We start from the raw sequence: 57,671 nt of genomic DNA on the forward strand, positions 1-57,671 counted from the left end.
AAGACGGTCTGTTTGCGGCCGGGTCTCGGCTCAAGGTCCGCTTGCAGATGCATGTCCCTGGCTTCTGGCCGCTGCCGTACGTAATCGTGCGCGAGCGGCTGGTCCGCTTGAGCGGCTCGGATCTCCAGGAGTACGAGCTGTCCTTCGTGCCCGACTACAAGCGGCGCGGCCAGGTCGAATACGAATCGGCGCCGCTCCGGCGCGGACGCTACAAGTTTTTGGAGACCAAATGCTCGACCCGGGATATTTTCGGGCTGTTCGAGCATCAAGGCGCATTCCGGGAGGAGCTGCAGATCAAGGTGCTCCCGCGAACGGTCGAGCTGCAGGAGTGGCGTCATCTGAGGAAGGCGCGCACCGGCCAGATCGAACAGCGCGCCAGCTCCCTCTGGGCGAGGGAGACGACGCAGATCGACGGCGTCAGAGACTACATCCACGGCGACCGGATGTCTCGCATCCACTGGAACGCTACCGCCCGCACGGGGCAGTGGAAGTCCAAGGAATACGAGCGCGAGGCGCTGCCCCGATTCGTCATCGTGCTGGACCGGCGGGCGGGCGCTTACCGCAGCGCCGAAGCGTTCGAGCTGGCCGTATCGACGGCGACCTCGCTGTTGAATCTCGCGCTGCGAAGGGGAATGCCGGTCGGCTTCGTGTCCGCAGGCAAGGACATCGCATGGTTCGGCGCCGGCAAGATGCCGGTGAACCGGGAGCTGCTGATGGAGCATCTCATCGACGTCGAGGCCGACGGAGAGGACGCGCTGGACCGCGTGCTCCGCAAGACGGCGGAGAAGTTCGAAGCAGGGGCAAGTTACGTGCTCGTCAGTCCGTCGATGGAGGACGAGACGCTGTTCGCGCTCGAGGGACTGTCGGCGAGACGTACCGGCCCTAGCCATATCCATATCGCGGAGCGGACGCCGCAGGCCGAGCCGCCCGAACGTCTGCAGCAGTGGGCGCGAACTTTCCGCGGCAGGCAATGGGAGCTCTGCTCGATTACGCGCCTGGAGGATCTTCCGAAGGCATTGGAGGCGGGCACCGCTTGAATACGATGATCGCAAGCGTAGGACGGCGGGCGGAGAGCGGCTACTTCCGGCGGCTTGTGCTGGAGCGGCTCCACCGGCTTTTCGTAATCGTGATCGTGCTTCAGCTGATTCAAGTTTTTAAAAATTACTGGTGGCCGGAAACGTACGCGGTCGTCTACGCTTCCGTAGCGGCGGCGGCGGCGATCGAACTTCTGGTCAGCCGCGCGTTTGCGCTCAGGATCATATTGCAGTTAGCCGCGGTTTTGGCGGCTGTCGTGCTTTTTACGCCGTACGCTTGGTCGGGCTGGCCGGACGGGTTGAAAGGCTGGGAAGCGCTCCGCGAGTTCGCGATCGTGAACGGCAAGCCGCTTCACCCGTTTTTCGAGATCGCCGCCGGCGTCGTGCTGATCATTCATTATATGGCATATCTGGGCACGAACAAGATCAGGGCCATCGGCTTTATTTTGATGTCGATCGCCACGCTTGCCATCATCGATTCCTTTTTTCCGCTCGAGTTGTGGACGAATATCGCCTGGGCCGTGGTAGCCGGGCTCGGATGGCTCGTCGTCCTTCATCTCAGGCAGCTGAGAGAAAGGCACTTCGACAGCTGGAGCGCGCTCGCCGAGCGCCCGTTCGAGCTCGCCGTGCCTGCCATCATCGTCATCGGGCTGCTTATGCTCGCCGGCATCGCGGTGCCGCGCGCCCCCGTGCTGCTGGAGGATCCGTACACGCTGTGGCTCCAGGCGCAGAACAAGGAGGTGCCGGCCTTTTCCGGAGAGGGCGGCTATATCGGCGGCGGAGACAGCAGCGGGACGGGTTCCGGTCCTTCTTCCAAGTCGGGGTACGGACGAAGCGACGCCAAGATCGGCGGCGGCTTCGAATTCGACTACTCGCCCGTCATGACGGTGGATACGAGCCAAAAAGCTTACTGGCGCGGCGAAACGAAGGCCGTATACACCGGACAGGGATGGACCGACCGCAAGGGGATGGAAACGACGTCCGCGGCTCCAGGCGAAACCCGGTTGCCGGCGGACAAACCTACGCTCGAAGGCATCGAGACGAAGCAGGTCACGCAGACGTTCCACATTTTGCGCAAAGACCGGCTTCCCGTTCTGTTCGGCGCCGGCGCGATCGGCAGCCTGCCGGCGTGGCAGGGCGTGAACGGCAACGCCAGGCTGACCTGGAACAAGGAGGAGCAGGAGCTCAAGTTCCAGCGCTCCGCCACGGTGGAATCTTATACGGTCGTATCCGACATGATCGTCATCGACGAAGACAAGCTCCGGACGGCCCGGGCGAAGGAGGCCGAGGCGCCGTTCGATCTGGCTCCCTACGAGCAGCTGCCGGAGGTTCCGAGTCGGGTCTCGGACCTGGCCGCCTCGATTACGGCGGACGCAGCCAACGATTACGACGCAGCGAAGGCGCTAGAGAGCTATCTGAGAAATAATTATCCGTACACGAACACGCCGGACGTCAGCCTTCAGAAAAGCAAAGATATCGCGGACGCCTTCCTGTTCGAGATCAAGGAAGGGTACTGCGATTACTACTCCACCGCGTTCGTCGTGCTCGCTCGCTCCTTAGGCTTGCCGACGCGGTGGGTCAAGGGCTATGCCACGGGCTCCAACCAGCTGGACGAAGAAGGGTTCCGCAGCGGGCTCGGGTACGCCCCGGATCCCAATGGCGCCGGAACGTACACCGTCCGCAACGCGGACGCCCACTCCTGGGCCGAAGTGTACTTCGAAGGCGTAGGCTGGGTTCCGTTCGAGCCGACGTCGGGCTTTACCGTTCCGCAGCCGATTGCTCAACCCGCGCCTGTCGTTACGCCGGATCTGCCGGTCGACGACGACGGCTCGGCCGTCGAGGAGACGGAGACGGCGGCGCAAAGCGGCGGCTGGTCCGCCGCGGCATGGGCGATCTCGGGCGGCTCGCTGCTCATCGTCGGCGTCGGCGCGCTGCTCGTCCGGCGCCGCGACTGGACGGCGACGGTATGGCGGCGCGTCCGTTACCGCGGCGCGACGCCGAATCAGCGGATCGTGCGCGAGACGGAGCGCCTGATCGCGTTCCTCGGCAGGCGCGGGCTGAAGCGCAGCCAGCACGATACGCTGCGCGAGTCGTTTACCGCCTGGAGCGGACGCTTCTCCTCGCTGCGGCCCGAATTCGAAGGCGTGCTGCGCCAGTTCGAGTCCGCGCGCTACGGCGGCCAAGACGGCGGCGAAGGCGACGTGGAGCGATTCAACGCCATGGCCGACAAGATCCGCAAGTCGTTCTAACGCATCGGGGAGCGCCCATCGTGGCGCTCCTTCTTTTATTACCGCACAAATGCCGTTTGGAGCAGCGATAGGGCGGAAGATACGGCGCAAATGCGCTAATCAAATGCATGAGGGCGAGAGGTAGACGTATACTACGCGTTAGGCCGTTTATCATCGCCGCCATGGCATTCCCTTTTGCAAGGCCGGGGCGGGTGTGGTATATTTTGAACAATCCGATAAAGACTGGAGCACTGCTGCATGTTTGAACGATTGCTGCCCCATCAACTCGTGGGCACCGTCTTCGATATAGATTTGGCGTCGCTCTCGGACATGGGCGTACGCGGCATTATTACCGATCTGGACAACACGCTCGTCAGCGCGCGCACCCCGCTTGCGACGCCCGAGTTGATCGCTTGGCTGGACAAGGTCAAGTCGCTCGGATTCCAGGTCGTCATTTTATCGAACAACAACTTGATGCGCGTGGCGAAGTTCGCCGAACCGCTCGGCATCCCGTTCATCCCGGCGGCGCGCAAGCCGTTCAACAAGGCTTTCAAGCAAGCGCTGAACCTGCTGGACCTGAAGGCCGAGCAGGCCGTCGTCGTCGGCGACCAGATGATGACCGACGTGCTGGGCGGACGCCGGATGGGCCTGCATACGATTCTTGTGACGCCGATCGCGAGAGCCGAGGAAGGTTGGGGCACGAAGATGAACCGCCGCATCGAGCGGATCGCGCTGTCGAGGCTGACCAAGCAAGGCTTGTGGCCGGATAAGGGGGACAAGTAGCATTGCCGACACTTGAGGATAACTGGAGTACGAAAAAATGCGCGGGCTGCGGCGTGGCGCTGCAGGTTCAGGACGCGTCGAGACCGGGTTTCGTGCCCGAAGCCGCCCGCGAGCGCGAGCCGATCATTTGCCAACGCTGCTTCCGAATCAAACATTACAACGATGCCTCGTCGGTCGCCATCGATCAGGACGATTTTTTGCGTTTGCTCGGCGGCATCGGTTCTACGAAAAGTCTCGTCGTGCACATCGTCGACCTGTTCGACTTCGAAGGCTCGATGATCTCGGGCTTGCAGCGGTTCGTGGGCAATAATCCGGTGCTGCTCGTCGTGAACAAGATCGACCTGCTGCCCAAGGTGACCAACTGGAACCGTCTGCGCAATTGGGTGCAAAAGCAAGCCAAGGCCGGTGGCCTTCGCATCGTCGACGTCGTTCTTTGCAGCGCGCGGCGCAACATCGGCTTCGACCGGGTCGTCGAGTCGATCGGGCAGCTGCGGGGCGACCGCGACGTCTATGTCGTGGGCGCGACCAACGTCGGCAAGAGTACGCTCGTCAATCGGCTCATCGCCGATTACAGCGACCTGCGAAGGGAACTGACGGTATCGCGCTATCCGGGCACGACCCTGGACGCGATCAGCATTCCGCTGGACGACGGCCGCAGCATCATCGACATGCCGGGCATCGTGTACAAGTCGCGCCTGTCGGAGATCGTCCCTCGCGAGACGCTGCACGCGCTGCTGCCGGACAAGCCGCTGAAGCCCTTGACGTATCAATTTTACGAAAAGCAGACGCTGTTCTTCGGCGGACTGGCCCGCTTCGACTTCACGGCAGGCGAGCGTCAGTCGTTCACCGCGTACCTGTCGTCCGGCATTCCCGTTCACCGCACCAAGCAGGAGCGGGCGGAGGAGCTGTACGACAACCATCGCGGCGAGATGCTGTCTCCGCCTTCCCGCGAAGAACTCGCCGACATGCCGCCGCTCGTAAGGCACAATTTGCGCATTCCGCCGGGAGGGCCGAAGGATATATTCATTTCGGGGCTCGGCTGGATCAAGGCGAACGGTACGACCGGCGCCGTCGTGGACGTCTATGCGCCCAAGGGCGTCAAAGTATTGCTCAGGGATTGCATCTTGTGATTCGGGAGGAAGCCGCGGGCATGGACAGTCATACGATACTATACGGCGTGATCGGGGATCCGATCCGCCATTCCAGATCGCCCGTCATGCTTAGCAGGGCGTTTAAAGAGAGCGGCGTGAACGGCGCATACGGCGCCTTCCACGTGGCGCCCGAACGCTTGGGCGATGCGATCCGGGGCATTCGGGCGCTCGGCTTCCGCGGCCTGAACGTGACGATCCCGCATAAGATCGAAGTGATGGCCTACCTGGACGAGATCGACGAGAGCGCAAGAGCGATCGGCGCGGTCAACACGATCGTGAACGAAGGCGGCAGGCTCACCGGCTTCAACACGGATGGGATCGGCTACGTACGTTCGCTCAAGGAGGAAGCGGAGCCGGACCTGTCCGGCAAGCGGATCGTCGTGCTAGGCGCAGGCGGCGCGGCGCGAGGCATCGTCTGGGCGCTGCTGCGGGAATCGCCCGCGGAGGTGCTCATCGCGAACCGGACCGATGCGAGGGCAGACGAGCTTGCGGCGGCGTTCGAGTCCGGCGGCCGCCTGAAGTCCGTGCCGTGGCATCTGCTGGCGGAGGCGTGCGGCGCGGCGGATATCGTCATCAATACGACGTCCGTCGGGATGTCGCCCCAGACGGAAGCGGTTCCCGCCGATCCGTCCTGGCTCCGTCCCGGCGCGGTCTCGAGCGATCTCATTTACAATCCGCTGACGACGGCTTTTTTGCACGGCGCCGAGCGGCGAGGCTGCCGCATTCACGGCGGTCTCGGCATGTTCGTTTATCAAGGCGCCTATGCGTTCGAATATTGGACGGGGCGGCCGGCTCCCGCGGCGGCGATGCGCGAAGCGGTGCTGACTTCCTTTTCCGAAGCGGCGAAGGTTTGAACATTTATCTATCAGAGAGCAGGGAATACGCATGCTGACCGGCAAACAAAAACGATTTTTGCGTTCCGAAGCCCATCACCTCACCCCGATCTTCCAGGTCGGCAAGGGCGGCACGAACGACCATTTGATCCGCCATATCGAAGAAGCGCTCGAAGTGCGCGAGTTGATCAAGGTATCGATCCTTAACAACAACGACGACGATCGTTACGAAGTCGCCAAGGAGCTGTCCGAGCGCTCGGGCGCCGAGCTCGTGCAGGTCATCGGCAAAACGATCGTGCTGTACAAGGAATCCCGCGACAACAAGCAGATTCAGCTTCCTTAAGGAGGTACGCGCATGAGACGCATCGGGCTGATGGGCGGCACCTTCGACCCCGTGCATATCGGCCATCTGCTCGCGGCCGAAGCGGCGCGCGAGGCGGCGGACTTGTCCGAGGTGTGGTTCGTCCCGACCTCCGTGCCGGTTCATAAGCCGCAGCCCGGCGCTTCCGGCGCGCAGCGTCGTTCGCTCGTCGAGGCCGCCATCGCGGAGCATCCGTCGTTCCGGGTGGAAGCCGCCGAGCTCGACCGCCAAGGCGCTTCCTATACGATCGATACGGTGCTCGAGTTGCGGGAACGATATCCCGACGTTTCGTTCTACTGGATCGTCGGCTCGGATATGCGGGACGATCTGCCGCATTGGCGGCGCATCGAGGAGCTCGCGAGCCTCGTCGTTTTCATCGCGCTGGACCGTCCGGAATCGGGCGGCGATGCGGGCCATGCAAAGGCCGAGCCCGAGCTGCCCGCATACTTGCGGGACCGGATCGTACGCGGGGAGATGCCGGGCATCGGAATTTCGTCCACCGATATCCGCCGGCGGTGCGCCGAAGGCCGGACGATCCGGTACATGGTACCCGAGCGGGTAAGGACGGAGATCGAAAGGATGGGATTGTATGGATCGCGAACTGTTGATTGAAGCCGTCAGGCGCCAGATGCCCGAAAAGCGGTACCGGCACGTCGCCGGCGTCGTCGATACGGCGTTCGTGCTGGCGCAGCGGTTCGGCGGCGATCCTGACAAAGCCTGGCTCGCCGCGCTGCTCCACGATTACGCCAAGGCTTGGCCGACGGACCGCATGGAGCGGATCATCCGCGAGCAAGGCCTCCCGCCCGAGCTGCTGGCGTACGACAAAGAACTATGGCATGCGCATGTCGGCGCATGGGCGGTTCGCGAGGAACTGGGCATCGAGGATGAAGAAGTGCTGGATGCCGTACGCTATCATACGTCGGGCCGGGAAAACATGACGTTGCTTGACCGCATCGTCTGCCTCGCGGATTACATGGAGCCCAGCCGCGCGTTCCCCGGCGTGGAGCGAATTAGGGGGCTGGCGGAGACGAACTTGAACGAAGCGTTGGTAGCGGGTTTCGACTCGACGATCATTCATTTATTGGAAAAAGGCAAAACGATTTTCCCGCTGACGGTATTGGCGCGCAACGACCTGGTCGGAGAAATTCGCGCGGCGGGCATAACGATCGAATCTTAAGGGAGGCTGAACGATGGCAAAATCGGAACAGTTAATGAGGCAGGTCGTGGACGCGGCCGACGATAAAAAAGCGAACGACATCGTAGCGCTTAATTTGCAGCATATCTCGCTGGTAGCGGATTACTTCGTCATCTGCCACGGCAATTCGGATACGCAGGTCCAAGCGATCTCGACCGAGATCAAGAAGCGCGCGGAGGAAGCCGGCGCACGCGTGCGGATCGAAGGCATGGATACGGCGAGATGGGTGCTCATCGACATGGGCGACGTCGTCGCTCACGTATTCCACCGGGACGAGCGCGAATACTACTCGCTCGAGCGCTTGTGGTCGGACGCGAAGGCGGTTGAATTCGCATGACGTTGATCGCCGGCACGACGGCCAGTCTGTTGGTGCGGCGGGAGGTTCCGCCTTACGGCTGGTTTCTGGCCGAAGACGAGGCGGACGATACGCCCGAACTGCTGCTCCCTTACGGCGAAGCGGCGGGCAACCGGCCTTCGGTCGGCGATTCGGCGGACGTCTTCATTTTCCATGACGACAAAGGCCGACTGACGGCGACGACTCGACGGCCTTTGCTGCAGCTTGGGCAAATGGGACGGCTCGAGATGGCCGACTTCCATCCGCGGTTCGGTTGCTTCCTGGAGCTGGGCATCGGACGTCAACTTCTGCTGCCGATCAAGGAACTGCCGGACAACCGCGACCGCTGGCCGCAGCCGGGCGACGAGCTTCACGTGATCATGAAGCACGACAAGGAAGGCCGCATGCTGGCCCGGCTCGCCAAGATCGAGGATTACGAGCGCGTCGTGTTCCGCGCGCCGTCTTCCTGGCATCACGAGCAGCGGGAATGTTGGGTGACCGATATCTACAAGGACGGCGTGTTCATGCTGGCGCATGGCGGCGTGCTTGGTTACGGAGCGCTTGGCTACCTGCCGAACGCGTCCATGATCCATCCGCTTCGGCTCGGGGAGAAGACGACCGCACGCGTGACGCAGGTGAGGGACGACGGCAGAGTGACGTTGTCCATGCGGCCGGCCAAGGAAGTCGGACGCATGGAGGACTCGGACCGTATTCTGGCCTTTTTGCAGGCAAGGCCGGGCGGCGCGATGCCTTATTCCGATTCGACGCCCGCGGACGTTATCCAGAAGCGCTTCGGGCTCAGCAAGTCCGCCTTCAAGCGCGCGCTCGGCAAGCTGATGAAGGACAGGCTCGTCGTGCAGGACGGCAATTGGACCCGGCTTGCGGCTTCCGAGGGGGGCGCGCAGCCTGCGGGAGCTTCGTCCGACGCGGGTACCGAGACGGACGACGGAGCCGGCGGCAATTCGGCCGGTCGCGACTGACCATCCCTGCGGCGGCGCCGCTATGGCACCCGAGCAAATGAAAAAAGACCGGCCCCGGGGTCATGGTTGAACGGCAAGCGGGGCCGACGACGAGGAGACATCCATGCGCAGCTATCGTGAGTTCGCCTCGGTCTACGACCGGCTAATGGAGGATATGCCGTATCCGGAATGGCTGAGCTTTGCCAGAGGATGCTGGGAAAAGTACGGCATGCCCAAAACGGTCGTGGATTTGGGCTGCGGGACGGGCAATATCGCCATCCCGCTCGCCAAATCCGGCTTTCGCATATTCGGCATCGACCTGTCGGCGGACATGCTGTCCGTCGCCCGCGCCAAGTGGGAGTCGGTCCCTCAGCGCGGCATCGGTCGCGCCTCGGGCGGCGAGGAGGGCGGCATCCGGTGGCTGCAGCAGGATATGCGCGACTGGGAGATTCCCGAGCCCGTCGACTGCGTGCTGTCGTTTTGCGACAGCCTGAATTACTTGACGGAGCCCGAGGACGTCATCTCCTCGTTCAAGCATTCGTATGCCGGCCTCAGGCCCGGAGGATTATTCGTGTTCGACGTGCATGCGCCGTCGCAGCTCGCCCGTTATGGCGAAGAGCAGCCGTTCGTGTTGGACGACAAAGATATCGCCTATCTATGGACATGCGATTACGATCCCGACCGCAGGGAAGTGGAGCATGAGCTCACCTTCTTCGTACGCGAGGAGGGCGGCTCCGGCGCAGGCATGTACCGGCGGTTCGAAGAGGGACACGTGCAGCGCGCCTATGAGCCGGACTGGCTTGCTGGGCAGCTGGCGGAGGCAGGGTTCGAGCTGCTTCACCGCTGCGCCGATTTCTCCTGGAATGCGCCGACGGCGGCCAGCGAACGATTGTTTTTCGTGGCGCGGCGTCCGGCGTAGATGCGAAATTAAAATGGACCGCCAGGCAGCTGCCTGGCGGTTTTTGTCATTATGGCTGTGGGGACGGGTGCCATCGCCTGCCGTATAGAAGGCGATGCGCCGTTTGCGAGCGCATGGGCGCCATTGCCTGCTGGATAGAAGGCGATGCGCCTATTGATGGGCGCATGATCGCCATTGCCTGCTGGATAGAAGGCGATGCGCCTATTAACGGGCGCATGATCGTCATCGCCTGCTGTATTAAGGCGATGCGGCCACCCTACTGATATTCCACAAAAAGAGCGGTCCCCGGGCTCATCCGACCCCGGAGACCGCTCTTATCTTATCATTTTGCTTTAGCCGCCAGCTTCGCCTTCTCGGCCAGATGACCGCGTCCCGGCCAGAAGGACCGGTCGCCCAGCAGCGACGTGATGGCCGGCACCAGAAACGGCCTCACGAGGAACGTATCCAGCAGCACGCCGATCGCGGTGATGACGCCAAACTGTACGAGTACCTGGATCGGGAGCGTCGCGAGCACCGCAAACGTGCCGGCCAGGATGAGGCCCGCCGAGGCGATGACGCCGCCCGTTTCGCCGACGCCCTCGCGGATCGCGTCCCGCAGCGGCATTTGCTTGCGCTTGCGCCAGATGCTGGAGATCATGAAGATGTTGTAGTCCTCCCCGAGCGCCACGAGGAACACGAATGCATAAAGCGGGATCGATCCTTGGATCGCGTCGGCGCCGAGTACGTAGTGGATGACGAGCCAGCCTAGTCCGAGCGCGGAAAAATACGAGAGAATGACGGTGCCGACCAAATAGGCGGTCGCGACGACGGAGCGCAAATAAAGGAGCAGCAGCAGCGCGATCAGTCCGATGACGACCGGCAGGATCAGCCGCGTATCCCGCTCTCCGGTCTCTTTCGTGTCATACTGGTCGGCGGTTTGCCCCGAGATCCATACGTGGTCGGCGGCTTCCCCGTCGCCGGCCTGGGCGAGCGCCGCATTAGCGGTTTCGCGCAGATCGGGGATTTTGTCCAGCGCCTCCAGCGAATAAGGATTAAGGGCAAGCTCAACGTCGTAAGCGACAATTTGTTGATTTTGCTGTCCTTCCACGGGATCGGATACGCGGCTGACGTAAGGCAGGTTGGCCAGCTTTTCCGCTAATCCGGTCTCTTTGCCGCCCGTATCGACGATGACTTTGACGGGCGCGAGCTCGCCTTCGGAAAATTGCGAGCCGATCAGCGCGTAACCTTCTCTCGACTCCATCGTGGAGGGGAACGACGATAAGATGTCGTACGTGAATTTAATTTGGCTCGATACGCCGGCCAGCAAGGCGAGGCATACGACCGATACGAGAGCGATCAAGCCCGGACGCTTCACGACGAGCGTGCCCGTGCGGTTGCGGGGAGGCGCTTCGGGCGCAGGCTTTGATTTGCCGCGCTTCGCGGCGCGTTCCTCGCGCATTTGCTGCGTGCGCGGAACGAACGGCCAGAAGGAGGCGCGGCCGATGACGGCGAGCAGCGCGGGCACGAGCGTCAGGCTGGCGATGCTCATGATGAAAATCGCGATGCTGAACGGCGCGGCGAACCTGCGGAATGCGCCGTATTCGGCGAGCAATAGCGTGAGTAGGGCGATCACGACGGTGATGCCGCTCATCGCGACGGCGCCCGAAGCGTCCGTCAGCGCGGATCGAAGCGCCTTTCCTTTATCGGGCTCGTGCTTCAGCAGCTGGCGGAACCGCGAGATCAGGAATAAGCAGTAGTCGGTTCCGGCGCCGAAGAGGAGCACCGTCATGATCGATATGCCTTGCGAATCGACGACGATCCAGCCTTCGCGGGCCATCCAGCCGAGGAGCGGACTGATGACGCCGTAGGCAAAGCCGACGCCGATGAGCGGGATGAACGCGAGAATGGGCGACCGGTATATAAGCAGCAGCAAAACGAGTACGAGCAAAACGGTGCCCATAAGCAGCGCGAAGTCGGCGTTCTCGAAAAGACCCGTGGCATCGATCTGGATGCCGACCGGGCCGGTGACGCGGGCGCTAAGCGCGCCTGTTTGGTCCGGATCCGCTTCGAAGGGATTGCCTCCGGTCAAGGCCGCGGCTTGCTCCTTCAGCTCCGCCACGCCTTCTTTCAACTGATCGGTATCCGCGTTTTTGTCGAAAAACACAGGGGTTACTAGCGTGCTGCCATCGTCGGACAGCTCTGCTTTGAGCGCCTCCGCGGGCATTTGGTGCAGCGGGGGAACCGACGTCTGATAGGGGACCGGCGCGCTGGTCCATTGTCCCGCCAGCTTGCGGACGATGTCCAAATCGCCGTCTTCCAGTCCGCCTTCCCTGTGCCAAACGATTAGCGCCGGCACGTCCGCGCCGCTGGCGAACTCCCGCTCCGCGACGGCCGCAGCCTGCACGGACGGCTTGCCGTCGGACAGATTCGGCGCATTGTTCGTCTCGTGCTTGCCGACCTGCGGCAGCAATACGCTTAACAGGGCGGCCGCGACGATCCATACCGCGAGCGTCACCCACCGGCCGACAGGTCCGGTTATCCCTTTGCCATGAACGCGAACTTCCTTCACGTGTGCTCCCCCTCGAGATTCGATTGCGATATAATGAGTAATAAGGTTACCGTCAATAATTATATATACCGGAAGGTTAATTTTGCAACACGTTCGAGGGGAAGGCGCAACAAGTGAAGCAAAAACAAACGGGAAGGGCCCCGGGGCGGCCCAAAGGGAATACGGACAGCCGGGCCGTGCTGCTCGGCGCGGCATCCGCATTATTTATGGAGTACGGCTACGAGCCGGTGTCCTTGAATCAGATCGCCGAGCGCGCCGGCGTCACCAAGGCTTCGATTTATTATTATTTCAGCGGCAAATCGGAGCTGTTCGCCGCGTCCGTGACCGAGATGATGGGACGCATCTGCATATTCACGCGTCGTATTCTCGAGCAAGAGGGGACGCTTAGAGAGCGATTGGTTAAAGTGGCGACCGCGAAGATGGCGGACACGCACGTCGAGTTCGAATCGATGATGCGCGAAGCGATCGCATCGCTCAGCGAAGAGCAGCGTCGCGAGATTCGCGAAGCGGAGCACCGCATACACGAAGTGCTGGCAGAATGCTTCGCCGACGCGGCCGCACGCGGGGAGATGCGGGGCGGAGAGGATCCGCTGCTGCTCGCGCACGCCTTTTCGTCTCTGCTCATGGTCGGCGGCCGCGACACCGGCGGCGACCGCCGCGACGACCTGCCCGAACGGATCGTCGATCTCTTCTGGCAAGGGGCGGGACCGCGCGCTTGACATCGATCGACGGCAACCGCTATAATCGAGGCAATAACGGCTATGAAGAGGAAAAGTAATCGCGCAGCGTCACCCAGAGAACCGGCGGAAGGTGCGAGCCGGCTGACGTCAGCGACGAACTCGCCTTGGAGCTCCGCGCACAATCCATGCCAGGCCCCGTGCCTCGGCGGGCAAGCGCGGCGAGTCCCTCCGCGTTAAGGAGGAAGAGTGGACGGCATGCCCAAGCAGGGCTGGCGTCAACTAGGGTGGTACCGCGAGTTTAACCTCTCGTCCCTAGCGTGATTTCGCTGGGGCGGGAGGTTTTTTGATTTTTTAAACGAGCAGTCAGACGGAAGGGGCAGCATCGACGATGGTACAGGACAACAATCAACCCGGCTATAAGCCGCAGACTTTGGAGCCTAAGTGGCAGCGCTACTGGGACGAAAATAAGACGTTCCGCACGACGGAGGATCCGGGCAAGGAGAAGTTTTACGCGCTAGACATGTTCCCTTACCCTTCGGGTGCCGGCTTGCACGTCGGACATCCCGAAGGCTATACGGCGACCGATATCGTCAGCCGCTACAAGCGCATGCGCGGGTACAACGTGCTCCATCCGATGGGCTGGGACGCATTCGGCTTGCCTGCGGAGCAGTACGCGCTCCAGACGGGGCGCCATCCGCGCGAGATCACGGTGGAGAATATCGATAACTTCCGCCGTCAGATCAAGTCGCTCGGCTTTTCCTACGATTGGGATCGCGAGTTCAGCACGACCGATCCGGACTATTACAAGTGGACGCAGTGGATCTTTATCCAGCTGTATAAAAAGGGACTCGCTTACGTCGCCGAGGTGCCGGTCAACTGGTGTCCGGCGCTCGGTACGGTGCTCGCGAACGAAGAAGTCATCAACGGGCTGAGCGAACGCGGCAATCACCCGGTCATCCGCAAGCCGATGCGCCAGTGGATGCTGAAGATTACCGAATACGCCGAGCGGCTGCTCGAAGATCTCGAAGAGCTCGACTGGTCGGAGAGCATCAAGGACATGCAGCGCAACTGGATCGGCAAGTCGACGGGCGCCGAGGTGACCTTTGCCATCGACGGCCATGCAGGCGCTTCCCTCACGGTATTCACGACGCGTCCGGACACGCTGTTCGGCGCGACGTATTGCGTGCTGGCGCCCGAGCACGAGCTCGTGTCCGCGATCGCTTCCGCCGAGCAGAAGGCGGATGTCGAAGCATACGTAGATCAGGCTGCGCGCAAGAGCGATCTCGAGCGGACCGATCTTGCCAAGGACAAGACGGGCGTTTTCACCGGCGCGTATGCGGTAAATCCGGTAAACGGCGAGCTCGTGCCGATCTGGATCGCCGATTACGTGCTCGGCGGCTACGGTACGGGCGCCATCATGGCCGTGCCGGGCCATGACGAGCGGGACTGGGCGTTCGCGAAAAAGTTCGGCCTGCCGATCGTCGAAGTCGTCAGCGGCGGCAATGTCGAAGAAGCGGCGCATACTGGAGAAGGGGAGCACGTCAATTCGGGCTTCCTGAACGGACTGTCCACGCCGGACGCGATCGCGAAGAGCATCGCCTGGCTGGAAGAGCAGGGCAAAGGCCGCGGCAAGGTCACCTACCGGCTGCGCGATTGGCTGTTCAGCCGCCAGCGCTATTGGGGCGAGCCGATCCCGGTCCTGCACTTCGAGGACGGCAGCATGGAGACGGTGCCTGAGGACGAACTTCCGCTGCTGCTGCCGGAGGTCGACGCGATCACCCCTTCGGGCACCGGCGAATCGCCGCTCGCTACCGTCGAGGAATGGGTGAACGTGACGCTGCCGGACGGCCGCAAGGCGCGCCGGGAGACGAATACGATGCCGCAATGGGCGGGCAGCTGCTGGTACTACTTGCGGTTTATCGATCCGAAAAACGCGGACGCGATCTGCGATCCTGCGAAGCAGCAGGAGTGGCTGCCGGTCGATCTTTACATCGGCGGCGCCGAGCACGCCGTGCTTCACTTGCTCTATGCGCGTTTCTGGCACAAGGTGCTATACGATCTGGGCGTCGTGGCGACCAAGGAGCCGTTCCACAAGCTCGTCAATCAAGGCATGATCCTCGGCACGAACAATGAAAAGATGTCCAAGTCGCGCGGCAACGTCATCAATCCCGACGACATCGTCGGCGAGTTCGGGGCGGACACGCTGCGCGTGTACGAAATGTTCATGGGGCCGCTCGAAGCGACGAAGCCGTGGAACACGAACGGGGTCGAAGGCATGTACCGCTTCCTCGGCCGCGTATGGCGCCTGTTCGTCGGCGAGAACGGCGAGCTGAGCGACAAGATCAAGGATACGGCAGGCGAAGAAGCGTTCCGCAGAACCTGGCATCGCTCGGTCAAGAAAATTACCGAGGACTACGAGGGACTGCGCTTTAACACGGCGATCAGCCAACTGATGATTTTCGTCAACGAGGCATACAAGGTCGAGGAGCTGCCGAAGCAGGCGATGGAGCACTTCGTGCAGATGCTGTCGCCGATCGCGCCGCATATCGCCGAGGAACTCTGGGAGAAGCTCGGTCATGCGGAGAGCGTGACCTATGCGGCTTGGCCGTCTTACGACGCCGCGCTGACGGTCGATGCCGAAGTCGAGATCGCCGTGCAGGTCAACGGCAAGATCGTGGACCGCGTTTTCGTCGCGGCCGATCTCGATGGAGAGGCGCTGCAGGAAGCCGCGCTCGCGCTGGAAAAGGTCAAAGCCGTCACGGAAGGCAAGACGGTGCGCAAGATTATCGCGGTCAAGGGCAAGCTCGTCAACATCGTAGCGAACTGACACGTCAAGGGCGGCCCGTCTGAATCACCGGGCCGCCCTTTGCGTTGTCTTGCAGTCGTTGCTCGTTTCGTACCGGCTTCGCGCCGGTTCGGATCGGCAGTCTAATCGGACCAAAAAGACTGCTCCGAGAGGGAAGCTTCGACCTTGATCAGGTCCTCTGCGAACTTTTCGTGCGTTTTCCGCATCACCTTGCGGAAAGCATCTTGGGTCGACAGACGCAGTTCCTCCATCGCTACCGCCGTGATGCCGCCGGGCACGCAGACGCGCTCCTGCAACTCCTGCGTCGTGCAGCCTTGCTCCAGCAGCCGCGCCGTGCCGAGCAGCATCTCGGCGCCGACTCTGGCAGCCACCTCGGGCGCGAGCCCTGCGAATTCGACCGTCGCCTCCACGAATTGCTCCAACAGATACGCCATGAAGGCGGGGCCGCAGCTGGACAGGTCCGAAGCCGCGCGGACGCTTTCCTCGGGAACTTCGATGGGTTCGCTGATGCGCGCGAACATGGAGATCAGCAGCTTTTTGTCGGCGGGCTCGAGCCGCGTGCCGTACATGAACAGCGAAGCGCCGCTTGCTGCACCGTTGACGATGCTGGGAATGATCTTCGCCGTCTTGCAGGGCGTAAGACGCTCGAGCTGCTCCAGCGTGACAGGGCTGGTGATCGATACGAGCAGCTGCTCCGAACGCAGCGAATCTCGAATCTCGCCGAGCACCGCCCGGTAGTCGAGCGGCTTCACGCAGAGAAAGACGATATCCGCGTCCCGGACGGCTGCCGCGTTCGTCGGCCCGATCCGAAGGCCCGGGAACTGATGCGCCAGACGTTCCGCTTTGGAGGAGGTGCGGGTCGCGATCGTCACTTCCGACGGCTCAAAAGCCCGGGCGCGCAGCAAGGCTCCCGCTAGCAGGCCGCCCATGCTTCCGGCGCCGATGAAGCCGACCTTCATCTGAGGTCCTCCTCCCGCTATTGGCATTATGCATGGCTTCTTTCCATTGTATGCCAGCAGGTTTGGCCGACATGACTCGATTTTTTATGCGTTTTGAAAAGAGATGAATGCCAGTCGTATCTGGCGACGATCATGGAGGAGAGGCATATGGAAATGAACACTGCGGGAAGCGTCCGGCTGCGAAGCCGGGCAGCGCTGCTGGCGGGTGCGGCGGCGGCCGCCCTGCTGGCGTGGGGATGGCTTGCGCCGGCGGACGGGAGCGTGCCCGGCTGGGAGCCGGTGAACGCGCAAGTCGCCGCCGCGGTCGCCGATGCGGAGAGGGGCGACCGGAAGGCGGAAGCGACCCACGAGGCGACAAGCTCCGCGCAAGCGGAAGCTTCGGCGGCGAGCGTCCAGCCCGTCAAGTCTACGGGTCCTGCCGAACCGGCAGCCGGAAGATCGAAAACGATCGAAGCCCAGGCATCGGGCGCTTCGGAAATAAAGGATGTTGACACAGCCGAGGCATCCGACGCTGCGGCGAAGGACGGGAAGCTCGACATCAATGCGGCAAGCGCCGCAGAATTGGATGGGCTGCCCGGCATCGGACCCTCCAAAGCCGAGGCCATCGTACAATATCGGGACGCGCACGGACGATTCGAATCGCCCGAAGCGCTGACGGACGTTAAGGGGATCGGAGACAAGCTGCTCGCGAAGCTGCTGCCGCTCGTCAAGGCAGGCTAAGCAGAGCGGGGATCCGTAGATTTTCGACAGGAGGCGAAGCCAGATGGCGCTTGCGGTTCGCAAGGATTGGGATACTTACTTTATGGACATCGCCTTCATGGCATCGACGAGGTCGCGTTGTCCGAGACGGCACGTGGGCGCCGTGCTCGTACAGGGCAAGAAGCTGCTGGGCACGGCCTACAACGGCGCGCCGATGGGCGTCCCGGACTGCTCGGAAGCCGGCTGCATGATCGTAGAAGAATTCGCCCCGGCACCGTCGGGCGATTCGGCGATCATGGTCAAAAAGGAACGCTGCATCCGCACGATTCACGCGGAGCAAAACCTGCTGCTTTTCACGGACCGCATCGATCGGGAGGGATCGACCGTCTACGTGACCGATCAACCGTGTTGGACATGCGCGAACATGCTCGCCAACAGCGGCATCGTCGAGATCGTTTTCCACCGCGGTTATCCGAAGGATCATGACAAAGTATCCGCGTTGATGGCCGAGCGCCGGATCGTATTCAGGACGATACCGGATTACGCGCCGCCGCAGGATACGGAAGTGAAGGATGCCGATTAGAAGGTCGCGAAGCCGCATACGAAGAAGGCCATGGGGAAGAACCCTGCTTAACGCGCAGGGTTCTTCTTTTTATTTTCAAGTAAGGAGCGTGAATCGATGGATCGCAGACCGCTGGTATGCGTAGCGGGATTCTGGGTCGCGGGCAGCGGCATCTGGTCGGTCCGGCAGGGCATGCCGGCGCTTCTCGTCTATAGCGGTATCGCCGTCGCGCTTGCTGCGCTTGTCTTCGCGGGGCGGATTCGGCCGCGCACGGGCGCGCTATGCTTGCTGGCCCTGCTGCTGTCGGCAGGTCTGCGGGTATGGAGCGAGGCGGGGCATGGATCCGACCTGACGGCGGCCTGGACGGAGCCGGAGGGACGATCCGTGATCGCGACGGGCCGACTGCTGGAGCCTGCGGCCATCGACGGCGATACGGTGACGTTTCCGATCCGCGCGAGCGTCGTCCGATCGGAGGATGGGTCAGGGCTGCGCGTCGACGAGAAGCTGCTGGTCCGCGTTCGGCTATCCGCCGAAGAAGAACTGGCGTCCGCGGCATCCTGGAAGCGCGGGATATCCGTCGAGGTCGCCGGCGAGCTCAAGCTCCCCGCCGACGCGGGCAATTTCGGCGGCTTCGACTACAGGCGTTATTTGAACCGGCAGGACATTTATTGGACGGTATCCGTCAAAGGCGCGGACGCCGTGAAGCGAACGGAGGGCCGCGTACCGGTCACGGACCGGGCGCTTCGCTGGTTCGACGAATCCCGGGAGGCGATCGGGAGGTTGACGGATCGGCTGTACGGCGACCCGGACGCCGGATATATGAAAGGCCTGGTAGCGGGCATCGCGGACGACATCGACCCGGATCAGTACGATGACTTTTCACGGCTCGGGCTTACGCACGTGCTCGCGATTTCCGGCCTTCACGTCGCCGTCGTGGTTTACATTTTGCTGATGCTGGGCAAGCTCGCGCGCTGGACCCGGGAGCGTTCGCTTGCGTTCGCGGCATCGGCGATGCCCGTCTACATGCTGCTCACCGGCGCCTCCCCGTCGGCCGTCCGCGCCTGCCTCATGTCGATGATCGCCCTATGGCTAGCGCGGCAGGGCAAGCTGAAGGACGGACTGCACCTGCTTGCCGCGTCCGCGCTGCTCATGGTCGTCTGGCGACCGGCTGTCGTGGAAGACGTCAGCTTTCAGCTTTCCTTTATCGTGACCGCGGGCCTCTTGCTCTGCGTGCCGGTCATGACGGAGCTGCTCGCTCTCCGCATACGTTCGGCGTTCGTACGTTCATCGCTCGCCGTCGCCTTGACCGCCCAGCTCTTTTCTTTCCCGGTCACCGCTTTCTATTTTCATCAGCTGCATTTGCTGTCGCTGCTCGCGAACCTCGTATTGGTGCCGTTTATCAGCTTCGTCGTCATGCCGCTCGGGATGGCCGCGCTGGCGCTGGGCGCCGTTTGGCTGCCGATGGGCCTCGTCCCCGCGAAGCTCGCGGCGCTATGCAACCGCGCGACCTTCGCGGCGACCGAATGGCTGGGGTCGGTCAAGGCGCTATCGACGGTATGGCATCAACCCACCTTAATTTGGGTTATCGGCTTCTATGCGCTGCTGCTGGCGACGCTTGCCTTCGCGCGACGCTCGCTTCGCCACGGCGCAGAGCAAGCTGCGAAGGCTTCGGCCGTCGCGGAGCAGCTCGCGGCATCGGATCCGTTCGATCCCGAGGAGCGATCGAAGCGCATTGCAGCATACGCGGACGTCGCGCAGGACGGACGCGATTGGACGGAGCCGCTGCACGGGCGCCGAAGCGGAATGCCCTCCGCCGTCGATCCGGACTTCGCATCGACCGGTTGGCGCTCAGATCCGGTTTCGTCTCTCTCGGCGACTGCTGCAGGCCGGGCGAGACGGCGTATCTCGTTTCATTCCCGCCGATACCGACAGCTAGCGTACGCGCTTCTTGCGCTCGGCTGGCTAGGAATGCTGGCCTGGGAAGCTCCTCCCGTCAGGCTCGATCGGACGGCTGCCGTCTCCTTTCTCGACGTCGGCCAAGGCGACAGCATCCTGATCACGACCGGCAGCGGCCGCCATGTGCTCGTCGACGCGGGCGGCACGGTCGCGTTCGGCGCGCCGAAGGAAGCGTGGCGCCTCCGCAAGGACCCATATGAGGTCGGCCGAAAGACGCTGGTGCCGCTGCTTAAGCAACGAGGCATACGCCGCCTGGACGCGCTCGTGCTGACGCATCTGGACGCCGACCATATCGGGGGCGCCCATGCCATAATCCGGGAGCTCCAGGTCGGGCGCATATTGTTCAACGGAACGATTAAACCGGATGACGACGTTCTTCGTCTATTTCATGAGGCGGAAGACGCGGGCATTCCGATGTACGCGGTCAAGGCAGGCGACGTATGGAAGCCGGATGCGTCGGCGACGTTCGAAGCGCTTTATCCGCTGAGGACGAAGAGCGTCGACCGCATACCGGAGGTCGACGAGCAAAACGACAGGAGCGTCGTGCTCCGGCTCACGCTTTACGGCCGCGTCTTCGTGCTCCCCGGCGACTTGGAGGCGGCGGGCGAATCCGCGGCGCTCGCCGAGCTGAGGCGACAAGGCGAAGAAGCGCGCGCCGTCGACGTGCTGAAGGCGGGACATCACGGCAGCAAAACGTCCACGACCGCGCTTTGGTTGTCCTGGTGGATGCCGTCCGAGGTCGTCGTATCCGCCGGCAATAACAATCTATACGGGCACCCGCACGCCGAGGTCGTCGAACGGATCCTACGCTCCGGGGCCGTGCTCAAGCGGACGGACGTCCAGGGCGAGATCGCCTACCGCATCCGCCCGGACGGCCGGCTCGAACGGCGCGCGAAGCGGCCCTGACGACAAAAAGCGGCGCATATGATAGACTGGAACGGGACTTCTTTCACAACTTTTCGGCTCTTCGCCGAGTATATATGGAAATATCGATCATTTGGATATAAACGGTTCAGAAGGGCGTTTGCGCCTTTATTTTTTTGTTAGATTATACCTTGCGTTTTTTGCAACCTTTTGGCGCAGGCTTGCGTCAGAGGGGATGCGAGAGAAGGAGGATCTCCCGTGGTGGAGCCGGAATTGATCAAAGCTGCGCAGGCCGGCGATCGGGAAGCGCTCGTCGCGCTGCTTCGCGAGATCGAACACCAGGTTTACCGTACGGCCTATTATTTGCTTAACCACGAGCAGGATGCGATGGACGCCGCGCAGGAAGCGTTGATTCGGGTATACACGAAGATCAATTCCTACGAAGAAAAGGCGCAATTCCGCACGTGGGTTCAGCGCATCGTCACGAATATATGCATCGACAAGTTTCGTCGCAAACGTCCTTCCGTTTCGATCGACGAACATGAGATGGTATTTCAAGCGAACGAAGACGTCGAGGCCGAGGTGATGAGCGGCTATGCTTCCGAAGACATTCGCGAGGCGATCGGCAAGCTTCCGGAGCATCACCGCACCGTGGTCGTGCTTCGTTATCTGCAGGATTTCTCATATAACGAGATCGCCGATTCGCTTAATTTGCCGTTGAATACGGTCAAGTCTTACTTATTCCGCGCCCGGCAACAACTGCAGACATTGCTTCATGACTATCGGAAAGGGGGTGTCCGGGGATGAATCGCGAAGAGGGGATGGAGCTCGTGCAGCGTTCGATCGACGGCGATCTGAACGAGGAAGAGTCGTCGCGCTTGCAATTGTACCTGCAGAACTATCCGGAGTGCGCCGCGCTCCTCGAGCGGCTGACGCGGCTGTCCGAAGAGCTGACGCAGCTGCCGCATGTGACCCCCAAATACAGCCTGGTCGACGCGATCCTGCCCCAGCTGGAGCGGATCGTGCCGGAGCCCGCGCCGGCCGTCGGGCAAGCGCCGGCCGCCGAAGCTGCTTACGAGACGCGCACGCGGAGGACGGGCAGCCGCAAGTCCATGTACCGCGGCTTGGCCGCGGTCGTCGCGGCCGGCGTAGTCGCCGGCATATTGCTGATTGCCCAGCCGTTCTCGCTGCAATCGGATCAGCAGAAGGCTGCCTTGCAGCAGGAATCGGCAGCCGATTCCGCGCCGGGGGCCGCTTCGTCCGACATGCTGCGCAAGAGCGTGATGAGCGAAAAGACATTGCCCGGCGTCGACGAAAAGATCGCCGGCGCGAGCGCTTCGAGCCAACAGAGTCAAAGTTCGAACGCGTCCGAAAGCTCCGCGAACGGCGGGAGCGAGTCGGTCGACGGCACGAGCCTGAACGCAGCGGACGGCGGCGTATCCGGTTCCTCGGACGGGTCTGCCGGCGCGGTGCCGACCGCCAAGATCGAGACGCAGACGCCGACCGCGGATCAAAAAGTCGCGCCGTCCGTTCCGGACGGAGGCGAACGGCAAGGCTTCACGCCATCGGCTACCGCTTCCGCCGCCGCATCGGCAGGCGTAACGGACAAGTCGGACGAAGCCGCGCAAGACGCCGGAATCGCCGGTGCCGACGCTTCTGCCGCTTCGGAGCCGCCTTCGCTCGCCGGCGAGCCGAACGTGACGTTCTCGGCAGCGGAGCAGTACGTACCGATGCCGTCTTGGCAGTCGCCAGACGGCAAGCTGACGGCACTCGCGTATCATGGCGGCCTGCTGATCGTGAAGGCCGACGGTTCCGGGACGGTTTTCGAGAGCGACAAACGCGAAGGCACGGTGTCCGATGTCTCCTGGGGCCAGGCGGGACAGGATCTGTACTACACCTGGACGGACGCCTCCGGCAAAGCGACGGACCTGTGGTGGAACGCCAAAGAAAATCGCGAGCAGGCGCGCTGATCGGCCGTCACCAATCGAACGGCCGCCGCGTATATTGGGATTATGAAAGCCGCCGCGCCCCCTGGAGGCGCAGTCACGATCGTTCGCGCTAGGCACCATGGGCCTGCACGTCGAACGTTGACATAGATTCCAAGGGCAAAGAGATCGCGCCTGCCGTTAACGGGCGCGGTCTCTTTGCTGTATAATGGGTGCGAGGTGGTCGGATTGGAATCGAAACAGGTTTTTAAGGAAATACGGGACGGACAGATTCGTCCCATGTACATATGCTTCGGTACGGAGAGCTACCGCATGAACGAGTTCGCCGAGCGGCTCGTCGCCGCCGTGGCCGAGCCCGAGCATCGGGACATGGCGATCGTTCGTTTCGATACGGCGGAGCATTCGCTCGACGTTATTTTGGAAGAAGCGGAAACGATGCCGTTTCTCGTGCCGAGCAAGCTGGTGCTGGTCCGGGACAGCGTCGTCTTCGGCTCGGCCAAGGAATCGGCGAAGACAGAGCATCGGCCGGAGCGGCTGCTCGAATATATGCGCAGGCCGTTCGAGACGACCGTGCTCGTCTTCATGGTGCCGCACGACAAGCTCGACGAGCGCAAGAAGACGTCGAAGGCGGCCAAGCAGGACGGCATCGTCGTCAATTTTTCCCCGCTCGGGCCCGACGAGCTGCTCCAGTGGATCTCGGGCCGCGCGGCCAAGCAGGGCCGCACGCTGGACAGGCCGGCGGCGGAAGAATTGATCCGGCGCGCGGGCACGGAGATGGGCGCGCTGTCCGCGGAAACGGACAAGCTGTGCCTGCATGCGGGCGAGGGCGGCACGGTGACGGCCGCCGCCGTCGCGGAGCTCGTGCCGGCCGGCGTCGAGCAGAGCGTGTTCAAGCTGACGGAGGAGATCGCGTCGCTGCGGACGGACAAAGCGATCGCGCTTTACCACGATCTCCTCAGGCGTCGCGAGGAGCCGATCAAGCTGACGGCGCTGCTCGTGAGGCAGTTCCGAAGCATGCTGTACGTCAAGGAGCTGGGCAAGCAAGGCTACTCGCCTCAGCAAATGGCGGGGCAGCTCGGCATGCATCCTTACGGGGTCAAGGTGACCGCCGATCAAGCCAAGGCGTTCAGCATCGAACGGCTGACCGCGCTCCTCGGCGGCCTCGCCGAGCTCGATTACGAGATGAAAACCGGCCGCGTCGACAAGACGCTCGGGCTGGAGCTATGGCTGCTGCGGACCGGATCCGGCGCAGGGATGAAAGTATAGCGAACGCGAATCGCAACATAAGGAAAACGCCGCGCCGATGATTATGGGCGGCGTTTTCCTTTATTTGGCGAGCGCCTTGCGGAACGCCTGCGTCAGCAGCGGCACGACCTCGAACAAATCGCCGACGATGCCGTAGTCCGCGATCCCGAAGATCGGGGCTTCGGGGTCTTTGTTGATCGCGACGATGATCCGCGAGCCGCTCATGCCCGCAAGATGCTGGATCGCGCCGCTGATGCCGCATGCGATGTAGATCTCGGGCGTGACGACCTTGCCCGTCTGGCCGATCTGCAGGCCGTAGTCGCAGTAGCCGGCATCGCAGGCGCCGCGCGAAGCGCCGACGGCGCCGCCGAGCATTCCCGCCAGCTCCTCGAGCGGCTTGAAGCCCTCGGCGCTCTTCACGCCGCGCCCGCCCGCGACGACGATTTTAGCCTCCGTCAGATCGATCTTGCCCGCGGTTTTGCGGACGACCTCCCTGACGACGGTGCGCAGGTCCGCCTCAGGCGTCGCCGTCAACTTAACGATATCCGCGGTCCCGCCGTCCGCGCGCGGCTCGGCCGCAGGCAAATTATTGGGCCGTACCGTCACGACCTGCGGAAAAGCGGAAAACGTTCTGCGCTCGATCGCCTTGCCTGCGTATAGGGGACGAACGAAAACAGTGTCCCCGTCTTTTCGCTCGATCGCGGTCACGTCGGAGATTTGGCCCGCGGACAGTCTGGCCGCAAGCGCCGGGGCCAGATCGCGTCCGATCGCGGTATGCCCGAGGAACAGGCCGTCCGGCCGTAGCGATTCGAGCAGCGGTACCAGCGCACGAATATAGGCCTCCGGATTGTAGAACCGCAGCGCCTCGCCCTCGATCGCATGCACCTGCGCCAGCGGATAGGTCGCCAGCTCCGCGGCCAGGCCGTCCAAGCCCTCGCCCAGCAGCGCGGCGTGGATCTCCTCTCCCGCGTCCGCGCAGTCCGCGGCCGCCCGAAGCGCTTCCAGCGCCACGCGCCGAAGCTTGCCGTCCCGGTGCTCCGCCACGATCAAATACGTTTTGCTCATGAACGCATTCCTCCTTAATGGCATTGGCGCATCGGACGGCGTCAGATCGACTTGGACCCGGCGCGCAGCAAGCCGACGAGCGTTTCCGCCTGTTCTTGCAGATCCCCCTGCAGCAGCTGCCCGGCTTGCCGACCTTTCGGCAGCGACAGGGAGACGCGTGCGGTCCTCGCCGAGTTTCCGCCGTCAGCCAAGCCCAAATCTTCCGCCGCAAACGACTTGAAGGGCTTTTTCTTCGCTTTCATGATGCCGGGCAGCGAAGGGTAGCGCGGCTCGTTCAATCCTTGCTGCGCCGTGAACAGCGCGGGCAAGGTCACGTCGATGCGCTCGAGGTCGCCTTCGGCGTCGCGCTCGACGCTGGCCGTCCCGCCATCCACCGTTAGCTTCGTAATCGAGGTGACGTGAGGAAGGCCCAGCGCGGCCGCCACGCGTACCGCGACCTGGGCGCCGCCGGTGTCGACGGAAAAGCTGCCGCCGAGCACGAGGTCGCAGGGATGCTGCCGCAAGACGGCGGCGATGGCTTCGGCGGCCGCGAATTCGTCCTGCGGAATCCCGGCGTCGTCGATCCAGATCGCCTCGTCCGCGCCCATCGCGAGCGCGGTGCGAAGCGCTTCGGCAGCTCTGGCCGGACCGAGCGAGAGCGCCGTCACTTGCCCGCCGTGCGCCTCTTTGAGCCGGATCGCCTCCTCGATCGCATATTCGTCGTACGGATTGACGACGAATTTCACGCCTTCCTCGGCGACTTTACCGTCGCTCAAAACGATTCTTTCCTCCGTATCGAACGTTTGCTTCAACAGTACCGCGATATTCATCGGACATGCTCCTCCCGAATCATGATGAACGGATCATGCAAAAAAGGCCGCATCCCGCGGAATCGGTCAGGCCCTCAACGCGCGCAGAAAAAAATCGACCGTGCCTTCGACCTGCGCCGAGAGCGAGTATTTGCGATCCGAGAGCAGCCAGGACGACACCGCCTCGTCCATCGCCCCGAAGATCAGCTGGCGCGACAGCTTCACGTCGAGCTCCGGCCTGAACGCGCCGGACGCCATGCCTTCGAGGAGCACGCTTTCGATGAGGACAAGGTAAGGCTTCAACGTCTTGCCGATTTCTTTGCGCAGTTCAAGCGCGCTCTGCCGAAGCTCGATCTGCGTGACGTGGGCGAGCAGGGGATGGCGCTCCAGCTCGGCAAAGTGAAGCTCGCAGAGGATGCGCAGCGCCGCCTCGGCCGTCTCCGACGCGCGGACGGATGCCTCGAACTTGCCGATCAGCCCGCCGAGCCGCTCCCGGAACAACGAAACGAGGATATCCTCCTTATTTTTGAAATATAAATAGATCGTGCCGTCCGCGACGTCGGCTTCCTTCGCGATCCGCGATATTTGCGAGCCGTGGTACCCGTGCTCGGCGAACACCTTCACGGCCGCGGCCAGAATCCCTTCAAATTTATGCAGCCTGCCGACCGACATGCGACCGCCTCCCGACGGGATACCTGGTACCGAGTACCTTCAAAATGAAATGAATACTCATTCATTTCTAGATCTATATTTAAGAGCCGGCGAAAAATGACTTGGGGAATATGCCGCAGCAAAAACGATGCATACGCATGCCGGCGAAGCGACACCGAAGAAGGGAGGGTTGCTCATGCTGCTGTCCTGGCTGCACTACGCGCTGTTCCTGCTCGTAACGGGGTATGCTCTTTCTTTGTTTTACCAGGCGGTCAATCGTCGCTACGCTTACATCAAGCTGGGCAAGACCGCCCGCAAGCCGCCGGACTGGCGGGTTCGCGCCGGCGAGCTGCTGACGCAGGCGCTCGGGCATACGAAGCTGCTGAAAGATCGCCGCAGCGGCGCCATGCACCTGGTCGTTTTTTACGGCTTCATCGTGCTTCAATTCGGCGCGCTCGACCTGATCTATACCGGTCTGTCGGGCGGCGAACCGCTTCCGATTCCGGGGCGCCGCGCCTTCGGGTTGACGCAAGAGATCGTCGCGCTGCTCGTCCTTGCGGCGGCGGGCTATGCGGCTTACCGCCGGTACGGCGAGCGGCTAGATCGGCTCAAGCGGGGCTGGAAGCCCGCGATCGTGCTGCTCTTGATCGGTGCCTTGATGCTGACGGTGCTGCTGTCGCTCGGCTTCCACCGCGTTTGGGAGGGACTCGGCACGTCAGCCTATGCGCCGGTGTCCTCGCTGGTCGCGGGCGCCGCAGCCGGTCTGACGCCAAACGCCGCCCAGGCTGCTTTTTTCGTCTGCTGGTGGGCGCATCTGGTCGTACTGCTGACGTTTCTCGATTACGTGCCGCAGTCGAAGCACTTTCATCTGATTACCGCGCCGATCAACCTGTTCCTCGGCCGGGCGGAGCCCGTCGGCAAGCTGAGCAAGCTGGATCTGGAGGACGAGACGGCGGAGTCGTTCGGCGTCGGCAAAATCGAAGATTTTCGCAGGGATCAGATGCTGGACTTCTACGCTTGCGTGGAATGCGGCCGATGCACGAACGTGTGTCCGGCCTCCGGCACGGGCAAGGCTTTGTCGCCGATGCACCTGATTACGAAGCTGCGGGATCACCTCTCGGAAAAGGGGGCTGCGATCACGAGCAAGTCGCCTTGGGTGCCGGCTTTCGCGTCTTCATTTGGAAGCGCTCACAGCATGTCCGCCGGCGCGGACTCCGCATCGCGGGCGGGTCCGGATTGGAATATGGAAGCAGACGGCGATGCCGTCACCGACATCCGGCCGACGCTGGCCTGGCAACGGGAGAGCTGGGCCGGGTCGAACCGCAAGCCCGAGGAGGTGTCGCTGATCGGCGACGTGATGACGGAGCCGGAAATATGGGCATGCACGACTTGCCGCAACTGCGAAGATCAATGTCCGGTCGGCAACGAGCATGTCGACAAAATCGTCGACCTGAGGCGTTATCTCGTCCTGACGGAGGGCAGCGCGCCGCACGAGGCGCAGCGAGCGATGCAGAACATCGAGCGGCAGGGCAATCCGTGGGGCATCAGCCGAAACGACAGGGCCCGTTGGACCGGCGAGATCGGAGGCATCGCGGTGCCGACCGTAAAAGAGAATCCGGGCTTCGACACGCTGTTTTTCGTCGGTTCGATGGGCGCGTACGACAACCGCAGCCGCAAGATCTCGCGTGCCTTCGTTCGGCTGCTGCACGAAGCGGGCGTCAATTTCGCGATCCTCGGCAACGAGGAAAAAAACTCGGGCGACACCCCGCGTCGGATGGGCAACGAGCTGCTGTTCCAGCAGCTGTGCGCGGACAATATCGAAACTTTTCGCAAATACGGCGTTCGCCGGATCGTGACGGCCTGCCCCCACACGTTCAATACGTTAAAAAACGAATATCCCGAATTCGGGCTGGAAGGCGTGGAGGTGCTGCACCACACGCAGCTGCTCGACCGGCTGCTGCAGGAGGGACGTCTCATACCTTCGCATCCCGTCAAGGAACGCGTCGTTTACCACGATTCCTGCTACCTTGGGCGCTATAACGGCGCGTACGATCAGCCGCGGAATATCCTGCGGGCGATCGAGGGGCTCGAGTTGGTCGAGATGGAGCGCGCCCGTGAAAACGCGATGTGCTGCGGGGCGGGCGGCGGCATGATGTGGATGGAGGAATCCGCCGGCAAACGGGTCAACGTGGCGCGGACGGAGCAGGCGCTGAAGACGCGGCCGACGATGATCGGGAGCGCGTGTCCGTATTGTCTGACGATGTTGGAGGACGGCACGAAGCAAAAGGAAGCGGACGACCGGGTCAAGGCGCGGGACGTCGCGGAAATTCTGGAGCTGGCGGTGTTCGGCGCGCCTTAAGACGCGCCGGGGCGTCCGTTGCCGCGATCGAACCAGCATTTTTATGTATCGTCATCGACACCGGATAAGGAGGGAATTGTCGCATGGCACTCAGGATCAGAAAAGCGGCCGTCATCGGCTCGGGCGTCATGGGCGCGAGCATCGCCGCGCATTTGGCGAACGCGGGCATTCCGAGCCTGCTGCTGGACATCGTGCCCGATTCGCTCGCGGACGGCGAGGAAGCCCAAGGGCTCACGCTAGGCGACCCCGCGGTCCGCAACCGGCTGGCGACCGGCGCGCTCTCGCGGCTGCCGTCCGTTCATCCGTCGCCTTTTTACGACGACGCCTTCGCGAGCTTGATCGAGCCCGGCAATCTCGAGGACGATCTGCACCGCATCCGGGAGGTCGACTGGGTTATCGAGGCCGTCGTCGAAAAGCTGTCCGTCAAGCGCGACGTGCTCCAACAGATCGAGCGATTTTGGCGAGCGGGCCTCGTCGTCAGCTCCAATACGTCGGGCATCTCGATCCGGGAGATGGCGGAGGGACGAAGCGAGCCTTTCAAGGCCCACTTCCTCGGCATGCACTTTTTCAACCCGCCCCGCTATATGAAGCTGCTGGAGCTCGTGCCCGGAGATAAGACCGATCCGGCGATCGTAAGCGACATGGCCGAGTTCGCCGAGCGCGTCCTCGGCAAAGGCGTCGTCGTCGCCAAGGATACGCCTAACTTCGTCGCCAACCGGATCGGCACTTACGGGCTGCTCGCGACGCTGCAGGCGATGAAGGCGGGCGGCTTCACCGTCGATGAGGTGGATGCGGTGACGGGTCCTGCGTTGGGCCGCCCGAAGAGCGCGACGCTGCGCACGCTCGATCTCGTCGGCATCGATACGTTTTTGCACGTGGCGAACAACGTATTCGGGAAGACGGGAGATCCGGCGGAAAAAGCGGCGTTCGAGCCGCCCGGAATTCTGAAGGAGCTTGTGGCGCGGGGATGGATCGGCGAGAAGTCCGGCGCCGGGTTTTACAAAAAAGTGAAGGGCGCGCAAGGCAGCGAAATACTGTCGCTCGATCCCTGCACGATGACGTACGTTCAAGCCGCCAAGCCTAGCGGGGCTTCGCTGGACGCTGCGGCGGCGGCCAGGAGGGCGAAGGAAAAAACGAAGGCATTGCTCGGCGGGAAGGACCGGTACGCGGAGCTGGCGTGGCAGATTGTGAAGCAGACGCTCGTCTATTCGGCGGAAAAAGTGGGCGAGATCGCAGGCTCCGTCGACGACATCGACAAGGCGATGAGATGGGGCTTCAACTGGGAGCTCGGGCCTTTCGAGCTGTGGGACGCGATCGGTCTCGTCCGGTCCGCGGCGCGGATGGAAGCGGAAGGCACGGCCGTGCCGGCCTGGGTGAAGGACTGGATCGCGTCGGGACATACGTCCTTTTATCGCCGGGAGGAAGGCAGAATGGCATATGCTTACCGCGGCGCCTACCGCGAGCTCGAAGAACGGCAGGATACGATCTCGCTGCGCGCGCTGAAGGAGCGGGGCCGGGTCGTGCGGACGAACGCCGGCGCGAGTCTGATCGACATCGGCGACGGCGTGGCGGCGCTGGAATTCCACTCGCGCAGCAACGCGATCGGCGGCGACATCCTGACGATGATCGGGGAGAGCGTCGAGGAGGTGCGACGCAACTACGACGCCCTCGTCATCGCGAACGAAGGCCGCAACTTCTGCGTCGGCGCGAACCTCATGCTGCTCCTCATGGAAGCGCAGGACGAGGAATGGGACGAAGTCGAAGCGATCATCCGCCTGTTCCAGGATACGATGACGAAGCTGAAGCGCTTCGAGAAACCGGTCGTGGCGGCGCCGCACCGGATGGCGCTCGGCGGCGGCGTGGAGGTATGCTTGCCTGCCGACGAGATTACGATGCTGGCCGAGACATACTTCGGCCTCGTCGAAGCCGGGGTCGGCCTCATTCCGGCGGGAGGCGGCTGCAAGGAGCTCGCGCTTCGAATCAGCCAGGCGAATCCGGATCCGGAGGCGGACCTGCAGCCGCATGTGAACCGGCTGTTCCTGAATATCGGCACGGCCAAGGTGTCCGCGAGCGCGCACGACGCGAAGAAGCTCGGTTACTTGCGGGCGAACGACCGGATCGTTATGAGCCAGGAGCGCCTGATTTACGAAGCGAAGCTAAGCGCGCTGCGGCTCGCGCAAGCGGGAATCCCCGCGCCCGTGCCGCAGCGAATCCGCGTCGTCGGGGCGGAGGGGAAGGCGGTCATGAAGCTGGGGGCGCGCGGCATGCATACGAGCGGGTACATCAGCGATCACGACCTTCTCATCGCCGGCAAGCTCGCGCACGTGCTTGCCGGCGGCGACGTGCCGGCCGGTACGCACGTGACCGAGCAATACATGCTGGATTTGGAACGCGAGGCGTTTCTCAGCCTGTGCGGCGAGCCCAAAACCCAGCAGCGGATGCAGCACATGCTCGCCAAGGGCAAGGCGCTGCGCAACTAACGAGCGAAGGAGGCCGAGATTTCATGAGAGAGGCAGTCATCGTATCGGCCGCGCGCACGCCCGTCGGCCGCGCCAAAAAGGGAAGCTTCGTCCATACCCGTGCAGAGGATCTGGGGCGGACCGTGTTGGAGGCGGTCATCGCGCGGGCGCCCGGCGTCGCCAAGGCGGACGTCGAGGATATCATCATCGGCTGCGCGATGCCGGAGGGCGAGCAAGGCCTCAACTTCGCGCGCATCATGTCGCTGTATGCGGGCTATCCGTCCGCGGTGCCCGCGATCACGATCAACCGGTTTTGCGCGTCCGGGCTTCAGGCGATCGCCTTCGCGGCGGAGCGGATCGCCGCCGGCGGGGCGGACGTCATCGTCGCGGGGGGCGTAGAGAGCATGAGCCATGTGCCGATGGCGGGGTTCAAGCCCTCGCCTCATCCGGCGATCGTCGACGAGCGGCCGGATATTTACATCGCGATGGGCCACACGGCCGAGAATGTGGCCGAGCGCTTCGGCATTTCCCGCGAGGACCAGGATCGCTTCGCCGCGGACAGCCACCGCAAGGCCGCGCTCGCGTTGTCATCGGGCGCCTTCCGCGAGGAGACGGTGCCGGTAGCGACGTCGGTCCGCGGCTTCGGCGCGGACGGCAAGCCTTGGGAACGGCGGTTCGTGCTCGAGGCGGACGAAGGCGTCCGGCCGGACACGACGACAGAGACGCTCGCCAGGCTGAAGCCGGCCTTCAAGGCGGGCGGTACGGTTACGGCGGGCAACGCTTCCCAGATGAGCGACGGCGCCGCGGCCCTGCTCGTTATGAGCCGCGAGCGAGCGGAGGCGTTCGGGCTCGCGCCGCTCGCCGCGTTCAGGTCGTTCGCCCTGGCCGGCGTCGACCCGGACGTCATGGGCGTCGGCCCCGTCGAGGCGATTCCCAAGGCGGTTCGGACGGCGGGCTGGTCGATGGCCGACGTCGATCTGTTCGAGATCAACGAGGCGTTCGCCTCGCAATGCCTGCTTATCGTCCGCGCGCTGGCGATTGACGAAGACAAGGTGAACGTCAACGGCGGGGCGATCGCGCTCGGCCATCCGCTCGGCTGCACGGGCGCGAAGCTGTCCGCGAGCCTGATCTACGAGCTGCGCCGCCGCGGAGGCGGCCGCGGCATCGTGTCGATGTGCATCGGCGGCGGCATGGGCGCGGCAGGCGCGTTCGAAGTGTATCCCGCGTAGCGGGAAGCCGATCCGGCGATTCGCCGCTTAACCGTTATAAGCGTTCAAGGGAGGTTCATGCAGATGACCGGAAAAACGTTCGATAAAACAGCGGGCGGCGGCTTTGTCGTCGCGGACGCCGACTTCGAATCGATCGCGACGCCCGAGGACTTGACCGAAGAGCAGCGCATGATCGCCGAGACGACGGAAGCGTTCGTCGACCGGGACGTGCTGCCCCATGACGAGCGGCTCGAAAAGCTCGATTACGAGCTGACCGTGAAGCTCATGCGCCAGGCTGGGGAGCTTGGCCTGCTCGGCGCGGACGTCCCCGAGGAATACGGCGGCCTCGGCCTCGACAAGGTCAGCTCGGCGCTCATCAGCGAGCGGCTGTCCCGCGCGGCTTCCTTCGCCCTGTCGATCGGCGCGCATGTCGGGATCGGCACGCTGCCGATCGTCTACTTCGGCTCGCAGGCGCAGAAACGCAAGTTTTTGCCCGATCTCGCGAGCGGGCGGCGGATCGCGGCGTACTGTCTGACCGAGCCGTCCTCGGGCTCGGACGCGCTAGGCGCCAGAACGACGGCCCGATTGTCCGAGGACGGCAGCCATTACGTGTTGAACGGCACGAAGCAGTTCATTACGAACGCGGGCTTCGCGGACATCTTTATCGTATATGCGAAGGTCGACGGGCTGCACTTCAGCACCTTTATCGTTGAACGCACGATGGATGGCGTAAGCGTCGGACCCGAGGAGAAGAAAATGGGCATCAAGGGGAGCTCGACGCGTCCGCTCGTACTCGAGGACGTGAAGGTGCCTGTCGAAAATTTGCTGTGGGAGGTCGGCAAGGGCCATCTGATCGCCTTCAACATTTTGAATATCGGACGGTTCAAGCTTGCCGTCGGCTGCCTGGGCGGCGTCAAGGAGGCGATCGCCTTGAGCGCGAAGTACGCGAACGAGCGCGTCCAGTTCGGCAAGCCGATCTCCGCGTTTCCGCTCGTGGGCAAGAAGCTTGCTGAGATGAACACGCGCGCCTACGTGCTCGAGAGCGTCATCTACCGCACCGCCGGGCTCATCGACGCGGAGTTGTCCGGCATCGATCATGCTTCTCCGGATGCGGGCGTTCAATCGGCCAAGGCGATCGCGGAGTACGCCATCGAATGCTCCATCAACAAGGTATTCGGCTCCGAAGCGCTGGATTTCGTCGCCGACGAAGGCGTCCAGATTCACGGCGGCTACGGTTACATTCAGGAGTACAAGATCGAGCGGATTTACCGCGACTCCCGCATCAACCGCATTTTCGAAGGGACGAACGAGATCAACCGGCTGCTGATTCCGGGCACGCTCGTGAAGCGGGCGCTCAAGGGGCAGCTGCCGCTGCTCCAAAAAGCGCAGGCGCTTCAGTCGGAGCTGCTGCAGCTCGTGCCGGGACGAACGTTCGAAGGCACGCTCGAAGAAGAGACGCATCTGACGGCGATGGCCAAAAAAATATTTTTGATGGCCGGCGCCGCCGCCGTTCAGCGATATGGCCCGAAGCTTGAAGAGGAGCAGGAGACGCTCGCCGCGCTGGCCGACATCCTGATCCAGCTCTATGCGATGGAGAGCGCGCTTCTCCGCGCGAAAAAGCAGCTCGCAAGCCAGGGGGAAGAACGCGCGGCGCTCGCCGTCGCCATGACGCGCTCGTTCGTGCACGATGCGTTCGGCCAGATCGAAGCGCTCGCCAAAGAGACGCTGTCGGCCGCGGATTCCGGCGATTCGCTGCGGACGCAGCTGTCGGCGCTCAAGAAGCTGACGCGCCGCAGTCCGGTGGACACGGTCGGGCTCAAGCGGCGGATCGCGGCGGCCGTCGTCCGGGAGGAAGGCTTCGTTTGCTAGCACGCCGATAGACACCGGACTAATGAGGTGATAGGTTTGTCACAAGCGCCTTGGTATGAACATTACCCTAGCGAAGTGCCTCAGACCTACCCGTATCCGAAGCACAATCTGGCCGCCTTCCTCGTCGCCTCAGCCGAACGTTTTCCGGATCGGACCGCGCTCAGCTTCATGGGCAAAAAAATAACCTATGCGGAGCTGCTAGGCTCCGCATACCGGTTCGCAGGCGTCTTAGGGAAGCTTGGCATCGGGCGAGGCGAGCGGGTCGCGATCATGCTCCCCAACTGTCCGCAGCTCGTCGTCGCGTATTTCGGGACGCTGCTCGCCGGAGGGGTCGTCGTCATGACGAACCCGTTGTACGTGCAGCGGGAGATCTCGCATCAGCTCAAGGATTCGGGCGCAGCCGTCATTTTGACGCTCGATCTGCTGTTTCGCAGAGTGAGGGACGCCGCGCAAGAGCTGCCTGATTTGCAGGTGATCGTCACTTCCATAAAGGACGGCCTTCCCTTTCCGAAAAGCTGGCAGTATCCCTTCAAGGCGAGGCGAGAAGGGCTCGACCGGCAGGTGTCCTACGGACCGCGCATTCACCGTTACGCCCGCCTGTTGCGCGATATGCCTCCGTTGCCGATTCACGCGGAGGTGGACGCCGAGCGCGAGCTCGCGCTCCTCCAATATACGGGCGGTACGACGGGCATCTCCAAAGGCGTCATGCTGACGCATGCCAACCTCGTCGCCAACACGATTCAAACGAGCCTATGGTTTTACAAGAGCGAGCCCGGCAAGGAACGTTATTTGGCGGCGCTTCCTTTTTTCCACGTGTTCGGCTTGACCGTGCTCATGAATCAGGCGATCATGCTCGGCGGAGAGCTGATCCTCGTGCCGAGATTCGAAGCGGGCGACATCCTGCGCATCATCGACAGGCAAAAGCCGACGGTGTTCCCCGGCGCTCCGACGATGTACATTGCGCTCATCAATCATCCGAAGGTGCGGGATTACGATCTGTCTTCGATCAACGTCTGCATCAGCGGCGCGGCGCCGCTGCCGCACGAGGTGCAGGAGCGGTTCGAGGCGATCACCGGCGGCAGGCTCATCGAAGGATACGGGCTGACGGAAGCGTCGCCGGTCACCCATGCGAACAACATCTGGGAATACCGCAAAAAAGGATCGATCGGCTTGCCTTTTACGGATACGTTCGCCAAAGTCGTGCATCCCGAGACCGGGGAGGACCTGCCGATCGGGTCGACCGGCGAGCTTGCGATCAAGGGACCGCAGGTCATGAAGGGCTATTGGAACCGGCCTGAGGAGACGGAGCGGGCGCTTCGGGACGGCTGGCTCCGTACGGGCGATATGGCGCGCATGGACGAGGATGGCTTTTTTTACATCATGGACCGGATGAAGGATATGATCATCGCGGGCGGCTACAATATATTTCCCCGGGAGATCGAAGAGGTGCTGTTCGAGCATCCCGAGATCGAGGAGGCTGCCGCGCTCGGCGTGCCCGATCCGTACCGCGGCGAGACGGTGAAGGTGTACGCGGTGCTGAAGCCCGGATCGAGGCTGAGCGAATCGGAGCTCAGGGCTTGGTGCAAGGAGCGACTCGCAGCCTATAAAGTGCCCCGAATTTACGCGTTCAGGGACAGTCTGCCTAAAACGATGGCGGGGAAGGTGCTGCGGCGCAAGCTGCTCGAGGAGGAAACGGCGGGTCGCGATGCCGATGACCGGCAATGACACCGGGCGCCGCTCCGCGCGGCTGGCCCGAGGGGAGGGAGCGTCATGGAAGGACCGAACCCGGCGTCCGGGTCCGATGCGGAGATGGTCGAGCGGGCCCGCCGCACGTTCTGGGGATACCTGGGCTGCGAGCTGATCCGGCGGGACGCGCGCGAGACCGTCGTCGAGCTGGATGTCGAGGAGCGGCATATGAACTTGATCGGCATGATGCACGGCGGTGTGCACACGGCATTGCTGGACTCGGCCATGGGGCTGGCCGCGATGGCGGCGCGCCCGGACGAGGACGTCGTGACGTCCAGCCTGAACATTCATTTTACGGCTCCGGCGCGGGCGGGCAGGGTGCGGGCGACCGCGACCGTCGTCCATATGTCGGGCCGGATGGTGACCGCGGAGGGAAGGCTGTACACGGCGGACGGCAAGCTGTCGTCGATGGCGACCGCGTCCTTCCGCGTGCTCGACCGAAAAAGCTGAGCGGAGTCGATCGTCCGAGATTCGTCAAGCTGCCATAAAGTCAAAAAAGCCGTACCCCGGAGGGTACGGCTTTTAAACGCCATTATGGATTAAGGCACCGTCTTACGCTTGCGCGGACAGCGCGTTCAACTTCTTGGCGAGACGGGACTTCTTGCGGGAAGCCGCGTTCTTGTGGATGAGGCCCTTGGTTACTGCCTTGTCCAGCTTCTTCTGTGCGACTTGAAGCGCATTCTTCGCTGCTTCGACGTCCGTGCCCACTACGGCTACGTCCGCTTGCTTAACGGCGGTACGAAGAGCGGACTTCTGGGAAGCGTTGCGCAGGCGGCGCTTCTCGTTCGTCTTGGTACGCTTGATCGCGGATTTGATGTTCGGCATTGATTTCACCTCCTGCAAAAACTGCAAGTATTTCTCCACACAACTTGTAACATTCTATCATGCAAGGGGGCAAAACGCAAGACGATCGCGGAGCCGGCGCGGCTGCGCCTTAGTGGCCGCATGGTGTAGCCGGCGCGCGCGCGGATTGCGGTGCCCCGTCCAGCAGTCGGAGAGGAGCGAATACGCGTTGAGCGAGCTTGATCTAAGCATGTACGACGTCAGAACGGACTTGGCGCTCGAGGCCAAGGAGAGAGCGGAATCGCTGTCGGGCGGCGCCATTCCCGGCGTCTGGACCGAGACCGAGCGCGAGGGCGGCATCACCGTCACGCGGATGGAGATTCAGACGGAACAGGGCGCGCAGGCGATCGGCAAAATGCAGGGGAACTACGTCACGCTGGAGGTGCCCGAGCTGCGACGCGGCGACACGGAGCTTCAGAACCGCGTCGCGACGGCGTTCGCCAGGGAATTCGAGGCGTTTCTTGCCCGAATCGGCGTCGGGCCGAAAACCTCCGTCATGGTCGTCGGCCTCGGCAACGGCAAGGTGACGCCGGACGCGCTGGGACCGATCGTCGTCGACAATTTGATGGTGACGCGCCAGTTTTTCGAGCTGATGCCCGACCAGGTCGGCGAGGGCTATCGCTCCGTCAGCGCGATCGCGCCGGGCGTGCTCGGCACGACGGGCATCGAATCGAGCGATATCGTGCTCGGCGCCGTCCAGCAGGCGAAGCCGGAGCTGGTCATCGCGATCGATGCGCTGGCGGCGAGATCGCTCGAGCGCGTGAACACGACGATCCAGATCGCGGACACGGGCATTCACCCGGGCTCCGGCATCGGCAACAAGCGCAAGGGACTGACGCGGGCGACGCTCGGCGTGCCGGTGCTCGCGATCGGCGTGCCGACGGTGCTCTACGCTTCGACGATCGTCAACGACGCGATGGACATGGTGCTGGCGCATATGAAGCAGCATACGCCGGACACCGATCCGCTGTTCGGCGTGTTCGGCACGATGGCCGGCCAGGAACGGCTGCAGCTGGTTAAAGAAGTGCTGCAGCCGGTCGGCCACGATCTGCTGGTCACGCCGAAGGAGATCGACGACTTCATCGAGGACCTCGGCAACATCGTCGCGAGCGGCCTCAATGCGGCGATGCACCAGGCGATCGACACGGACAACGTGGCCGCCTACACGCACTGATCCGAGTCGGGGCGCCCGGCAGGTCGGTCGGGGCCGTCTTCCCGCGCAGCGCGCAGCTGCCGGAAGACGGCCTTTGTTTTGCGCGCGCAGGCGCGGGTTGAGTCTATCTAGGATTACTTACGCGGAGCAGATGAGTCGCGGTGGTGGTTTAATCCTGGATGAGACTACCTAATCGGAACAGGTGGAGCGAGTTGCTGATTTGATCCTGGCTGGGACTATCTGCGCGGAGCAGTTGTTGCGAGGGGTTGGTTTGTTCCTGGATAGGACTACCTACGAGGCGTCAGCGCCGACGCTCCCAGCCGCCGACATCCATAGCTTTTTGCCGCATCTCATCGTATCCGCTTACTTCGTTAGCCTTTGTTATGTATAATGGGTATCGCTAACGATAACCGGACATGACGCGTTATATTCACAGGGCGCGTCCTTCTGCGAGGAGAAGCTCCATGCTAAAAAGGAAAAAGCGGCTCGCCCGCCCGCGGAGATGGTGGCCGGAACGGATGGAGAGCAAGCTGATCATCGTGTTCCTGTTTCTGATCATCCTGCCGATCGGCGTGCTCACATATGTCGCCGCGCAGCGCTATTCGAATTCGATCGAGCGCAATACGGTCACGTTCGTCTCCCAACTGTCCGACCAGATGATGGGGAAGATGGACGATTATATTGAAGACATGAAAAAAATATCGATCATTCCGTCTTATCAAGCCGATATTATGGAAGGTCTCAAGATGTCGAACAGCTTCTACGGCGGACAGCACGGCGGCGAAGCGGGAGGCAGCGGCGTGCTGACGGAACAGGAGCGAACGCGGCTCGCCATCGACCGCAAGATCGGCAGCAGCATTTATTTTATCAACAATATTAAAAGCAGCACGAATGTCGTGTATTTGTTCGACTTTTACGGCAATCCGTACTTCGCCATCAAAAATACGGCCATCCGGTCCGATCTGCAGGACGTGCTGCCCAGGTGGACGGAGCTCGCCGAGGAGGCGCACGGCACGCCGGTGCTCGTCAGCACCCAGGACGTGGCGGGACGGGCGACGAGCAGCCGTTATGTGTTCACGGTCGTGCGCAAGATCATCGATCCCCGCACCTACGATTCGATCGGGATGATCGCGATCGACGCCAACATCGGCGTCATCGACAACATTATCAAGGATCTGGACAAGTCCACGCACGGCAAAACGCTGGTGGTAGACAAGAGCGGCAGCGTCGTTTACGACAGCGACAAGTCGCTGATCGGGCAAAATCTTAAAAACAGCGAGCTGATGCCGGGCGCGTTAAACGAGCAGGGAAGCTTCCATACGAAGATCGACGGGAAAGGCGTGCTGGCGATCTTCAAGGAGTCTTCGGTCACCGGATGGAAAGTGCTGATCACGATCCCCGAGGACGAGCTCATGGCGGACGCGCTAAGGACGCGCACGTATACGGTCGCGGCTGCGCTCGCCATTATGGCGTTCGCCCTGCTGATCTCGCTCGTGCTCGTATTCGCGATTACGCGACCGCTCCGGGGATTGGTCCGGATGATGAAGGAAGTGCAGACGGGCAATCTCGACGTTGCGTTTCCGGTGGTCAGCCGCGACGAGGCGGGGCTCGTGGGCAGCGCGTTCAACCGGATGATCGACCGGATCAAGACGCTGATCCAGGATATCTACGCGGTCGAGGAGCGGAAGAAGGAAGCCGAGCTGCAATCGCTTCAGCATCAGATCAATCCGCACTTCATTTATAATACGCTCGAATCGATCCGCATGACGGCCGTGCTCAGCGACAACAAAGAAGTGGCGACGATGACCCAGCTCCTCGGCAAGCTGCTCCGGTACAGCATCCACGGCGGGCTCGAGAGCGTGCCGATCGCGAAGGAATGGGAGCATCTGGGCATTTACGTGCAGCTGCTGAATTACCGTTACGGCAGCCGCTTCGAGCTGCAGCTGCCCGACGCGCGGGAGACGGAGGGCTTAAGCGTCATCAAGCTGCTCTTTCAGCCGATCGTCGAGAACGCCGTTTATCACGGGCTCCACGAGTCCCGCAGCGGGATGCGCATTCGCGTCCTCTGCAGGCAGGAGGGCAAGGACCTGGTGTTCGAGGTGGCGGACGACGGAGAGGGTATGGATGAAGAGACGCTGCATAAGCTGCAGGCTTCGCTGCTTCAGGTGCCGGAAGGGGACAATACCGGCATCGGGCTAAGAAACGTCAACGAGCGCATCAAATTGAAATACGGGGAAACCTACGGGCTCTCGATCCGCAGCCAGTTCGGCCAGGGCACGATCGTGACCGTCCGCCTGCCGGCGGCGCCCGCAGCGCAACAAGGGGGAGAAGCGACATGACCGTCAACATCGCCGTCGTCGACGACGAGGAAAAAATCAGGCAAGGGCTCGCCAAGTTAATCGAAATGACGGGCGACGAATACAAGATCGTCGGCATTTATTCGGGCGGACTGGAGCTGCTCGGCGAGCTGGGCAGTCTCGAGGTCGACCTCATCTTCACCGACATCAAGATGCCGCAGATGAACGGGCTGCAGCTCATCGAACAGGTGCAGCGCCGGAGGCCCAAGGTGAAGTTCGCCGTCCTCAGCGGCTTCAGCGACTTCGAGTTCGCGAGAGGCGCCATCCGGCAAGGCGTCGAGGACTATCTGCTGAAGCCGGTCGACCAGGACGAGCTCGGCGAGCTGTTGCGCCGCGTCAAAAACAACCTGGAGTTGGAAAGCTACCGCAAAGCCGTCGCGGCGGAGGAGCATATCCGGCTGCTGCTCGGGAGCGACGTCAGGCATCTGCCCGGCCATATGACGGAGGGCGCCGGACGCGAGCTGTCGCAGATCGGATTGTTCAGGGAACACTTCGCGGTCGTCCTGCTGCGGACGGATCCTGAACTGACTGGCGAACGGCTCGCCTTTTATATGGAGGCTTGGAATCGGGAGCACCGGAGCTTCGTGTGGGAGCCGAGGCAGTCGGTCATCGTGGTGGCGATCGGCCAAGGCGATCATGACGACACGGCCCGCGGGATCGCCTCGACCCTGCTCCAGCGAATCCCGCACGCGGTCCATGCGCGGATCGGCGTCAGCGCGGTCCATCAGGGTCCGCTTAAGCTGCGGGACGCTTATCTGGAAGCGGAGGTCGCGATGCAGCAGGTATGGTACGAGGACGGCATCAAGGCGATGAACGATTTCCTGCACTTGTCGAGGCGACAAGAAGACGTCTCGGGGCTGCTCCGGCTGCTCGACAAAGATTTCCGTCCGGCGCTGCAGCTGCTCGATCTGCCCCGGGCGGAGTCCGCGCTGCGGGCCTGGCTGGAGGAGGCGGGCAAGCTGCGTCCGGCTTGGCCGGCGCTTAGCGAAGCGGCTTCCGCCGTATTCGGCTTGCTGCGCGGGGAGCTGAGCGGCCGGCAAACCCGACTCCCGGCCGGGGAGACCGAGGACGAGCAGCTGCGGCTGTCGCCGGTCCGGTTCGTGAGCTGGCATACATTTACATCGGAATTTATGGAGTCGGCAACCGCTCTGCTTCACATACTTAAGGAAGCCAGGCAGGAAAATCGCGTCGTCGAAAACGTGAAAGCCTATGTGCAGGAGCATTTTACGGAAGAGCTCGAACTGCAGCGGCTCGCGGATCGCGTATACTTGACGCCGAGCTACCTGAGCAAGCTGTTCAAGACGGAGACCGGCGAGACGATCACCGATTACATCATTTCCGTCCGCATCGCCCATGCGAAGGAGCATCTCATCCGCAACCCCGCGCTGAAAACGTACGAGGTGGGCGAGATGGTCGGATACGGGGACCCCGCTTACTTCAACAAGGTATTCAAAAAGGTCGTCGGGCTGACGCCTAAAGAGTATCGGGAGCGAGTTAGGTTATAGTTATCCAAATTGAAGACAAGGAAAACAAACGTAGAACCTTAAAAGGCATAACCGAATCGGGTATAATCATTGTAAGCGATTTCCATACGGTGACTTGACCGACGACGAAAGCAGGGGTGTCTATGTTTAACCTGAGTTACAAAACGCAGCGGATTCTCATTCTTTTCGGATTCCTTACGATTCCGGTCCTCTTGTCGTTGACCTTTTCGTACTATCCGGCGCTGTCGTTGCTTTACTACAGCTTTACGGACTGGAGCGGCCTCGGTTGGGAAATGAATTGGGTCGGATTCGACAACTACAAGGAGATTTTCTCCCGTCCGGAAATTTTCGGCGTCTTTAAAAACAATGCCTATTACTTCGTTGGCGGCTTGCTCCAGACTTGCGTCGCGCTATACTTCGCGATCGTGCTGACCAGCAAGCTCAAGGGACGGAACATCTTCCGTTCGATGCTGTTCATTCCTTACGTGCTGCACAGCGTCGCCATCGTCATCATGTTCCGCAACCTATACCATGTCGAGTACGGCTCGCTGAACATTTTCCTCGAAGCGATCGGCCTCGGCTCCTGGCAGCAGCAATGGCTGGGCAATCCGCACCTGGTCAACTTCTCGCTCGCCTTTATCTCGATCTGGAAGTACTTCGGCCTGACGATGGTTATCTTCATCGGCGCGCTGCAGTCCATTCCGGCCGACAACTACGAAGCCGCCAAGATCGACGGCGCCTCGGGCTGGCAAACGTTCCGCTTCATCACGCTCCCGAGCATCCGCAGCGTCCTCGAGCTGATGCTGATCCTGACGCTCACCGGCGCGCTCGAAGCGTTCGATATTCCGTACATCATGATGCTCGGCGCGAACGATACGCACACCTTCGTTTCAAAGACGATCGATATGGCGTTTAAGTTCCAGCAGGCCGGACTTGCCTCCGCGATGGCTATCGTGCTGCTGCTGATCGTCATCGCCTTCATCATCCTGCAGCGCAAGCTGCTGTTCAGGGAGGAGAAATAAGCGATGGAACGCCAAAATAAAGCGTGGACGATATTCCGTTATGTCACGATCGCGATCGGACTGTTCATCGTTTTCTTCCCGATCTACTCCGTGCTGATCTCGGCGTTTAAGACAAAAGTCGAATACTACAATTCGGGTCTTGCGCTGCCGCACGACTGGTTTAACTTCGACAACTTCAGAAAAGTGTTCAAGGTCGGACGTCTCGGCCTCGGCTTCAAAAACATCTTCATTATCCTCGTGGTGTCGCTTGCCGGCAACGTGCTGATCGGCACGATGGTCGCCTACGCGCTCGGCCGCTTCGACTTCAAGATGAAGAAGCCGATCATGGGCATGTACCTCGTCGCGCAAGTCATACCGATGATTACGACGCAGGTCGCGACGTTCCAGGTCATCAAGTTCCTTGGCGCCTACAACGAGATTTACGCACCGATGCTGCTGTATCTTGGCGCGGACGTGCTGCAGATCGTCATTTACCTGCAGTTCGTGAACAATATCCCGAAGGATCTCGACGAGAGCGCCATGGTCGAAGGCGCGTCCCTGTTCAAGATCTACCGGTCGATCATCTTCCCGCTGCTCGCGCCGGCGACGGCGACGCTGATCATCATGAAGACGATCTCGATCTACAACGACTTCTATACGCCTTACCTGTATATGCCTAGCCGCAAGTTGCAAGTCGTGTCGACCGCGATCTATTCGTTCGTCGGGCCGAACGCTTCTGAGATTAACGTCATTTCGGCGGGAATACTCATCATCTTTATTCCGACGCTGGTGATTTTCCTGTTCTTGCAGCGGTATATTTTCGCAGGCGTCACGAACGGCGCGGTCAAATAAGAGACGATTTCCGGCCATGACGCTAACGATCCGAATGTGTTATGATAACAATTAATCTTGTTATCAACGCATTCGGATTTTTTATGGGCGGAAAGGGTCGTACGAGAGATGTCTAAGAAAGTAACGATGCAGCAAATCGCCGATCATGTCGGCGTCTCCAAGTTCGCCGTGTCCAAGGCGCTCGCCGGCAAATCCGGCGTGAGCGCGGAGACCCGGGAAAAAATCATCAGCTCGGCGACGCAGCTCGGATACTTCGCGGGCAAGCGGATCAAGAGCTCGGCGTCCCGCGCCTCGGCCGACCCGGCCGGCAGGACGCAGCGGGAGACGATCATCGTGCTCATCCCGAACGTCCGGGAGCAGAATCGCCATTCCTTCTATTGGGGACGCATCATCGACGGGATTACGACCGGGCTCGAGCAGCACCGGCTCGGCATGATGATCGTCACGGAGCATATTACGGACAATTTTATCAAGCTGATCAATCCGGACGGCGTGCTCGGCATCGTCTGCGTCGGCCACATCTCCAACCAGCTGCTGCTCGAGATTCGCAATCTGTCGATCCCGTTCGTCATGGTGGACCACGAGGACCCGCTGATTCCGTCGGACGCGCTGTTCATGAACAACTACGAGTGCATGCGCCGCGTGACCAATTACCTGCTCGGCAACGGTCACCGCAAGCTCCAGTTCGTGGGCAACACCCGCTATTCGCGAAGCTTCTACGACCGCTGGCTCGGCTACCGCTCCCTGCTCGAGGAGCAGGAGGTGCCGCTTGCGCAGGAGCAGGGACTCATCTCGCTCGAGGGGGAAAACCGTTCCGAACATACGGAGGCGCTCACGGAAATCGTACGCGACATGAAAGAGCGCGAGGCGCTGCCGACCGCGTTCGTCTGCGCGAACGATTCGCTCGCGCTGTGCGTCGTCACGGCGCTGATGAAGCACGGCATCCGCGTGCCCGAGGACGTCTCCGTCACCGGCTTCGACAACATCGACGACGCCGCGCTGTCGACGCCGACGCTCAGCACGGTGAACGTCAACAAGGAGGCGCTCGGCCAGCGGGCGGTGGAGACGCTGCTGTGGCGCATCAACCATCCGGACAGTCCCAAGGAACGGATCCTCCTGTCGGGAGATTTCGTGTTCAGGCAGTCGACGGGACTGGCGAACAACGGTTGAATTTCAAATCGATTTCCATATGCAAACAACAAACCGCGCGGAGGCAGCCTCCGCGCGGTTTGTTGTTCTTTTTCGATGATTCGCGTACTAATCCATGACCCATATCGCTTTGCCGTCTACGAAGGCGACCGTATCGAAATTGCGGTATACCCATGTCTCGATGACCTGTCCCGCCGAAGTCTTCGTCGTGCTTTTCCCGGACGGCGACCCCCAGGAGAGTTGTACCTGATCCTTGGTCATCCCGAGCGTTACGTTACCTACTTTGATCGCCTGCCACGCCGCGTTCGACCACTTGTATTTCTTATATGGATCGAACGTTAAGAAGTAATAATCGTCGCTGAAAATTTGCGGGATAAAGCTAGTTGGCATCGAATAAGAAGTCCACGTTTGTCCGGAGGCCGTCTTGAAGCTGATCTTGAAATATCCGCTTCCGTCCGGAATGACATCGGTTACCGTTACTTTGGCGAACCGCGACCATTCGTTGTAATGATTCACCCAATACGTCTTGCCGATATACTTGGCCAGGCTGCCTTGCGCAGCCTTTTTGACGAGCGCGGCCGTTTGCTTGGAGACGACGGTCAATTTGGCTTTGCCTACGCTAAGGTCGGCCTGCTGCCAGGTGGCGTTCCATTTAGCCGTCACGCCGAATGCCGAGCTTAGCAGGTCGGACGGAACATAGACGACGCCGGCCGACATCAGCGGCGCAGCCTTGAGGGTGATCGGGTTGCCGTCCAATTGAGCGGACGCGCTCCCCACCTTGAATTGTACGAATCTGGCCCCGACAGCGCCTTCGTATCCCCCGTCCTTGGAAGCGAACGATCCTCCAAGCGCCTGCAGGACGGACTTGGCGGGCAGATAAACGGTACCGTTGGACAGCTGCGCGTACGTCAAGCTGCCGGGATAACCGATGACGACCTGCAGCGTCTTGGTCGCGCTCCCCGAGGAGACGGTGATGGCCGTCTCTCCGACGCCTGCCGCCACAAAGCTGCCGTCGGGCTGAAGCTTAAGCAAATACGGCTTATCCACGACAATGGAGGCCTCGCCGGGCGCTGCCTTGAGCAGCGAGCCGTTGGTGTAACCCAATTGAACGCCGACGGTCAGCTTGTCGCCTTTGTTGGGGGACGCATTGGATAGCGCCGCCGACAGGCGGGAGACGCCAGGGGCCTGGAATGCGGAAGGCTCCCCATCGACGACTCTGAACCAGCGGCCGCTCCGATTCATCGCGAAAAAGTTGTCCGCATCCGAAGCGCCAGCCGTTTTCACGATATCCGACAGACCTTGAACCTGCTTCGTTAATTTGAAGCGATCGCTGTAAGGGCCCGTCGACCACACCGTACCGTCCCGTCGAACGATGAGTAAGTCGGACATCGGTCCAGCATACTGAATAGAGACTGCGTCGTCCGTTACCAGGACGGGAATGACTTTGCCGTTGTCGTCGAAGTTGGCGCCCTCGTAGATGACGGCTTCGCCCGAATCGTAAAGAAGGGCGACCCGGTCGTAGGTCGTTTGAATCGATACGACGGATTCGGCGTCATCGATCTGGCCCAGCTTATTGAGAACGCCGTAGTCCGCGTTGATATACAGCACTTGCCCGTCTCGGGTCAATGCCGCAAAGTCTTTGTCTTTGGAAGCGATGTGAAGGACGTCCTGAAAGCCTTTGACCTTGCCCTTCTCCGTCCAGACCGTTCCGTCTTTTTTGAGCCAGTAGCCGCTGGTAATCTGCGCCACGTCAGTCTGGCCTTCGACGAGACTTGGCGCATCGAAAGTATACGCGGCCAGCGCGCCGTTCCGGGTGAGCGCGAGTCCGTAGTACGCGGAACCTGCGACATCGGTCAAGTCAAGGCCTTTCGCAAGCATGTACCGATCGCCGGCTAGGACCCACATCGAACCGTCGTCGAGGAGAAGCGTCTTGCTGTCGATCACCGTTCGGATTCCCGCCGGCTCGGCCGCATCGGCGTTGTCGTCTGCGAAGACGAGAGCGGCACTTCCGATTGCCAAACAAAGGACGATCCAAAACAATCTCTTTAAACTCATTTTTTACGCTCCCTTTGCCATGCATGATCATTACCGATCCCAATATTCGACATTTTTTGAAAGGTTCCTTTTTTATGAAGCTTTGTTTTTATGAAAGGGGCGGATGCTGTTGACTTCTCTTCCCCAGGTGGTACAATCACCTTGAGAATATTGTTATCTAAAATGACTAACAAAATAGATAACAATATAACACCACGCGTTTACAAAAGGTTCGCGCAAAGGAGCTGCAAGCATGAGCAAACAGGCTTGGAACGAGACGGTCAGCGGCATGACATGGGGCTGGGTCGGCACGCGCGGCACGTGGACGGGAAGCGAAGCGGACTTTTCGATGGAGGAGATGGCGAAGCTCGGCGTGAACTGGACGGCGATCGCGCTGTCGGCGCTGCAGGAGACGCCGCAGTCGACGGAGATTCCGTTCTGGGACGAGCCGACGGTGACCGACGAGGAAGTGCGCACGGCGATCCGCAAGGCGAAGTCGCTGGGCATGAAGGTGTGCCTCAAGCCGGTCGTCAACGTGAAAAACGGGACGTGGCGCGCGCATATCGGCTTTTTCGACGAAGAGGTTCCAGGAGAGCCGAGCTGGGCGCAATGGTTCGCGAGCTACGGCAAGTTCATCGCCCACTACGCGGCGATCGCGGAGGAAGAGGGCTGCGAAATGCTGTGCATCGGCTGCGAGATGGTGCAGACCGACAAGCGCGAATCCGAGTGGCGCGCGCTCGTCGCCGACATCCGTCCGATCTACTCCGGCCTGATCACTTATAACTGCGACAAGTATCAAGAGGGCAGGGTCAAGTGGTGGGACGCGGTCGACATCATTTCCTCGAGCGGCTACTACCCGATCCACGAGTGGGAAGAGCACCTCGATCGTATCGAGGGCGTGCTTGCCCAGTGGAATAAACCGTTCTTCTTCATGGAAGCCGGCTGCCCGAGCCGCGAAGGCTCGCCGCTCCGTCCGAACGACTGGTCGCTGCCCGGCGGTCCGTCGGAGGAGGAGCAGATGCGGTACTACGAAGCGATGTTCGGCGCCTGCGCGAAGCGCGAGTGGATGCGCGGCTTCATGCTGTGGGACTGGCCGGCCAAGCTTTACGACGCGAAGGACGCGGCGGCCAACGACGATTATTGCATGTACGGCAAGTCGGCCGCCAAGACGGTCGGCGACTACTACAAGTCGGGCCAGAAGCCGGAAGGCCTGAACGCCTGAACATTCGAAACTGAACATCCGAAAAGGAGGACGCTAGCATGACGCAGCAATTGACGGCCGCGCGGTGGCGGGACGAGCTGACCGCGGAGCTGAAGGACAATATCCTCGGCTATTGGCTGAACAACACGGTGGACGAAAAGTACTTCGGCTATATCGGAGAGATCGCGAGCAGCGGCGAAAAGCTGCCGGAAGCGCACAAGGGTCTCGTGCTTCACGCCCGCATCATGTGGACGTTCGCTTCCGCCTATCGCCTTTACAAGGACGAAAAATATCTCGCGGCATCGAAGCGCGCCTACGTGGCGTTGAAGACGCATTTCCGGGATCCGGAGCATGGCGGCCTGTACTGGCTGATCGACGTGAACGGAGCGGCTGTGTCCGATAAGAAGCAAGTTTACGGCCAGGCATTCGTGATCTACGCCTTATCCGAATACGTTCGCGTAACCGGCGATCAAGAGGCGCTGGCTTGGGCGGAGCAGATTTATCGACTGCTTGAAAAGCACGCCTACGATCCGGTGCATCTCGGCTACATCGAAGCGCTGGCGCGCGACTGGACCGAGACGGACGAACTTAGCCTTTCCGGCAAGGATCTGAACGAACGCAAGTCGATGAACACGCATCTGCACGTGCTCGAGGCTTATACGAACTTGTACCGCGTCTGGAAGCCGGAAGGCCTCAAGGCAAAGCTCAAGGAGCTCATCGAGGTTCACCTGGACAAGATTATCGACGCGAAGACCGACCACTTTCTGCTGTTTTTCGATGACGAGTGGCAGTCTAAAGCCCCGCATGTCTCGTACGGGCACGATATCGAAGGCAGCTGGCTCCTGTGGGAAGCGGCCGAGGTGCTTGGCGACGAGTCGCTGCTGCCGCGCGTCAAGGAAGCGGCCGTTCGCATGGCGAAGGCGACGCTCGAGCAAGGCGTGGACGAAGACGGCGGCCTTTTCAACGAGTACGACGGGCACCACCTGGACGACAGCAAGGATTGGTGGCCGCAGGCCGAAGCGATGGTCGGCTTCCTGAACGCCTACCAGCTGTCGGGCGAAGAGAAGTATTTGGCGGCGGCAAAAAACAGCTGGGGCTTTATCTCGAATTTCGTCAGCGACCGCGAAGGCGGGGAATGGCATTGGCAGGTCACGCGTGCCGGCAAGCCTGTCGTGAACGGGAACCAGCCGAAGGTCGGGCAATGGAAATGCCCTTACCACAACAGCCGGGCGTGCATCGAAGTGCTGGAAAGACTCGAACATTTGAAATCGGAGGTATGATCCATGAGCGATTTTCTGAATCAAATCAAGCAGCTGAACGAGCAATACGAAAAGCTGGTCGCGCAGCCTAACCCGAAGGTCGAGCCGGGCAACGGCGTATACTGGCGCCACGAGCACCCGGTCGTGACGAACGCGCATGCGCCGCTTTACTGGCGCTACGACCTGAACCCGGAGACGAATCCGTACCTGATCGAGCGGATCGGGGTCAACGCGGCGTTCAATGCGGGCGCGATCAAGCTGAACGGCAAATACTACCTGATGGTCCGCGTCGAAGGCGTCGACCGCAAATCGTTTTTCGCCGTCGCGGAGAGCGACAAGCCGACCGAAGGCTTCCGCTTCTGGGACTATCCCGTGCTGCTTCCCGAGACCGAAGACCCGGACGTCAACGTATACGACATGCGTCTCGTGCAGCATGAGGACGGGTGGATATACGGCCTGTTCTGCAGCGAGCGCAAAGATCCGGATGCGCCGAAGAGCGACACGTCGAGCGCGAACGCCAAGGGCGGCATCGCCCGCACGAAGGACCTCGTCAACTGGGAGCGCCTCCCGGATCTGCAGACCCCTTCGCCGCAGCAGCGCAACGTCGTGCTGCACCCGGAATTCGTAGACGGCAAGTATGCCTTCTACACGCGTCCGCAGGACGGCTTCATCGACACGGGCGCGGGCGGAGGCATCGGCTGGGGACTCTCCGAGAGCATGAATCCGGCGATCGTCGACCATGAGTCGATCGTGGACGAGAAAGTGTACCACACGATCAAAGAAGTGAAGAACGGCCAGGGCGCCGCGCCGATCAAGACGGACAAAGGCTGGCTGCATGTCGCTCACGGCGTGCGCAACACGGCTGCCGGACTGCGCTATGTCATCTACGCGTTCATGACCGCGCTGGACGATCCGAGCCGCGTCATTCATTCTCCTGCCGGACACTTGATCGCGCCGGAAGGCATCGAGCGCGTCGGCGACGTGTCCAACGTCGTTTTCACGAACGGTCTGATCGCCGAGGAGAGCGGCGAAGTGTATATCTATTACGCTTCCTCCGATACGCGCCTGCACGTGGCTTCGACGACGATCGAACGCCTGCTCGACTATGTCATTAACACGCCAGAGGACGGTCTTCGTTCCCGCGCGAGCGTCGAGACGCGCAACGAGCTGATCGCGCGGAACCTCGAGCTTCTGAATCGTCCCGAATACGCGTTTTTGAAACGCGGCTAAAGTCCTGCGAGCAAAATGGAATCGGATGGGTAAAAATCCCCTAATCGGCACATACTAATGGCCGGTTAGGGGATTTTAAGCTAAAAGTTTTTATTTGTTATCATAATTGATGACAATAAAAACAAAACGAATGCCTGTTTTTGCAAATCCAACGGCGTATAATTAGTGAATGTAAGCGATCCCAACACAGCGCTTACAAAGCTGGGTCATCAGCTAAACCATCAATCTGGGGGTTACAACAAATGAAGAAAAGCACGCTTGCCATCTTGTCGTTGCTGACGGCTTCCGCCGTACTGTCCGCTTGCGGCAGCAACAACAACAATAACAACGCTTCACCGTCCGCTTCGGCATCGTCTTCCGCTAGCGCTTCGGCATCCGCCTCCGCGTCCGCATCCGCTTCGAGCGGCGAAGCGAACGCCGACCTGTCCGGCAAGATTCTCGTGCTGACTCACCGTACCGACTACATCAGCGACGGCACGTTCGACAAGTACGTTGCCAAGTTCAAAGAAAAATACCCGAAGGCCGAAATCGAATTCGAAGGCCTGACCAACTACGCGACCGACATCAATACGCGCCTGACGACGGGCGAAGCGGGCGACGTCAACATGATCCCTTCGGCGCTCGCTACCAGCGAATTCCCGAAGTACTACGAGCCGCTGCCTGACTCGATGTTCGACAACGTATACTTCGCGGACTATGACGCTTTCGAAGGCAAGCGCTACGGCATCACCTCCGGCGTCAACACGCAAGGTATCGTATACAACAAGAAGGCGTTCGAGAAGGCAGGCATCACTTCCACGCCGAAGACGCTCGACGAGCTGTACGCCGACGCGCAAAAGCTGAAGGATGCCGGCATCGTACCGCTGTACATGAACTTCGGCGCGCAATGGCCGATGGGCAACTGGGGCGAAAACTCCTACACATACGTAGCAGGCGACGCCAAGTGGACCGATACCCGAATCTCCACGGATACGCCGTTTACCGTTGACGGACCTTGGGGCCAACTGATCACGATCGCGCGCAAGTTCGTCGAGAACAAGTGGGTCGAGTCCGACCTGTCCACCAACAACTGGGAAATGTCCAAGGGCGAAGTCGCATCCGGCAAAGCCGCCATGTACTTCCTCGGCAACTGGGTCATTCCGCAAGTCATCGGCGCGGGCGCAGCTTCCGAAGACATCGGGTTCTTCCCGTTCCCTTACGACAACAGCGGCAAGTACAACGCTCCGCTGGGCGGCGACTACTTCGTCGGCGTAAGCAAAGACAGCAAGAACAAGGATCTGGCCATCGCTTGGGTTAACTTCTTCGTCAAGGAATCCGGCTACGACACCGACTCGGGCTTCCTGCCGGTCGACAAGACCAAGACGCCTGAAGTGCCGCAACTGGCCGAGTTCAACGCCGCTAACCCGACTTACATCGAGAGCGTTGCTGTAGACCCTCGCTACAATGAGATCGCCAAGAAGGCCGAGATCGCGCTGGGCACCGGCTCCGTCGACCAAGACCTGATCGTGGCGAAGGATCTGAAGAAAGCGTTCGACGATCTGAACGCCAAGTGGGCGAAGGCTCGCAAGGACCTCGGCTATTAAGCCGAAAGCATCATCCAGAACCGCATAGCGACGGCGCAGGACGCCGTCACCCCAAGCCTCCAGGCAACAAGCCGGGAGGTTTTTTATGCGTCGTGTCGGGACGCAGATTCTATTTGTGACCACCCGCGCCTACTTGCAGCCTCCCGGATTGAAGAAGTCTTGATTAGGAACAAACCGCGTCGTATCGCAATCATTCCGCCGCGAGAAGTCCTATCTAAGAACAAACCGCGCCCATTCGCAGTCTCCCGGATTGAAGAAGTCTCGATTAGGAACAAACCGCGTCTTATCGCGATCACTCCGCCGCGAGAAGTCTCAACCAGGAACAAACGCGTCCTGTCGCGAATCCTCCCCGCCGCACCTTTCGTTCCCTTGCGGCATGTTCCCCAATTTTGTGCCTACTCGCCGTTCTAGCATCTCTTAATCTCTCATAGACTTCACTATCGCTTTCGCAAGCCGGAAGAATAGACAGTCTAAGAGACCCCTGACAGGGGAGTGGGAGGTGCGGAATGTTCCGTGCGGCGCTATCTCAATATTTGCCGGTCTGGCGCAGGCAATTTCGCAGGTTTTTGGCATCGGGACGCGCATTTTTGCTGCTCAGCTTTTGTTCGATGGTGATGTTCGTCCTCCTAGGTCTTGGCGGGATCTTGCAGATTAAGCTGGCTGCGTCGCCCGCGCAATCGATGAAGGGCTTCGCGGCATCCGTTTCCGATACGTTTTTCTCCTCCATGCTCGGGCTCGAGCTGCCGCAGATGGCCGAGAAAGGTGAAGGAGACCGCATGGACGGAGAACGGGTAGCGGCCTTCCTGCTGAGGTTCCTCACCGACGTCAATCCCGGAGACCCGAAGAGCCTGCTCGCCGCAGAGATGCCGGGCGCGGGCGGGGACGATCCGATCCTGTTCCGGACGGGCTCGGGCGGCTCGGACAGCGCTCCGGAGGATTACAGCCCGCCGGCTTCCGGAACGGATGGCGGAGACAGGGACGATCCGGACGATCACGGCGCAGATCCGGGGGCGGGGCCCGGAGGAGGTGCGGACAAGCCGAATGCGGCCGCCACGCCCGAACCTGCGCAGAACGGGGGGGGCCCCGCGCCGACGCCGGACAGCGAGGATTCGCCTTCCGATCAGACGAAGACGACCGATGGTCGCAAAGTCGTGTTCATCTATCATTCTCACAACCGCGAATCCTATTATCCAGAGCTGCCGACGGGCACCAAGGATCCGAATTCCGGCAAGGTCAACGTCACCCTGGTAGGCAAGCGCCTCGCGGACCAGCTCGAGAAGCGGGGGATAGGCGCGCTGCACTCTTCCAAAGATTACGCAGGAACGGTTAAAGACTACGATTGGAACCAATCCTACAAGTATTCCAAGCAAACCGTCACGCAGGCGATGGCAGGCGACAAGAACCTTACCTTTTTCTTCGACATTCATAGAGACTCGCTGCGGCGAAAGGAGTCCACCGTCACGATCGGCGGCAAAGATTACGCGCAGGTGTTCTTCATCATCGGGCAGCGCAATCCGGACTGGAAGCAAAACGAGAGCTTCGCCAACGAGATTCACGAGAAGCTGGAGGCGTCTTATCCCGGCTTGTCGCGCGGCATCTGGGGCAAGACGGCGGCGACGGGCAACGGCGAATACAATCAGTCGCTGGCCCCGGACAGCGTGCTCATCGAGATCGGCGGCGTCGACAATACGCTCGAGGAGTGCTACCGCACGGCCGACGCGCTCGCGAAGACGATCTCGGATCTTTACTGGCAGAGCCAGAATGCCGAAGCGGCGGGAGCCGGCGCGAAGAAGGCCGCGACGGCCCAATAGAGGAGGAAGCGGATCATGGGACGATCGATGGGAAAGCTTGCGCTTCTCGCGGCGCTGATCGCATTGGCCGTGCTGTTCGGCATGGAAATGGCGGACGACGGCATCCGAACCGTATACGGCCCGGTCGGCAGCGACGGCGCGACGGTCGGCAACGGCGGGAACGCGGCGGACAGCGCGGCGGACAGCCGGGCGGAACAACGCAGCCGCTACTATGCGGAAGAGCCGCAAGGCATCGCATACGAAGGCGAGACGGGCGATACGGATGCGTCCGCGACCGGCAGCGCCGCGAGGCGGCAGACATTGGATTCGGCGCGCAGCGGGCAGACTGGCGGGGAGGAGCAGGATCCGTATGCGATCCCGAGACCGGACGGGGAGCCGCTCGTAGACAGCCTGGCGGACAAGACGGCGTCTACGCTGCAGCGGTTGTCGCAGAGCGGCGTCAAGGCTGTCGTTTCGCTTTTCGACAAGCTTTCTGGTTCTTAGGGACTAGATTTATCCGATTTAATCCTGCGACTTTTTGCCTTTTTATGTGATCTGAGTTACAGAACCGTACCTGGGTTCAATAGTAATATCGAATCACGATAGAGAGACAATCATGGATCGGGAGTGAGTGACTGTGCGGTTAGTTCGTGCAGACCAGCTGGCGGAAGGCGACAAGCTGGGAAGAAGCGTATATACGTCCGAAGGACGTCTGATATTGAGGCAAGGCGTCGTATTGGACCGGCGCTTGATCGAAGGATTGAAGAGACGCAATCTCCGTTACCTAATGATCGAGACGACGGAAGCATTCGGCTCCGACCCTAAGGCGCTGAAGGAAAATCTGCGGGAACAGATGAAGAATCTGCTGGGGCTCGTCATGGATACCGTCCTGCGCGGCGCCGCCGTTCCCGTCGAGCCGGTGCTCGAATGGTCCGAGCATATGTCCCGGATCGTCATGGAAGAGCGCGACCTGCTCTATCACTACGAGGACCTGCTGCGCGGAGATGCGAACCTGATCGCGCACAGCGTCAACGTTTGCTTCCTGGCGATGCTGACGGCCAAGGTGCTCGGATACAACAGGCAGCGGATCCAAAATGTCGCGGTAGGCAGCCTGCTGCACGATATCGGCCTGTTCAGGCCGCACGACGGCACGATGGTCATTAACCATCCGCAGGTCGGATACGAGCTGCTTCGGCAGTCTCCGGGCGTCTCTCAGCCTACGCTCCGGATCGTCATGCAGCATCACGAGCAGCTGGACGGCAGGGGTTTCCCGCATGGGACGAAGGGCGCGGAGCTGTCGGAGGAGGCGCAAATCTGCGGGCTGTGCAGCGAATTCGACTATTTTATGAACGATCGGCTCGCGGATAAGCTGCCTTGTGGAGGAATTGAGTACGTCATGTCGAAAATAGATACTTCATACAGCTATGCCGTCGTCCGCGGCTTCCTGAAGGCATTCGTCCCGTATCCGGTCGGAACCGAGCTCAGGCTGACCGGCGGGCTTCACGCGACGGTCGTCGAACTGAACAAAGGACATCTGGCCAGGCCGATCGTCCGGCTGAACCAGTTCGGCACGAAGTTCAACCTGATGGAGCATCCAAGCTTTATGGTGGAGGCTGTCGTCTAAGGGGGACGCTCGGCGCAGCTGCACACATGCGCAAGGGGGCCATTATGCCGATTACCGCCACCAAGCTGAGGGCGATTCCGTTTTTCAAAGGCATCGATATTACATTGTTCGACCGCGTCCTCCCGTACGTCCAGGAAAAAGTGTACCGCAAAGGCGCGCTTATTTTCCTCGAGGGCAGCGAAGGCGACGAGATTTACTTCATTCTCTCCGGCTCGGTCAGCATCCACACGATCAACAAGTCCAAAAAAGTCGTGCTCGCTTTTTTCCACGAAGGGGATTATTTCGGCGAGATGGCGCTTATCAAGCCCGGGCTCGTACGATCGGCTACGGCGGAGACCGCCTCGCAGACCCGGCTGCTCTCGCTGCGGCGCTCGCATTTCCAGCTTCTTTTCGAAAACGACCGCAACCTGCTGCACTACCTCGTCGAAGATACGATGAACCGGCTTCGCAAGGCGAACCAGCAGATCTACGATCTGACCTTCCTCAGCGTCCGTTCGAGAATCATTAAAAGATTGGCCTCCTGGTGCGAGGAGTACGGCGGCGGTTCGGATCCGTCCGCGCCCGTCCGCATCCCGATCAAGCTCACGCATCAACAGCTCGCCGACATGGTCGGCGCCGTGCGGGAGACGGTGTCCAAGGTGCTGCAGGACATGCAGGACGAGGACCTGATTCAAATCCAGCAGAAGATGATCCAGGTGAACGACCGGACGAAGCTGGAAAAAATGCTTGATCACGAGATGTAGTTTGTGATAAGTTTAAGGTAACTTTGTTTATCTAAAGGGGAACACCTTGATGTCTGCGATGGTTCTGAACTGATCAATTGGATAGCCCGTTAGAGCAAGCGCCCGCAAGGGATCGACGATGTCGGTCTTTTGTTTCGTTGCGCGCGCTCTGCGGCTTCGATTGCCAGGGAGGAACTGTCCGACATTCCGTCCATCGCTGCGGCGAGGAGCGGGAATGCGAACCGTGCCCATCAGGCACGGTTTTTTTTGCGCATTTTTCGCCGTGTTCGAATGTTCATCCAATCCCTTAGACAAAGGAGCATCCCCCTTATCATGAGACAAACTTCCCTCGATAAATTAGAATACGCGCGCGCCGTAGAGGCCGTCGTATCCCGAACCTCCACGTATCTGGGCCGCCGGCTCGCGGAGCGACTGGCTCCGTTGACGGACGCCCGCGTCATCGCCGCGCGCCTCGCGGAAACCGAAGAGACGCGCGCGATGATCGACAAAGGCATGCATGTCCCGCTGCCGTCCATGGACGGCATGGAGGAGCTGTTCGGATTGCTCGGCACGGGCTACGTCCCGGACGAGCGGCAGTTCGGAAAGCTGGCGCAATTCGTCCGAAGCTGCGGCCAACTGCGCAGGTTCATGGCGTCCAAAGCCGCGCTCGCGCCGACGGTCGCCGCGTATGCGTCGTCCATGCACGAGCTGGACGGATTGCTCGCCGAGATCGAAGGCTGCATCGACCGCGGACGCATCCTGGACGGCGCCAGCCAGGAGCTCGGACGCATCCGGCGCAAGCTCCGGCAGGCGGAGGAGAAGCTGCAGAAGCGGCTGGACGGGCTGCTGTCGAAGCACGCCGAGCATCTGCAGGACCGAATCGTGAGCACGCGCGGCGGGCGTTACGTGCTGTCGGTCAAAAAGGAGCATCGGCGCAAAGTGTCCGGCACGGTGCTCGACGAATCCGCGAGCGGGCAAACGGTGTTCGTGGAACCGTCCGAGACGGCGGGACTGCAGATGGAGCTGTCCGCGCTCCGCGCCGAGGAGCAGCGCGAGGAGCTGCAGGTGCTCGCGCGCTTGACGGGCGAAGCCGAGCTGGCGCTGCCGCAGCTGTCCGTGAACGCGGAGTCGGTGGGGCACTACGACTTCCTGCTGGCGAAGGCGAAATGGGCGCTCGCGATC

The 57,671-nt window shown here is 61.4% G+C and carries 48 protein-coding genes and 1 other annotated feature (2 of these 49 cut by a window edge); of the genes, 40 read left to right on the top strand and 8 right to left on the bottom strand.

Annotated features, from left to right (window positions below; genetic code table 11):
* From BM235_RS15695 to BM235_RS15745, 11 genes are all read left to right on the top strand, one after another.
* Nucleotides 1–1,037, top strand: the 3' portion of a protein-coding gene (locus BM235_RS15695) for a DUF58 domain-containing protein (protein WP_090114881.1). The gene continues 205 nt to the left of window position 1, outside the view; the window shows 1,037 of its 1,242 coding nt (coding positions 206–1,242); its start codon lies beyond the left edge, outside the window; its stop codon occupies nucleotides 1,035–1,037.
* A gap of 5 nt (nucleotides 1,038–1,042) precedes the next feature.
* On the top strand, nucleotides 1,043–3,283 hold the full coding sequence (locus BM235_RS15700) for a DUF4129 domain-containing transglutaminase family protein (protein ID WP_255374430.1): 2,241 nt from the start codon (nucleotides 1,043–1,045) through the stop codon (nucleotides 3,281–3,283).
* A 237-nt stretch (nucleotides 3,284–3,520) separates the two neighbouring features.
* Nucleotides 3,521–4,045: a YqeG family HAD IIIA-type phosphatase gene (locus tag BM235_RS15705; protein ID WP_090114885.1), complete on the top strand. Its 525-nt coding sequence runs from the start codon at nucleotides 3,521–3,523 to the stop codon at nucleotides 4,043–4,045.
* Between the two features lie 2 nt (nucleotides 4,046–4,047).
* The gene (gene yqeH, locus BM235_RS15710) at nucleotides 4,048–5,175 is read left to right on the top strand and encodes a ribosome biogenesis GTPase YqeH (RefSeq protein WP_090114887.1); all 1,128 of its coding nucleotides are present in this window, start codon (nucleotides 4,048–4,050) and stop codon (nucleotides 5,173–5,175) included.
* A 20-nt stretch (nucleotides 5,176–5,195) separates the two neighbouring features.
* Nucleotides 5,196–6,050 carry a shikimate dehydrogenase gene (locus tag BM235_RS15715; RefSeq protein WP_090114889.1) on the top strand — a complete coding sequence of 285 codons (855 nt, stop codon included), beginning with the start codon at nucleotides 5,196–5,198 and terminating at the stop codon, nucleotides 6,048–6,050.
* A 31-nt stretch (nucleotides 6,051–6,081) separates the two neighbouring features.
* Complete coding sequence (gene yhbY, locus BM235_RS15720) at nucleotides 6,082–6,372, top strand: ribosome assembly RNA-binding protein YhbY (RefSeq protein WP_090114891.1); 291 nt, start codon at nucleotides 6,082–6,084, stop codon at nucleotides 6,370–6,372.
* A gap of 12 nt (nucleotides 6,373–6,384) precedes the next feature.
* Nucleotides 6,385–7,002: a nicotinate-nucleotide adenylyltransferase gene (gene nadD, locus BM235_RS15725; RefSeq protein WP_090115443.1), complete on the top strand. Its 618-nt coding sequence runs from the start codon at nucleotides 6,385–6,387 to the stop codon at nucleotides 7,000–7,002.
* Complete coding sequence (gene yqeK / locus BM235_RS15730) at nucleotides 6,980–7,567, top strand: bis(5'-nucleosyl)-tetraphosphatase (symmetrical) YqeK (protein WP_090114893.1); 588 nt, start codon at nucleotides 6,980–6,982, stop codon at nucleotides 7,565–7,567. The genes nadD and yqeK overlap by 23 nt, the downstream gene beginning before the upstream one ends.
* 13 nt (nucleotides 7,568–7,580) lie before the next feature.
* Nucleotides 7,581–7,922: a ribosome silencing factor gene (gene rsfS, locus BM235_RS15735; RefSeq protein WP_090114895.1), complete on the top strand. Its 342-nt coding sequence runs from the start codon at nucleotides 7,581–7,583 to the stop codon at nucleotides 7,920–7,922.
* Entirely contained in the window at nucleotides 7,919–8,899 is a 981-nt protein-coding gene (locus tag BM235_RS15740; RefSeq protein ID WP_090114897.1) for a CvfB family protein, read from the top strand. The genes rsfS and BM235_RS15740 overlap by 4 nt, the downstream gene beginning before the upstream one ends.
* 103 nt (nucleotides 8,900–9,002) lie before the next feature.
* A complete protein-coding gene (locus tag BM235_RS15745; protein ID WP_090114899.1) occupies nucleotides 9,003–9,797 on the top strand; it encodes a class I SAM-dependent DNA methyltransferase in 795 nt (264 codons plus the stop codon).
* Between the two features lie 322 nt (nucleotides 9,798–10,119).
* On the opposite strand, the gene BM235_RS15750 is transcribed toward BM235_RS15745, so the two are convergent.
* The gene (locus BM235_RS15750; RefSeq protein WP_255374406.1) at nucleotides 10,120–12,345 is read right to left on the bottom strand and encodes an MMPL family transporter; all 2,226 of its coding nucleotides are present in this window, start codon (nucleotides 12,343–12,345) and stop codon (nucleotides 10,120–10,122) included.
* A gap of 113 nt (nucleotides 12,346–12,458) precedes the next feature.
* On the opposite strand from BM235_RS15750, the gene BM235_RS15755 reads away from it, so the two are divergent.
* Together BM235_RS15755 and leuS are read left to right on the top strand one after the other, a co-directional pair.
* Entirely contained in the window at nucleotides 12,459–13,064 is a 606-nt protein-coding gene (locus BM235_RS15755) for a TetR/AcrR family transcriptional regulator (RefSeq protein WP_255374407.1), read from the top strand.
* A 33-nt stretch (nucleotides 13,065–13,097) separates the two neighbouring features.
* Nucleotides 13,098–13,342: a binding site (T-box leader), on the top strand.
* A gap of 71 nt (nucleotides 13,343–13,413) precedes the next feature.
* Nucleotides 13,414–15,852, top strand: coding sequence for a leucine--tRNA ligase (leuS, locus tag BM235_RS15760; protein WP_090114902.1), 2,439 nt, complete (start codon nucleotides 13,414–13,416; stop codon nucleotides 15,850–15,852).
* A 101-nt stretch (nucleotides 15,853–15,953) separates the two neighbouring features.
* On the opposite strand, the gene comER is transcribed toward leuS, so the two are convergent.
* Nucleotides 15,954–16,790, bottom strand: a complete 837-nt coding sequence (gene comER, locus BM235_RS15765; protein WP_090114906.1) for a late competence protein ComER — start codon at nucleotides 16,788–16,790, stop codon at nucleotides 15,954–15,956.
* 147 nt (nucleotides 16,791–16,937) lie between these two features.
* Here comER and BM235_RS15770 point away from each other — a divergent pair, with 147 nt between their 5' ends.
* The 6 genes from BM235_RS15770 to holA all read left to right on the top strand — a co-directional run bounded on the left by BM235_RS15770 (nucleotide 16,938) and on the right by holA (nucleotide 24,083).
* Complete coding sequence (locus BM235_RS15770; protein WP_199408954.1) at nucleotides 16,938–17,510, top strand: ComEA family DNA-binding protein; 573 nt, start codon at nucleotides 16,938–16,940, stop codon at nucleotides 17,508–17,510.
* Between the two features lie 43 nt (nucleotides 17,511–17,553).
* Nucleotides 17,554–18,072, top strand: a complete 519-nt coding sequence (locus tag BM235_RS15775) for a deoxycytidylate deaminase (RefSeq protein WP_090114910.1) — start codon at nucleotides 17,554–17,556, stop codon at nucleotides 18,070–18,072.
* 96 nt (nucleotides 18,073–18,168) lie between these two features.
* Nucleotides 18,169–20,913 carry a ComEC/Rec2 family competence protein gene (locus BM235_RS15780; RefSeq protein WP_090114912.1) on the top strand — a complete coding sequence of 915 codons (2,745 nt, stop codon included), beginning with the start codon at nucleotides 18,169–18,171 and terminating at the stop codon, nucleotides 20,911–20,913.
* Between the two features lie 216 nt (nucleotides 20,914–21,129).
* Nucleotides 21,130–21,678 (top strand): RNA polymerase sigma factor, encoded by a 549-nt coding sequence (locus BM235_RS15785; RefSeq protein ID WP_090114914.1) that lies wholly within the window; start codon nucleotides 21,130–21,132, stop codon nucleotides 21,676–21,678.
* Nucleotides 21,675–22,841 (top strand): anti-sigma factor family protein, encoded by a 1,167-nt coding sequence (locus BM235_RS15790; protein WP_090114916.1) that lies wholly within the window; start codon nucleotides 21,675–21,677, stop codon nucleotides 22,839–22,841. The genes BM235_RS15785 and BM235_RS15790 overlap by 4 nt, the downstream gene beginning before the upstream one ends.
* A gap of 255 nt (nucleotides 22,842–23,096) precedes the next feature.
* Nucleotides 23,097–24,083 (top strand): DNA polymerase III subunit delta, encoded by a 987-nt coding sequence (holA, locus tag BM235_RS15795; RefSeq protein WP_218161357.1) that lies wholly within the window; start codon nucleotides 23,097–23,099, stop codon nucleotides 24,081–24,083.
* A gap of 60 nt (nucleotides 24,084–24,143) precedes the next feature.
* Here holA and BM235_RS15800 read toward each other — a convergent pair whose 3' ends face one another.
* From BM235_RS15800 to BM235_RS15810, 3 genes are all read right to left on the bottom strand, one after another.
* Nucleotides 24,144–25,127: an electron transfer flavoprotein subunit alpha/FixB family protein gene (locus tag BM235_RS15800; RefSeq protein WP_090114920.1), complete on the bottom strand. Its 984-nt coding sequence runs from the start codon at nucleotides 25,125–25,127 to the stop codon at nucleotides 24,144–24,146.
* A gap of 41 nt (nucleotides 25,128–25,168) precedes the next feature.
* Nucleotides 25,169–25,936, bottom strand: a complete 768-nt coding sequence (locus BM235_RS15805; RefSeq protein ID WP_090114922.1) for an electron transfer flavoprotein subunit beta/FixA family protein — start codon at nucleotides 25,934–25,936, stop codon at nucleotides 25,169–25,171.
* Between the two features lie 66 nt (nucleotides 25,937–26,002).
* Nucleotides 26,003–26,587: a TetR/AcrR family transcriptional regulator gene (locus BM235_RS15810; RefSeq protein ID WP_090114925.1), complete on the bottom strand. Its 585-nt coding sequence runs from the start codon at nucleotides 26,585–26,587 to the stop codon at nucleotides 26,003–26,005.
* Nucleotides 26,588–26,762: 175 nt separating this feature from the next.
* Here BM235_RS15810 and BM235_RS15815 point away from each other — a divergent pair, with 175 nt between their 5' ends.
* From BM235_RS15815 to BM235_RS15840, 6 genes are all read left to right on the top strand, one after another.
* Complete coding sequence (locus tag BM235_RS15815) at nucleotides 26,763–28,925, top strand: (Fe-S)-binding protein (protein ID WP_177244238.1); 2,163 nt, start codon at nucleotides 26,763–26,765, stop codon at nucleotides 28,923–28,925.
* Between the two features lie 83 nt (nucleotides 28,926–29,008).
* Complete coding sequence (locus BM235_RS15820) at nucleotides 29,009–31,405, top strand: 3-hydroxyacyl-CoA dehydrogenase/enoyl-CoA hydratase family protein (RefSeq protein ID WP_090114927.1); 2,397 nt, start codon at nucleotides 29,009–29,011, stop codon at nucleotides 31,403–31,405.
* Between the two features lie 23 nt (nucleotides 31,406–31,428).
* Nucleotides 31,429–32,613 (top strand): acetyl-CoA C-acyltransferase, encoded by a 1,185-nt coding sequence (locus BM235_RS15825; protein ID WP_090114929.1) that lies wholly within the window; start codon nucleotides 31,429–31,431, stop codon nucleotides 32,611–32,613.
* A 63-nt stretch (nucleotides 32,614–32,676) separates the two neighbouring features.
* Nucleotides 32,677–34,461: an acyl-CoA dehydrogenase family protein gene (locus BM235_RS15830; RefSeq protein ID WP_090114931.1), complete on the top strand. Its 1,785-nt coding sequence runs from the start codon at nucleotides 32,677–32,679 to the stop codon at nucleotides 34,459–34,461.
* A gap of 27 nt (nucleotides 34,462–34,488) precedes the next feature.
* Nucleotides 34,489–36,186: a long-chain-fatty-acid--CoA ligase gene (locus tag BM235_RS15835; RefSeq protein ID WP_369803517.1), complete on the top strand. Its 1,698-nt coding sequence runs from the start codon at nucleotides 34,489–34,491 to the stop codon at nucleotides 36,184–36,186.
* A gap of 45 nt (nucleotides 36,187–36,231) precedes the next feature.
* Nucleotides 36,232–36,657 carry a PaaI family thioesterase gene (locus BM235_RS15840; protein ID WP_090114934.1) on the top strand — a complete coding sequence of 142 codons (426 nt, stop codon included), beginning with the start codon at nucleotides 36,232–36,234 and terminating at the stop codon, nucleotides 36,655–36,657.
* Nucleotides 36,658–36,759: 102 nt separating this feature from the next.
* Here BM235_RS15840 and rpsT read toward each other — a convergent pair whose 3' ends face one another.
* Complete coding sequence (gene rpsT / locus BM235_RS15845) at nucleotides 36,760–37,032, bottom strand: 30S ribosomal protein S20 (RefSeq protein ID WP_090114936.1); 273 nt, start codon at nucleotides 37,030–37,032, stop codon at nucleotides 36,760–36,762.
* A gap of 208 nt (nucleotides 37,033–37,240) precedes the next feature.
* On the opposite strand from rpsT, the gene gpr reads away from it, so the two are divergent.
* The 6 genes from gpr (at nucleotide 37,241) to BM235_RS15875 (ending at nucleotide 45,067) form a co-directional block, all read left to right on the top strand.
* Nucleotides 37,241–38,224: a GPR endopeptidase gene (gpr, locus tag BM235_RS15850; protein ID WP_218161358.1), complete on the top strand. Its 984-nt coding sequence runs from the start codon at nucleotides 37,241–37,243 to the stop codon at nucleotides 38,222–38,224.
* Nucleotides 38,225–38,667: 443 nt separating this feature from the next.
* On the top strand, nucleotides 38,668–40,542 hold the full coding sequence (locus tag BM235_RS15855; protein ID WP_090114938.1) for a cache domain-containing sensor histidine kinase: 1,875 nt from the start codon (nucleotides 38,668–38,670) through the stop codon (nucleotides 40,540–40,542).
* Complete coding sequence (locus BM235_RS15860; protein ID WP_090114940.1) at nucleotides 40,539–42,065, top strand: response regulator; 1,527 nt, start codon at nucleotides 40,539–40,541, stop codon at nucleotides 42,063–42,065. Before BM235_RS15855 ends, BM235_RS15860 begins: the two co-directional genes overlap by 4 nt.
* Before the next feature lie 122 nt (nucleotides 42,066–42,187).
* Complete coding sequence (locus BM235_RS15865) at nucleotides 42,188–43,066, top strand: carbohydrate ABC transporter permease (protein WP_090114942.1); 879 nt, start codon at nucleotides 42,188–42,190, stop codon at nucleotides 43,064–43,066.
* A 3-nt stretch (nucleotides 43,067–43,069) separates the two neighbouring features.
* Nucleotides 43,070–43,897, top strand: coding sequence for a carbohydrate ABC transporter permease (locus BM235_RS15870; RefSeq protein ID WP_090114944.1), 828 nt, complete (start codon nucleotides 43,070–43,072; stop codon nucleotides 43,895–43,897).
* A gap of 108 nt (nucleotides 43,898–44,005) precedes the next feature.
* Nucleotides 44,006–45,067 carry a LacI family DNA-binding transcriptional regulator gene (locus BM235_RS15875; protein WP_090114946.1) on the top strand — a complete coding sequence of 354 codons (1,062 nt, stop codon included), beginning with the start codon at nucleotides 44,006–44,008 and terminating at the stop codon, nucleotides 45,065–45,067.
* An 87-nt stretch (nucleotides 45,068–45,154) separates the two neighbouring features.
* On the opposite strand, the gene BM235_RS15880 is transcribed toward BM235_RS15875, so the two are convergent.
* Nucleotides 45,155–47,101, bottom strand: coding sequence for a copper amine oxidase N-terminal domain-containing protein (locus BM235_RS15880; protein WP_090114948.1), 1,947 nt, complete (start codon nucleotides 47,099–47,101; stop codon nucleotides 45,155–45,157).
* A gap of 232 nt (nucleotides 47,102–47,333) precedes the next feature.
* On the opposite strand from BM235_RS15880, the gene BM235_RS15885 reads away from it, so the two are divergent.
* The 8 genes from BM235_RS15885 to BM235_RS15920 all read left to right on the top strand — a co-directional run bounded on the left by BM235_RS15885 (nucleotide 47,334) and on the right by BM235_RS15920 (nucleotide 56,510).
* Entirely contained in the window at nucleotides 47,334–48,302 is a 969-nt protein-coding gene (locus BM235_RS15885) for a glycoside hydrolase family 113 (RefSeq protein WP_090114950.1), read from the top strand.
* Between the two features lie 38 nt (nucleotides 48,303–48,340).
* Nucleotides 48,341–49,561 (top strand): AGE family epimerase/isomerase, encoded by a 1,221-nt coding sequence (locus BM235_RS15890; protein WP_090114952.1) that lies wholly within the window; start codon nucleotides 48,341–48,343, stop codon nucleotides 49,559–49,561.
* Nucleotides 49,562–49,564: 3 nt separating this feature from the next.
* A complete protein-coding gene (locus tag BM235_RS15895; RefSeq protein ID WP_090114955.1) occupies nucleotides 49,565–50,770 on the top strand; it encodes a glycoside hydrolase family 130 protein in 1,206 nt (401 codons plus the stop codon).
* 242 nt (nucleotides 50,771–51,012) lie between these two features.
* On the top strand, nucleotides 51,013–52,353 hold the full coding sequence (locus tag BM235_RS15900) for an extracellular solute-binding protein (RefSeq protein WP_090114957.1): 1,341 nt from the start codon (nucleotides 51,013–51,015) through the stop codon (nucleotides 52,351–52,353).
* 506 nt (nucleotides 52,354–52,859) lie between these two features.
* The gene (spoIIP, locus tag BM235_RS15905; protein WP_090114959.1) at nucleotides 52,860–54,164 is read left to right on the top strand and encodes a stage II sporulation protein P; all 1,305 of its coding nucleotides are present in this window, start codon (nucleotides 52,860–52,862) and stop codon (nucleotides 54,162–54,164) included.
* Between the two features lie 15 nt (nucleotides 54,165–54,179).
* Nucleotides 54,180–54,647: a hypothetical protein gene (locus tag BM235_RS15910; RefSeq protein ID WP_090114972.1), complete on the top strand. Its 468-nt coding sequence runs from the start codon at nucleotides 54,180–54,182 to the stop codon at nucleotides 54,645–54,647.
* Between the two features lie 133 nt (nucleotides 54,648–54,780).
* On the top strand, nucleotides 54,781–55,767 hold the full coding sequence (locus tag BM235_RS15915) for an HD-GYP domain-containing protein (protein WP_090114974.1): 987 nt from the start codon (nucleotides 54,781–54,783) through the stop codon (nucleotides 55,765–55,767).
* 44 nt (nucleotides 55,768–55,811) lie between these two features.
* Complete coding sequence (locus BM235_RS15920) at nucleotides 55,812–56,510, top strand: Crp/Fnr family transcriptional regulator (RefSeq protein ID WP_090115447.1); 699 nt, start codon at nucleotides 55,812–55,814, stop codon at nucleotides 56,508–56,510.
* Nucleotides 56,511–56,537: 27 nt separating this feature from the next.
* Here the strand turns inward: BM235_RS15920 and BM235_RS31690 are convergent, their stop codons facing one another.
* Nucleotides 56,538–56,804, bottom strand: coding sequence for a hypothetical protein (locus BM235_RS31690; RefSeq protein ID WP_143106686.1), 267 nt, complete (start codon nucleotides 56,802–56,804; stop codon nucleotides 56,538–56,540).
* 18 nt (nucleotides 56,805–56,822) lie between these two features.
* Between BM235_RS31690 and BM235_RS15925 the strand changes: the two genes are divergently transcribed.
* Nucleotides 56,823–57,671, top strand: the 5' portion of a protein-coding gene (locus BM235_RS15925) for an endonuclease MutS2 (protein ID WP_090114976.1). 1,152 nt of this gene lie beyond the right edge of the window; the window shows 849 of its 2,001 coding nt (coding positions 1–849); its start codon is at nucleotides 56,823–56,825; the stop codon falls past the right edge of the window.

Source organism: Cohnella sp. OV330 (assembly GCF_900112065.1).
In the GTDB taxonomy this organism is placed as follows: Bacteria; Bacillota; Bacilli; order Paenibacillales; family Paenibacillaceae; genus Cohnella.

Bases quoted from the DNA above. Each gene is read 5' to 3' on its own strand.
- BM235_RS15715 (WP_090114889.1), top strand. From the start codon at position 5,196: ATGGACAGTCATACGATACTATACGGCGTGATCGGGGATCCGATCCGC.
- BM235_RS15770 (WP_199408954.1), top strand. From the start codon at position 16,938: ATGGAAATGAACACTGCGGGAAGCGTCCGGCTGCGAAGCCGGGCAGCG.
- leuS (WP_090114902.1), top strand. From the start codon at position 13,414: ATGGTACAGGACAACAATCAACCCGGCTATAAGCCGCAGACTTTGGAG.
- BM235_RS15830 (WP_090114931.1), top strand. From the start codon at position 32,677: ATGACCGGAAAAACGTTCGATAAAACAGCGGGCGGCGGCTTTGTCGTC.
- BM235_RS15820 (WP_090114927.1), top strand. From the start codon at position 29,009: ATGGCACTCAGGATCAGAAAAGCGGCCGTCATCGGCTCGGGCGTCATG.
- BM235_RS15790 (WP_090114916.1), top strand. From the start codon at position 21,675: ATGAATCGCGAAGAGGGGATGGAGCTCGTGCAGCGTTCGATCGACGGC.
- BM235_RS15815 (WP_177244238.1), top strand. From the start codon at position 26,763: ATGCTGCTGTCCTGGCTGCACTACGCGCTGTTCCTGCTCGTAACGGGG.
- nadD (WP_090115443.1), top strand. From the start codon at position 6,385: ATGAGACGCATCGGGCTGATGGGCGGCACCTTCGACCCCGTGCATATC.
- gpr (WP_218161358.1), top strand. From the start codon at position 37,241: ATGTACGACGTCAGAACGGACTTGGCGCTCGAGGCCAAGGAGAGAGCG.
- comER (WP_090114906.1), bottom strand. From the start codon at position 16,790: ATGAAGGTCGGCTTCATCGGCGCCGGAAGCATGGGCGGCCTGCTAGCG.
- BM235_RS15890 (WP_090114952.1), top strand. From the start codon at position 48,341: ATGACGCAGCAATTGACGGCCGCGCGGTGGCGGGACGAGCTGACCGCG.
- rsfS (WP_090114895.1), top strand. From the start codon at position 7,581: ATGGCAAAATCGGAACAGTTAATGAGGCAGGTCGTGGACGCGGCCGAC.
- BM235_RS15810 (WP_090114925.1), bottom strand. From the start codon at position 26,587: ATGTCGGTCGGCAGGCTGCATAAATTTGAAGGGATTCTGGCCGCGGCC.
- BM235_RS15740 (WP_090114897.1), top strand. From the start codon at position 7,919: ATGACGTTGATCGCCGGCACGACGGCCAGTCTGTTGGTGCGGCGGGAG.
- BM235_RS15805 (WP_090114922.1), bottom strand. From the start codon at position 25,936: ATGAATATCGCGGTACTGTTGAAGCAAACGTTCGATACGGAGGAAAGA.
- BM235_RS15780 (WP_090114912.1), top strand. From the start codon at position 18,169: ATGGATCGCAGACCGCTGGTATGCGTAGCGGGATTCTGGGTCGCGGGC.
- BM235_RS15745 (WP_090114899.1), top strand. From the start codon at position 9,003: ATGCGCAGCTATCGTGAGTTCGCCTCGGTCTACGACCGGCTAATGGAG.
- BM235_RS15860 (WP_090114940.1), top strand. From the start codon at position 40,539: ATGACCGTCAACATCGCCGTCGTCGACGACGAGGAAAAAATCAGGCAA.
- rpsT (WP_090114936.1), bottom strand. From the start codon at position 37,032: ATGCCGAACATCAAATCCGCGATCAAGCGTACCAAGACGAACGAGAAG.
- holA (WP_218161357.1), top strand. From the start codon at position 23,097: ATGTACATATGCTTCGGTACGGAGAGCTACCGCATGAACGAGTTCGCC.
- BM235_RS15895 (WP_090114955.1), top strand. From the start codon at position 49,565: ATGAGCGATTTTCTGAATCAAATCAAGCAGCTGAACGAGCAATACGAA.
- BM235_RS15865 (WP_090114942.1), top strand. From the start codon at position 42,188: ATGTTTAACCTGAGTTACAAAACGCAGCGGATTCTCATTCTTTTCGGA.
- BM235_RS15885 (WP_090114950.1), top strand. From the start codon at position 47,334: ATGAGCAAACAGGCTTGGAACGAGACGGTCAGCGGCATGACATGGGGC.
- BM235_RS15840 (WP_090114934.1), top strand. From the start codon at position 36,232: ATGGAAGGACCGAACCCGGCGTCCGGGTCCGATGCGGAGATGGTCGAG.
- BM235_RS15775 (WP_090114910.1), top strand. From the start codon at position 17,554: ATGGCGCTTGCGGTTCGCAAGGATTGGGATACTTACTTTATGGACATC.
- yqeK (WP_090114893.1), top strand. From the start codon at position 6,980: ATGGATCGCGAACTGTTGATTGAAGCCGTCAGGCGCCAGATGCCCGAA.
- BM235_RS15920 (WP_090115447.1), top strand. From the start codon at position 55,812: ATGCCGATTACCGCCACCAAGCTGAGGGCGATTCCGTTTTTCAAAGGC.
- BM235_RS15700 (WP_255374430.1), top strand. From the start codon at position 1,043: ATGATCGCAAGCGTAGGACGGCGGGCGGAGAGCGGCTACTTCCGGCGG.
- yhbY (WP_090114891.1), top strand. From the start codon at position 6,082: ATGCTGACCGGCAAACAAAAACGATTTTTGCGTTCCGAAGCCCATCAC.
- BM235_RS15800 (WP_090114920.1), bottom strand. From the start codon at position 25,127: ATGAGCAAAACGTATTTGATCGTGGCGGAGCACCGGGACGGCAAGCTT.
- BM235_RS15875 (WP_090114946.1), top strand. From the start codon at position 44,006: ATGTCTAAGAAAGTAACGATGCAGCAAATCGCCGATCATGTCGGCGTC.
- BM235_RS15910 (WP_090114972.1), top strand. From the start codon at position 54,180: ATGGGACGATCGATGGGAAAGCTTGCGCTTCTCGCGGCGCTGATCGCA.
- spoIIP (WP_090114959.1), top strand. From the start codon at position 52,860: ATGTTCCGTGCGGCGCTATCTCAATATTTGCCGGTCTGGCGCAGGCAA.
- BM235_RS15900 (WP_090114957.1), top strand. From the start codon at position 51,013: ATGAAGAAAAGCACGCTTGCCATCTTGTCGTTGCTGACGGCTTCCGCC.
- BM235_RS15870 (WP_090114944.1), top strand. From the start codon at position 43,070: ATGGAACGCCAAAATAAAGCGTGGACGATATTCCGTTATGTCACGATC.
- BM235_RS15705 (WP_090114885.1), top strand. From the start codon at position 3,521: ATGTTTGAACGATTGCTGCCCCATCAACTCGTGGGCACCGTCTTCGAT.
- BM235_RS15825 (WP_090114929.1), top strand. From the start codon at position 31,429: ATGAGAGAGGCAGTCATCGTATCGGCCGCGCGCACGCCCGTCGGCCGC.
- BM235_RS15855 (WP_090114938.1), top strand. From the start codon at position 38,668: ATGCTAAAAAGGAAAAAGCGGCTCGCCCGCCCGCGGAGATGGTGGCCG.
- BM235_RS15880 (WP_090114948.1), bottom strand. From the start codon at position 47,101: ATGAGTTTAAAGAGATTGTTTTGGATCGTCCTTTGTTTGGCAATCGGA.